General features: G+C 62.8%; 48 protein-coding genes and 2 pseudogenes (2 of these 50 running past the window's edge). 22 read left to right on the top strand and 28 right to left on the bottom strand.

The genetic code is table 11. From position 1 onward, the window contains the following. The 5 genes and pseudogenes from AC07OJ_RS21595 to AC07OJ_RS21575 all read right to left on the bottom strand — a co-directional run. Window positions 1-1002, bottom strand: a pseudogene (locus tag AC07OJ_RS21595) (ATP-binding protein) (its annotated part extends 775 nt beyond the left edge of the window); the annotation flags it as partial. Between the two features lie 168 nt (window positions 1003-1170). Next, complete coding sequence (locus tag AC07OJ_RS21590; RefSeq protein WP_065906660.1) at window positions 1171-2025, bottom strand: CAP domain-containing protein; 855 nt, start codon at window positions 2023-2025, stop codon at window positions 1171-1173. An 81-nt stretch (window positions 2026-2106) separates the two neighbouring features. After that, entirely contained in the window at window positions 2107-3432 is a 1326-nt protein-coding gene (locus tag AC07OJ_RS21585) for an MFS transporter (RefSeq protein WP_213552874.1), read from the bottom strand. Window positions 3433-3490: 58 nt separating this feature from the next. Next, window positions 3491-4684, bottom strand: coding sequence for an L-2-hydroxyglutarate oxidase (gene lhgO, locus AC07OJ_RS21580; protein WP_495095153.1), 1194 nt, complete (start codon window positions 4682-4684; stop codon window positions 3491-3493). A gap of 108 nt (window positions 4685-4792) precedes the next feature. Beyond that, window positions 4793-5503, bottom strand: coding sequence for a FadR/GntR family transcriptional regulator (locus AC07OJ_RS21575; RefSeq protein ID WP_065906667.1), 711 nt, complete (start codon window positions 5501-5503; stop codon window positions 4793-4795). A gap of 152 nt (window positions 5504-5655) precedes the next feature. Between AC07OJ_RS21575 and AC07OJ_RS21570 the strand changes: the two genes are divergently transcribed. Further along, a complete protein-coding gene (locus AC07OJ_RS21570) occupies window positions 5656-6327 on the top strand; it encodes a GNAT family N-acetyltransferase (protein WP_495095152.1) in 672 nt (223 codons plus the stop codon). A 9-nt stretch (window positions 6328-6336) separates the two neighbouring features. Here AC07OJ_RS21570 and AC07OJ_RS21565 read toward each other — a convergent pair whose 3' ends face one another. Further along, window positions 6337-6939: a TetR/AcrR family transcriptional regulator gene (locus tag AC07OJ_RS21565; protein WP_065906671.1), complete on the bottom strand. Its 603-nt coding sequence runs from the start codon at window positions 6937-6939 to the stop codon at window positions 6337-6339. Between the two features lie 72 nt (window positions 6940-7011). Here AC07OJ_RS21565 and AC07OJ_RS21560 point away from each other — a divergent pair, with 72 nt between their 5' ends. Continuing rightward, window positions 7012-7617 (top strand): NAD(P)H-dependent oxidoreductase, encoded by a 606-nt coding sequence (locus AC07OJ_RS21560; RefSeq protein WP_495095151.1) that lies wholly within the window; start codon window positions 7012-7014, stop codon window positions 7615-7617. A 96-nt stretch (window positions 7618-7713) separates the two neighbouring features. Here AC07OJ_RS21560 and AC07OJ_RS21555 read toward each other — a convergent pair whose 3' ends face one another. The 4 genes from AC07OJ_RS21555 to AC07OJ_RS21540 all read right to left on the bottom strand — a co-directional run bounded on the left by AC07OJ_RS21555 (window position 7714) and on the right by AC07OJ_RS21540 (window position 11884). Next, window positions 7714-8103 carry a hypothetical protein gene (locus AC07OJ_RS21555; protein WP_201144206.1) on the bottom strand — a complete coding sequence of 130 codons (390 nt, stop codon included), beginning with the start codon at window positions 8101-8103 and terminating at the stop codon, window positions 7714-7716. 32 nt (window positions 8104-8135) lie between these two features. Then, complete coding sequence (locus tag AC07OJ_RS21550; RefSeq protein WP_495095150.1) at window positions 8136-9392, bottom strand: 3-phosphoshikimate 1-carboxyvinyltransferase; 1257 nt, start codon at window positions 9390-9392, stop codon at window positions 8136-8138. A 594-nt stretch (window positions 9393-9986) separates the two neighbouring features. Then, entirely contained in the window at window positions 9987-10541 is a 555-nt protein-coding gene (locus tag AC07OJ_RS21545) for a UPF0149 family protein (RefSeq protein ID WP_065906675.1), read from the bottom strand. Between the two features lie 95 nt (window positions 10542-10636). Beyond that, window positions 10637-11884, bottom strand: coding sequence for a chloride channel protein (locus AC07OJ_RS21540; RefSeq protein WP_495095149.1), 1248 nt, complete (start codon window positions 11882-11884; stop codon window positions 10637-10639). Between the two features lie 192 nt (window positions 11885-12076). On the opposite strand from AC07OJ_RS21540, the gene AC07OJ_RS21535 reads away from it, so the two are divergent. Both AC07OJ_RS21535 and nudC read left to right on the top strand, forming a co-directional pair. Next, on the top strand, window positions 12077-12889 hold the full coding sequence (locus AC07OJ_RS21535) for a crotonase/enoyl-CoA hydratase family protein (protein ID WP_106804109.1): 813 nt from the start codon (window positions 12077-12079) through the stop codon (window positions 12887-12889). A gap of 5 nt (window positions 12890-12894) precedes the next feature. Next, a complete protein-coding gene (gene nudC, locus AC07OJ_RS21530) occupies window positions 12895-13728 on the top strand; it encodes an NAD(+) diphosphatase (RefSeq protein WP_065906678.1) in 834 nt (277 codons plus the stop codon). Here the strand turns inward: nudC and AC07OJ_RS21525 are convergent. The 3 genes from AC07OJ_RS21525 to AC07OJ_RS21515 all read right to left on the bottom strand — a co-directional run bounded on the left by AC07OJ_RS21525 (window position 13696) and on the right by AC07OJ_RS21515 (window position 16449). Continuing rightward, entirely contained in the window at window positions 13696-14475 is a 780-nt protein-coding gene (locus AC07OJ_RS21525; protein ID WP_065906679.1) for a TSUP family transporter, read from the bottom strand. The two genes, nudC and AC07OJ_RS21525, sit on opposite strands and share 33 nt — an antisense overlap. A gap of 193 nt (window positions 14476-14668) precedes the next feature. Continuing rightward, the gene (pcsA, locus tag AC07OJ_RS21520; protein ID WP_065906682.1) at window positions 14669-15385 is read right to left on the bottom strand and encodes a phosphatidylcholine synthase; all 717 of its coding nucleotides are present in this window, start codon (window positions 15383-15385) and stop codon (window positions 14669-14671) included. Between the two features lie 149 nt (window positions 15386-15534). Next, window positions 15535-16449 (bottom strand): class I SAM-dependent methyltransferase, encoded by a 915-nt coding sequence (locus AC07OJ_RS21515; RefSeq protein ID WP_495095148.1) that lies wholly within the window; start codon window positions 16447-16449, stop codon window positions 15535-15537. Between the two features lie 191 nt (window positions 16450-16640). On the opposite strand from AC07OJ_RS21515, the gene mdeB reads away from it, so the two are divergent. Beyond that, entirely contained in the window at window positions 16641-19319 is a 2679-nt protein-coding gene (gene mdeB, locus AC07OJ_RS21510; RefSeq protein WP_495095147.1) for an alpha-ketoglutarate dehydrogenase, read from the top strand. 85 nt (window positions 19320-19404) lie between these two features. Here mdeB and AC07OJ_RS21505 read toward each other — a convergent pair whose 3' ends face one another. After that, window positions 19405-19893 (bottom strand): DUF1289 domain-containing protein, encoded by a 489-nt coding sequence (locus tag AC07OJ_RS21505; protein WP_495095146.1) that lies wholly within the window; start codon window positions 19891-19893, stop codon window positions 19405-19407. A gap of 238 nt (window positions 19894-20131) precedes the next feature. Between AC07OJ_RS21505 and AC07OJ_RS21500 the strand changes: the two genes are divergently transcribed. Beyond that, on the top strand, window positions 20132-20431 hold the full coding sequence (locus AC07OJ_RS21500; protein ID WP_120448427.1) for a putative quinol monooxygenase: 300 nt from the start codon (window positions 20132-20134) through the stop codon (window positions 20429-20431). Between the two features lie 63 nt (window positions 20432-20494). Here AC07OJ_RS21500 and AC07OJ_RS21495 read toward each other — a convergent pair whose 3' ends face one another. Beyond that, the gene (locus AC07OJ_RS21495) at window positions 20495-21745 is read right to left on the bottom strand and encodes a ribonucleotide-diphosphate reductase subunit beta (RefSeq protein WP_005788524.1); all 1251 of its coding nucleotides are present in this window, start codon (window positions 21743-21745) and stop codon (window positions 20495-20497) included. 271 nt (window positions 21746-22016) lie between these two features. Here AC07OJ_RS21495 and AC07OJ_RS21490 point away from each other — a divergent pair, with 271 nt between their 5' ends. The 5 genes from AC07OJ_RS21490 to AC07OJ_RS21470 all read left to right on the top strand — a co-directional run bounded on the left by AC07OJ_RS21490 (window position 22017) and on the right by AC07OJ_RS21470 (window position 27116). After that, window positions 22017-22493, top strand: a complete 477-nt coding sequence (locus tag AC07OJ_RS21490; protein ID WP_495095145.1) for a GNAT family N-acetyltransferase — start codon at window positions 22017-22019, stop codon at window positions 22491-22493. A 104-nt stretch (window positions 22494-22597) separates the two neighbouring features. After that, the gene (fae, locus tag AC07OJ_RS21485; RefSeq protein ID WP_065906694.1) at window positions 22598-23110 is read left to right on the top strand and encodes a formaldehyde-activating enzyme; all 513 of its coding nucleotides are present in this window, start codon (window positions 22598-22600) and stop codon (window positions 23108-23110) included. 10 nt (window positions 23111-23120) lie between these two features. After that, window positions 23121-24155, top strand: coding sequence for an aldo/keto reductase (locus AC07OJ_RS21480; protein ID WP_495095144.1), 1035 nt, complete (start codon window positions 23121-23123; stop codon window positions 24153-24155). Beyond that, window positions 24152-25585, top strand: coding sequence for an NAD-dependent succinate-semialdehyde dehydrogenase (locus tag AC07OJ_RS21475; RefSeq protein ID WP_495095143.1), 1434 nt, complete (start codon window positions 24152-24154; stop codon window positions 25583-25585). The genes AC07OJ_RS21480 and AC07OJ_RS21475 overlap by 4 nt, the downstream gene beginning before the upstream one ends. Before the next feature lie 154 nt (window positions 25586-25739). Continuing rightward, a complete protein-coding gene (locus tag AC07OJ_RS21470; protein WP_495095142.1) occupies window positions 25740-27116 on the top strand; it encodes an MFS transporter in 1377 nt (458 codons plus the stop codon). Here AC07OJ_RS21470 and AC07OJ_RS21465 read toward each other — a convergent pair. The 6 genes from AC07OJ_RS21465 to AC07OJ_RS21440 all read right to left on the bottom strand — a co-directional run bounded on the left by AC07OJ_RS21465 (window position 27063) and on the right by AC07OJ_RS21440 (window position 34450). Then, entirely contained in the window at window positions 27063-27938 is an 876-nt protein-coding gene (locus AC07OJ_RS21465; protein WP_065906701.1) for a LysR substrate-binding domain-containing protein, read from the bottom strand. The genes AC07OJ_RS21470 and AC07OJ_RS21465 overlap by 54 nt on opposite strands. Window positions 27939-28073: 135 nt before the next feature. Then, window positions 28074-29243 carry a hypothetical protein gene (locus tag AC07OJ_RS21460; RefSeq protein ID WP_495095141.1) on the bottom strand — a complete coding sequence of 390 codons (1170 nt, stop codon included), beginning with the start codon at window positions 29241-29243 and terminating at the stop codon, window positions 28074-28076. Window positions 29244-29327: 84 nt separating this feature from the next. Then, window positions 29328-30968, bottom strand: coding sequence for a dipeptide ABC transporter ATP-binding protein (locus AC07OJ_RS21455; RefSeq protein WP_495095140.1), 1641 nt, complete (start codon window positions 30966-30968; stop codon window positions 29328-29330). A 2-nt stretch (window positions 30969-30970) separates the two neighbouring features. Beyond that, window positions 30971-31807, bottom strand: coding sequence for an ABC transporter permease (locus AC07OJ_RS21450; protein ID WP_120448432.1), 837 nt, complete (start codon window positions 31805-31807; stop codon window positions 30971-30973). Beyond that, window positions 31804-32757, bottom strand: a complete 954-nt coding sequence (locus AC07OJ_RS21445) for an ABC transporter permease (protein ID WP_495095139.1) — start codon at window positions 32755-32757, stop codon at window positions 31804-31806. Before AC07OJ_RS21445 ends, AC07OJ_RS21450 begins: the two co-directional genes overlap by 4 nt. 49 nt (window positions 32758-32806) lie before the next feature. Further along, the gene (locus tag AC07OJ_RS21440) at window positions 32807-34450 is read right to left on the bottom strand and encodes an ABC transporter substrate-binding protein (RefSeq protein WP_495095138.1); all 1644 of its coding nucleotides are present in this window, start codon (window positions 34448-34450) and stop codon (window positions 32807-32809) included. A gap of 256 nt (window positions 34451-34706) precedes the next feature. On the opposite strand from AC07OJ_RS21440, the gene AC07OJ_RS21435 reads away from it, so the two are divergent. Next, on the top strand, window positions 34707-35639 hold the full coding sequence (locus AC07OJ_RS21435; protein WP_065906715.1) for a LysR substrate-binding domain-containing protein: 933 nt from the start codon (window positions 34707-34709) through the stop codon (window positions 35637-35639). Between the two features lie 64 nt (window positions 35640-35703). On the opposite strand, the gene AC07OJ_RS21430 is transcribed toward AC07OJ_RS21435, so the two are convergent. Next, window positions 35704-37008, bottom strand: a complete 1305-nt coding sequence (locus AC07OJ_RS21430) for an ATP-binding protein (RefSeq protein ID WP_495095137.1) — start codon at window positions 37006-37008, stop codon at window positions 35704-35706. After that, a complete protein-coding gene (locus tag AC07OJ_RS21425; protein WP_065906718.1) occupies window positions 37005-37745 on the bottom strand; it encodes a response regulator in 741 nt (246 codons plus the stop codon). Before AC07OJ_RS21425 ends, AC07OJ_RS21430 begins: the two co-directional genes overlap by 4 nt. A 254-nt stretch (window positions 37746-37999) precedes the next feature. On the opposite strand from AC07OJ_RS21425, the gene AC07OJ_RS21420 reads away from it, so the two are divergent. Beyond that, complete coding sequence (locus tag AC07OJ_RS21420) at window positions 38000-39079, top strand: sigma-54 interaction domain-containing protein (RefSeq protein ID WP_106804092.1); 1080 nt, start codon at window positions 38000-38002, stop codon at window positions 39077-39079. Here the strand turns inward: AC07OJ_RS21420 and AC07OJ_RS21415 are convergent. Further along, window positions 39057-40466: an aminotransferase-like domain-containing protein gene (locus AC07OJ_RS21415; RefSeq protein WP_495095136.1), complete on the bottom strand. Its 1410-nt coding sequence runs from the start codon at window positions 40464-40466 to the stop codon at window positions 39057-39059. The genes AC07OJ_RS21420 and AC07OJ_RS21415 overlap by 23 nt on opposite strands. Window positions 40467-40589: 123 nt before the next feature. Here AC07OJ_RS21415 and AC07OJ_RS21410 point away from each other — a divergent pair, with 123 nt between their 5' ends. From AC07OJ_RS21410 to AC07OJ_RS21400, 3 genes are all read left to right on the top strand, one after another. After that, window positions 40590-41222 (top strand): LysE family translocator, encoded by a 633-nt coding sequence (locus AC07OJ_RS21410; protein WP_495095135.1) that lies wholly within the window; start codon window positions 40590-40592, stop codon window positions 41220-41222. 82 nt (window positions 41223-41304) lie between these two features. After that, window positions 41305-42363 carry a diguanylate cyclase gene (locus tag AC07OJ_RS21405; protein WP_495095134.1) on the top strand — a complete coding sequence of 353 codons (1059 nt, stop codon included), beginning with the start codon at window positions 41305-41307 and terminating at the stop codon, window positions 42361-42363. A 48-nt stretch (window positions 42364-42411) separates the two neighbouring features. Next, window positions 42412-43641: a M20/M25/M40 family metallo-hydrolase gene (locus AC07OJ_RS21400; RefSeq protein WP_495095133.1), complete on the top strand. Its 1230-nt coding sequence runs from the start codon at window positions 42412-42414 to the stop codon at window positions 43639-43641. A gap of 209 nt (window positions 43642-43850) precedes the next feature. Here the strand turns inward: AC07OJ_RS21400 and AC07OJ_RS21395 are convergent, their stop codons facing one another. From AC07OJ_RS21395 to AC07OJ_RS21380, 4 genes and pseudogenes are all read right to left on the bottom strand, one after another. Then, entirely contained in the window at window positions 43851-44159 is a 309-nt protein-coding gene (locus tag AC07OJ_RS21395) for a contact-dependent growth inhibition system immunity protein (RefSeq protein WP_120448440.1), read from the bottom strand. Then, window positions 44156-45538, bottom strand: a pseudogene (locus AC07OJ_RS21390) (RHS repeat-associated core domain-containing protein); the annotation flags it as partial. The pseudogene AC07OJ_RS21390 and the gene AC07OJ_RS21395, both read right to left, overlap by 4 nt. Before the next feature lie 275 nt (window positions 45539-45813). Continuing rightward, entirely contained in the window at window positions 45814-48897 is a 3084-nt protein-coding gene (locus AC07OJ_RS21385) for an efflux RND transporter permease subunit (protein ID WP_106804086.1), read from the bottom strand. Window positions 48898-48899: 2 nt separating this feature from the next. Next, entirely contained in the window at window positions 48900-50006 is a 1107-nt protein-coding gene (locus AC07OJ_RS21380) for an efflux RND transporter periplasmic adaptor subunit (protein ID WP_495095132.1), read from the bottom strand. A gap of 102 nt (window positions 50007-50108) precedes the next feature. Between AC07OJ_RS21380 and AC07OJ_RS21375 the strand changes: the two genes are divergently transcribed. The 6 genes from AC07OJ_RS21375 to AC07OJ_RS21350 all read left to right on the top strand — a co-directional run. Beyond that, window positions 50109-51314, top strand: coding sequence for a multidrug effflux MFS transporter (locus AC07OJ_RS21375; RefSeq protein ID WP_495095131.1), 1206 nt, complete (start codon window positions 50109-50111; stop codon window positions 51312-51314). A gap of 76 nt (window positions 51315-51390) precedes the next feature. Next, entirely contained in the window at window positions 51391-52257 is an 867-nt protein-coding gene (locus tag AC07OJ_RS21370; RefSeq protein WP_495095130.1) for a pirin family protein, read from the top strand. Window positions 52258-52423: 166 nt separating this feature from the next. Further along, window positions 52424-53869: a mechanosensitive ion channel domain-containing protein gene (locus AC07OJ_RS21365; RefSeq protein WP_315413323.1), complete on the top strand. Its 1446-nt coding sequence runs from the start codon at window positions 52424-52426 to the stop codon at window positions 53867-53869. A gap of 122 nt (window positions 53870-53991) precedes the next feature. Further along, complete coding sequence (gene aldA / locus AC07OJ_RS21360) at window positions 53992-55416, top strand: aldehyde dehydrogenase (RefSeq protein WP_495095129.1); 1425 nt, start codon at window positions 53992-53994, stop codon at window positions 55414-55416. A 142-nt stretch (window positions 55417-55558) separates the two neighbouring features. Continuing rightward, the gene (locus tag AC07OJ_RS21355; protein WP_495095128.1) at window positions 55559-56872 is read left to right on the top strand and encodes an MFS transporter; all 1314 of its coding nucleotides are present in this window, start codon (window positions 55559-55561) and stop codon (window positions 56870-56872) included. 1 nt (window position 56873) lies between these two features. Beyond that, window positions 56874-57671: the 5' portion of a mandelate racemase/muconate lactonizing enzyme family protein gene (locus AC07OJ_RS21350; RefSeq protein WP_065909902.1), read on the top strand. Its footprint extends 420 nt past the window's final position; only the first 798 of its 1218 coding nucleotides appear in the window; it begins with the start codon at window positions 56874-56876; its stop codon lies off the right edge, out of view.

Here is a 57671-nt window from a genome sequence, read left to right as displayed (position 1 = left end):
GGTCGCATTCAGCTCGGTGAATGCCGCCAGGCCTTCACGCACGGCGACGTCGGCGCGCACGCGCTCGATATGTGCCCAGGAGCGTTCGGTGACTTCGCCCACCAGGGCCAGGTCATAGGGCGACCACACGCGCGCCGCTTTGTGATGCACGGCCATCAGCGCGGTGAGCCGGCCATGCTTGATCAGCGGGAAACACACGGTCGCCAACGCGCCCAGGGCCTGGTAGCTGGCGGCGATGTGCGGCGCGAATTCGATGCGATTGTCCTGCACCACCACCGGCTCGCCGGCATGCAGGCGTTGTACGGCCAACTCACCGAACGAAGCTAGGCTGTAGCGTCCGACGATGCTCGGCGAGCCGGGCGCCGCCCAATTGCCGCGAATGGTGAAGCCGTCTTCATCGGCGTCCATGTCTGCATAGGCGCAGTTGGACACCTGCAGGTGCTCGGCCAGCAGGCGCGTGGTGGTGGACATGATGGTTTCGGCGTCGGTGGCATTGGTCACGGCGTTGCCGATCGCATCCAGCACCGCCAGGCGTCGCGCAAGAAATACCGTGGCGGTGGTTTCGGTCACCGTGTCCAGCAAGCCGACGACCTTGCCCTGCGGATCGCGGATGGGGCTGTAGCAAAAGGTGAAGTAGGCCTGCTCGGGGCCCGCGCCACGCTCGATCAGCAGCGGGAAGTTCTCGACGTAGGTGGCATGCCCTTCGAAAGCCGCGTCCGCGATGGGGCCGACCTGGTCCCACACTTCGTGCCAGGTTTCGCTGAAAGGTCGCCCCAGCGAGTAGGGCTTATCGCCAAGGATGGGCACAAACGCATCGTTGTAGAGCGTGATCAGGTGCGGCCCCCAGACGATGGCCTGGGGAAAGCTCGAGGCAAAGCACAACGCTACCGTGGTCTTGAGCACATCCGGCCATTGTTCGAGCGGGCCCAGGGGCGTACTTGCCCAATCATGCTGGCGTACCCGCTCAGCCATGTCGCTGCTGCTTTGCAGCCAATTCATCATTGGGAGAACACCTTGTTTGCCACAATCGGTCGAGCGCCTGAAGAGGTCAGGCTAACAAGCAACAGACCGGAATGACCGTTGCCAGTTCAGCGGAATTATCCACGAGATGGCAATTTGATGCTGCATCCATTTGAATAGATAAATATTCCGCGATCCGGGCGCTGTTTTTTACTGCGATGTGCCGAACAAACCGGTCCAGTAGATCCCTGCGTCACTTTTCGGGTCCATGGCATAGGCCGCGCCCAATTCGCGAAACTGCGGGTTCATCAGGTTGGCGCAATGCCCGGGGCTGGCGAGCCAGCCGTCGACGACCTTGCGCGGCGTGTCCAGGCCGGCGGCGATGTTTTCGCCGATGTTTTTCGCCGGGTAGCCGGCCAGTTCGGCGCGGTCACCGGGGGTGCGGCCGTCGTGGTCGAGGTGGTCGAAGAAATTGCCGTTGGCCATGTTGCGCGTGTGGCTGTTGGCGGCGCCGGCCAGGTCGTCATTCCAGGACAGCGGGGTGGTCGCGCTGAATGCCTGGGTGCCGCACTGGCGCGGTTGCGCGCGCGCGGTGTTGATCAGGGTGAGCAGTTGCTTGCCTTCGGTCTGCCAGTCGCCGAGGCCGCTGGACAGCAGTGGACGGGCGAGCACGATGCGCCAGTCCTGGCCGCTGTTGCTCACACCGATATCGACAAATTGCGGATCGAGCACCACGCGGCAGAAACTCTCGCGCACCGCCTTCATGGCAGCCTGGGCATCCTTGGGGCCGGACAGGCTGATGGCCTGCACATTCACCATCGGGTATGCCGCCCGGGCCAGGGCCTGTTGCAAGTCGCCGACATTGGTGGCCGGCAGCACCAGGCGGGTGTCGCTGGCCAAAGGTGGCAGTTCCTGGGAACCCTGGTCACCGCAGCGCTGTACCTGGCTGCGGTAGTCGTTGATCTGTTGCACCAGCTGGATTTCTTCATTCGCCATCGCGCTGGCGCAGAACACCGTACTGGCGGCCAGCGTCGTAAGACCCATCATCAATGACAGAACGCGCATGGACGTTACCCTTGAGCTTGAAAGTGCCCATGATGCGCGATGTAGGTGCGTCCATGCACCCGTTGGTCCGAACTTTTTTCCTCAGTTCTTGAATGCCGAGTGCTTGCGGCCCTGGTCACACAACGCAAACACCACCACCAGCAGCGCCGAAATGGCGAGGATTATCACCACGCCATCAGTGGAGTGGGTGGCCGATGCCGCCACCATCGACAGCGCACCCAGTGGCGCCAGGCCGCCAGCGATGGCGGTGCCGATTTCACGCCCGGTACCGAAGCCGGAAGAGCGCGTCTGGGTCGGGAACTGCCGGCTCAGGAACGAGCCCTGCGGGGCGAACATCATCGGTGCGAGGAGGCCGGTGCCGACGCCGATCGCGATGTAGATCATCAGACTTTCGCCGCTGTTGAGCAGGGCCAGAAACGGGTAGGCGAACAGCAGCGAGCACAGCCCGCCGAGGATCAGCACGTGCTTGCTGCTCCACTTGTCACACAGCCAGCCGAAGCAGGGCACGGCGACAATGGCGATCAGGCTGGCGATGGTTACCGACAGCGACGTGACGTGCACATCCACGCCTTTGAATTGGGTCAGGTACGCCAGGGAGAAGGTCTTGAAGATGTAGCTCAGGGCGTTGTAGCCGATGGCCACGAAGAACACCACCGCCAGGCCTTTGAGGTCGTTCTTGAACAGGGCCTTGAGCGGCGAGGCCTTGGCCTTGGCGGCTTCTTTGCTCAGCTCCTTGAACTGCGGGGTTTCCGGAATGCTCTTGCGTACCCACAGGCCGACGCCCACCAGCACGATGCTGCAGACGAAGGGAATACGCCAGCCGCCGGCCAGCAGGAACTCGTTGCCGTTGATGGTCAGCAGGTACACGGTGAGCGATGACAGCAGCAGGCCCAGGTTCAAGCCCAGCGCCGGCCATGCGCCTTGGCTGCCGCGCTTGCCCTGCGCAGCGTGCTCATAGGAGGTGACCGCCGCGCCGGACAGTTCGGCCCCCGCACCCAGGCCCTGGATGATGCGGATGAACACCAGCACGATCGGCGCCCAGATGCCGATGGAGGCGTAGCTGGGGATCAGGCCGATCAGCGTGGTGCACACGCCCATCAGGCAGAAGGTCAGTACCAGCACTTGCTTGCGGCCGAACTTGTCGCCCAGGTAGCCAAACAGGATGCCGCCGAACGGGCGTGCGATAAAGCCGATGGCAAAGGTCGAAAAGGCCATCAGCGTGGCGGTCTTCGGGTCGCTGTTATCGAAGAAGATCTTCGAGAACACAATTGCCGCCATGGTCGCGTACAGGTAAAAGTCGTACCACTCCAGCATTGAGCCAAAGATGGTCGCGGCGGCGACTTTGCGCAGGCGCTTGCGGGTTTGCTCGGGCGTTTCGGTGCCGGGGATGGAGGCAGATGCCGTCATGCTGTACTTCCTTCTGAGTCTTTGTATTTATTGTCAAATGGAGGCGTATTGCCGGGTGTTACTGGGGCGTGAACAGGCGGTCGGCGATCATCGCGCCGATCGGCATGGCTGACGTCGCGGCCGGTGAGGGCGCGTTGCAGACATGGAGCATTCGCGAGGTCTGGGCGAACAGGAAGTCGTGCACCAGGCTGCCGTCGCGCATCACCGCCTGGGCGCGGATCCCGGCTTCATAGGGCAGCAGGTCGTCGAGGGTCAGTGACGGGCAATACTTGCGGCACTGCTCCAGGTAGCCGGATTTGAACAACGAGTTCTTCATCTCGGTGGTGCCCGAACCGAGGTTCTGCCAGAGGGTTTTCCAGAAGCCGGGGAAGCGCGCGTACTCGGCCACATCGCGCCAGTTGATCGAGAACTTGCGGTAGTTTTCGCGACCCAGGCCCAGCACGGCGTTCGGCCCGACGGTGATGCTGCCGTCGATCATGCGGGTCAGGTGCACACCGAGGAACGGCAAGTCCGGGTCGGGAATCGGGTAGATGAGGTGATTGACGAGACCGTTTTTTTCCGGCGGCAGGCGGAAGTATTCGCCGCGAAACGGGATGATCTGGTGGTCGATCTTGATCCCGGCCAGGGTCGCCAGGCGGTCCGACTGCAAGCCAGCGCACACCACCAGATGACGCGCCTGCCAGGTTTCGCCAAGGGTGTTGATGGTGACGGTGTCGGTATCTTCATGGATGCCGGTGACGGTGCGTTCCAGGCAGATCTCGCCACCGCTGCGGCGAATCACCCGCGCCATGGTCTCGCACACCTGGCGGTAATCGACGATGCCGGTGGCATCCAGGAACAGCCCGCCCAGGCCGACGATGTTCGGTTCGCGCTCGCGCAACTGGTTCGCATCGAGGCGCTCGACCTGCATGCCGTTGAGTTGGGCGCGGGCATGCAGCGCTTCCATTCGCTGCATTTCCAGCGGGCTGGACGCCACCAGCAGCTTGCCGCACACCTCGAACTTGATGCCGTGCTCGGTGCAGAACTGCTTGGTGGCTTCGGCGCCACGCTTGCACAGGTCGGCCTTGAGGCTCCCCGGCGCGTAGTAGATGCCGGCGTGGATCACGCCGCTGTTGTGGCCGGTCTGGTGCTTGGCCAGCACCGATTCCTTTTCGAGGATCACCAGCGAGGCGCCCGGCTGGCGCTTGAGCAGCTCCATGGCGGTGGCGAGGCCGACGATGCCGCCGCCGATGATGCAAAAGTCGTGAATCATTGCGTGGGTACCTGCGGTTGCACATCAGTCTGCTTATCAGGTTGTCAGACTAATGGTTTGGTTAAAAAAATGGCGTGCCGGGGGCACGCTGCAAAAGGGTGGATTCGGTCAATGTTTGGCGGGCAGTTCCAGGCTCAGGCGGCGTGCTGCCGCGCGCAGGTGGGCCTCGGCACTCGCGGCGGCACGCTGGGCGTCGCCGTCGGCAATCGCCTGGAACAGCGCCTGGTGTTCCTGGGTGGCGTCGGCAGAGCCGGTGACAAAACGCGAGGCGGAGTTTTCCCAAGCGGTCTTGCGGGCGCTGGCCAACTGGCTGCGCAGGAAGTCATGGAAGGCCACGAAGTAGTCATTCTTGCTGGCGTCGGCGATAGCGCGGTGGAACTCCACATCGGCGAGGGCGGCCGCTTCGAAGTTGTCGCGGTGCTCCTGCATGTCCTGCAGCGCGCTTTTCATGCGCTGCAGGTCGGCTTCATCGCGGCGTTGCGCGGCAATCGCGGCGGCCTGGGTCTCGATCCACAGGCGCACTTCGAACATCTGCGCGAGGTCGGGGCGCCGTCCATTCGGCTGCGGGAAACGAAACACCGTACCGGCTGGCGTCTGCGAGATAAACGAGCCCAGCCCCCGGCGCGCAGTGATCACGCCATCGGCCTTGAGCTGGGCAATGGCTTCACGCACTACAGAGCGGCTGACGTTGAGTTGTTCGGCCAGTTGCTGTTCCGTGGGCAGGCGCGACTCCGGCGGCAGTTGGCCGGAGTCGATTTCTGCGCGGATGGCACTGACAACCCGTACGACCAGCGAATCGGGGCGTTGAAGCTCAAGCATGGGAAAACCTTGTTGATCAGGTTGTCAGACAATAGTCGTTACGATTTTACCTTGTCAATATCGGCGTGGCTTTTGGGTGCGGCCTGCAGGCCATACACTCGCCGCAACAGGTACAATCGCCGCTGCCTTGACGCGAAACCCCAGGAATTTGCATGTACAGCCTTACCCGCTACACGACACCGTGCCCCGAGCCCATCAATGCGCAGGTCCTGCAGATGGTGGTGGACAACCTCACCGACATCAGCAGCGTCGCGCTGCCGCCGAGCAACCTGCTCTACAACATCTACCAGTACGCCATCGGTTTTGAAGTGCACCTGTACCTGGAAGCCTTGGACGGTTCAAAGGGGATTGCCGTCGAGTTGGTCGTGGCGACGGACGCGGAAAAACTGCTTGGCTTTGGCCTGTACCTGCCCGTCAAGGACGATCCGCAAGCCTGTGGGATTGCGTTCATGGCCGTGCAAGTCGGCCATCGGCGCCAGGGTGTGGCGCGCGCGATGATGCGCGATGTGCTGGGCCGTTATCCCCATGCGGAACTAGCGTGCTCGGTAGAAAAAGTACCGGCTTTTGAACGCATGGGCTTTCAGGTGCGGGGCGCGCGCGGCACCCAGGTGCTGATGAATACCCGCGACTACGGCACTGATGGCCTGATGGGCGTGCTGGACGTGGCGTCGATCTACAGCTCGCTGGAAGTGCGCCAGATCCACACGTACCTGCTGCAAAAGCACGGCAAGCGCGCGATGCTCGACGCCGAGAAACAGCGCGACCGGCATCTGGATCAACTGACGCGCAAGGTGCGGTTGTTCGTCCAGAATCTTTCGGCGTAAACCGTCGCGTCAACCGCGCCCGCGATTGACCATCGCCAGCAGGGTCGCAAGCAACTCCTGCTGCGCCTCTTCACGGCTGACTTCACCACTGGCTGCCGCCTGGGACAAGGCTTCCGCCGCACCCAGCACCGCCCGCAGGCCGACCTGGGACACCGTGCCGCCGGGCGCAAAGGGCGACAGCGCATCGCGGCACTTGGCGAGGAAAATCGCCTCGTATTCGCGCTTGAGGGTTTCCAGTTCCGGGGAGCTGCTCAGCGCGGCGATCACCCCCGGAATCTCCCGGCCCTGCAACAGCACGCAATCGACATAACTCGAGGCGATCACCCACGCGCGACCCTCCAGCGTGGCATCGCTGGCCTCGATGGCTTGGGTAAACACCTTGTCCTGGCGCGCGTCGAAGTCGGCATACAGCGCGGCGAGTAACCCCGCGCGGGTGACGAAATGGTCATAGACCACCGGCTTGGTCACTCCCGCGAGTTCCGCCAGGCGCCCCAGCGTCAGGGCTTCGGTGCCTTCATCGCGGACCAGTTGCCAGGCCACATCGAGCAGCTGGCGCAGACGATCTTCACGGCTCAAGCGCCGGCGTGGGGCAGGGGACTGACTGCTTGACATGCTTATATACCAAAAGTAACTTAGTGACTGTAACTTACTAAACGTAGCTTAAGCCCAAAGGGAGTCAATGTCATGCATGCACTCATCGTTGTCGCGCACCACGACCCACAATCCCTCACTCACGCCGTCGCGGCGCAGGTGGCCGCCGGCCTGACTGCCAGCGGCCACACCGTGGAAATCGCCGACCTCGCCGCCGAAGGCTTCGACCCGCGCTACACCGCAGCCGACCACCGCGTACACCGCACTCGTGCCACGCCACCGGCCGACGTATTGGCCGAGCAGGCGCGTATCGACCGCGCCGATGCGCTGGTACTGGCATTCCCGATCTACTGGTGGTCGCTGCCGGGCCTGCTCAAGGGCTGGGTCGACCGCGTGTTCGTCAACGGCTGGGCCATCGACTACGGCCCGGACACGCCGGTGGTGAAAAAGCTGCAGCACTTGCAGGTGCATCTGCTGGCGCTGGGCGCCGCTGATGAAAGCGCATTTGAACGGCATGGTTATGCCCAAGCGATGCGTACGCAGATCGACTACGGGATTTTTGACTACTGTGGAGCGCAGGTGCTGACGTCCGAGCTGTTGCTGGAGTCGGAAAGCGACAGCGCGCAAAGCCATTTACGCACCGCCGAGAAGCTCGGCCGGCAGTTGTTTGTCCCGCGTCAGGTACGAGAGAACGCCTGAGCGCCAGCCTGTTCCAGGTTGCTTTGAATCAAGTGTGCCCAGTGCCATGTACCAGCGAATCCGTCGGAACGCGGCAACCGCTAGTTCGAGCGCGGTTCAATCGTCGCGAAACAGGTCGTGGGCATCCAGCAGGCGGTAGGCGATCTCGGGGTGTTTTTCCATGCCCCGGCGAATCGCCGCCGGGATCGATTGGCGGGTCTTGCGGCACAGGCCTGGCAGGTCGTCGATGACGATCTGGATGCCGCGCATGCTCTTGACCTCGGCGTGGCCGGGGGCGATGTGCACGCGGATTCCGAGGAGTTCGTACATGCGCTGCTGCATGCGTTCGAGGTCCTGCAGGCTCTGCAGGTTTTCGAGGCGTTCGACCAGGCGTTTTTCTTCCTGGCGCGTCAGGCTGAGGATGCGCAGGTCGGCGCCGGGACGTTCCAGCAGTTGTTCACGTTCGCAGACGCAGGCGCCGGGTGGGCAGGGTTGGCGAATTGTCATGTGCATTGCCTCCCCATTCCGGCGCCGATGCCTCAGTAGGTCAGTTGGACCCCGAGACTGCCCAAGGCCTTCCAGTACTCAGGATAGGTCTTGGCCACGCAGTCCGGATCCTGGATGCGGATGCCCGCAACCTTCAGCCCGGCCAGCGCAAAGCACATGGCGATGCGGTGGTCGGCGTGGGTGTCGATCAACGCATTGCACGCGGTGCCGGCCAACGCAGGGTCGGCGGCGACCAGCAGGTCATCGCCCTCGATCGTGGCCAGGCCCGCACGGATTTCATTCAGGCCATCATGCAGCGCCTGCACGCGGTCGCATTCCTTGACCCGCAGGTTGGCCAGCTCGGTGAAGCGCACCGGGGTGTTGTTGAATGCGGCGAGCACCGCCAGGGTCGGGATGGCGTCCTGCATCTGCGAACCGACGACCGTGGCCTGCATGTTCGGGAATTGCGCGATCACCGCCTGGGCCTTGGCGTCCGGCTGGGTAAAGTCCTGCGCGGCGACGCCGATGTCGATGCGCCCACCGGTCAGCACTTCAGCGGCCCACAGGTAGGTGGCGGCGGAGGCGTCGGGTTCGATCAGGTAGTCGTGCGCGGTGTAGCCGGTCGGCGCCACACGCCAGGTGGTGTCGTCGACCACCTCGACCTGCGCGCCGAACGCGCGCATGCAGTCCAGGGTCAGGTCGACGTAGCCACGCGCACCGATGTCCTTGCCGGTCAGCGCCACTTCAATCGGCGCTTCGCCGCAGGACGCCAGCATCAGCAGGGCCGACACGTACTGGCTGGACAAGCCGCCGTCGATCTCGAAGCGCTTGGCCGCGACTTTGCCCGCACCGTGCACGGTGACCGGTGGGCATCCGGTCGGGCTGTCGACCGCGATGCCGTTCTGGCGCAGGGTGGCCAGCAGCGGGCCGATCGGGCGTTTTTGCATATAGTCGTCGCCGTCCAGCACCACGGTGCCTTCAACGGTGGCGACGGCGGCGGTCAGAAAGCGCATGGCGGTGCCGGCATTGCCGAGGAACAGCGGCTGCGTCGGCAACTGCAGTTTGCCTTGGCCGGTGACGACGAAGGTGGTGTCATCCGGCTCGTCGATGGTCACGCCCATCTGGCGCAGGGCGACCGACATGTGGCGGGTGTCATCGCTTTTCAAGGCGCCGCTCAGGCGGCTGGTGCCCTTGGCCAGGGCCGCCAGCAGCAGGGCGCGGTTGGTAATGGATTTGGAGCCGGGGGGCGCGACCTTGCCATTGAGGGGGAAATTGGGCGGTGTCACGGTCACGGTTTTCTGCGAACTCAAGGTACGAGGCTCCTGATTCTAGGCGAGGTGGCACGGAGTGGCCGACGGGGCGGACTTGAATAATCGGGTATAGATGCGGTGCTTGTCGAGCTTGGGGTCGTGGTTGCTGATATTTATTGGGTGGGATTTGGTGTCACTGTGGGAGCTGGCTTGCCTGCGATGGCGGGCTTCGGGGCGCTGGGGGGTTGGATCAGGTTGGGGGCATATGCGTTATTTGGGTGAGGGCGGAGATTGGTTCCGCCCTTACGGCGGGTCACTTTTGGAAAGGAGCCCCAAAAGTAACCAAAAGGGCTCTTGCCCCAACACTCGGCACCTCGCCTAGGCTCGGTGTGCCCGTAATCCGACATTGATTTGGGGGGCCGCCGCCACGCGCCATCCATGGCGCGGGGCGGCTAAACCGGCATCCCTGCCGGTTTACCCCCCAAATCAATATCGAATTCCGGCCAGCGTGTTTGATGGGGCGCCTGAGATCAAGATCAAGATCAAGAGCAAAAGCACGGCGGCCTGGCAGCCGGCCTGAGTGGTTGGATCAAGAGCGGGTAGGTGTTGGAGCCGGCTTGCCGACTCGGGGTTTCAGATGCGCTCTGCAGCTTTTTATCGTTTTGCCAACCAGTAGTCATGCAGCGCGCGTGCGGCGGGTTCGAGTTCGCTGACTCGCTGCTGGTGTGTTTGCACGTCGAGGTCGGCGGGTAATTCGAAGTTGTCCTGTTCGGCGCACCAGGAGATTTTTTCCAGCAGTGCGGCTTGTTCCGCCGGCAGTTCCGGCCAGTTGCCGATGGCCGCGCCGCGGATGTAGCCAAAGCACCATTCTTCGGCCAGGGTGACGTTCTGGCCCTGGTGTTCGGTTTCGTCGAAGCGAGCCTTGAAGCCACGGGCGTCGGTGGCCAGTTGGCTTGCCAGGGTGTTGAGGTGGCGCACGCACAGTTCGAGGAAGCTTTGTGCTTCGTCCATGTTGTCCCACTCCGGGTTCTGCCCGCCCCATATCGCCGGGAACCACTCGGCCACGTCGACCTGGGCTGGGCTGGAGACCAGCGCGGTGAAGTAACCGTCGAGTTCGGCCAGGTTCAGCACCGAGTGGTCGTCGCCGTACTTGAGCAGGGTCTCTTCGATGAAGTCGAAATCGGCGGCGGTGAGGGGTTGGGCGTGCATGGCATTTCCTTGAGCGTCGAGCGCCGCTGATGGGGCGGCTTAAAGCGCAAAGGATGGCGCTTGAGGCGGTTTTTATCCAGCGGTTTGCAGGGTTTTTAGCCGAACCGCTGGCACAGTTTGCTCACGCACACCGCGCCCACTACCGCCAGAATGATCGGCACCAGGAAGTCATGGTCGATGCGGGTGAATTCCGCCACCAGCACGATCGCGGTCAGCGGCATGCTCATGCTCGCGGCCAGGAACGCTGCGGCGCCGATGATCGCGAACGCGCCCAGCGGCACGCCGGGCCAGGCCAGGCTCCAGGCGCCACCGAGGATGATCGCCAGCAGCGCGCCATTCGCCAGGCCCGGCGTCAGCAGGCCACCCTCGGCGCCGGCGCGCAGGCTGCTGATGGTGATCAACACCTTGACCAGTAGCAACAGCGCCGCCAGGCCGATCGTCAGTTCATTGTCGAAACCCAGTTGCGCCGGGCCTTTGCCATTGCCGAGGATCTGCGGCAGCAGCATCGCCAGGCCGCCGATCAGGGTGAAGTTGATCAATGACCACACCGGCAGGCGCCAGCCGCGCGCGGCGTTGGCCCGCGCCGCACCGGTCAGGCGGGTGAAGCCATACGCCGCCACGCCGAACACCGGGCCGCACACCAGCGCCCAGGCGATCAATGCCGGGCTCAGCACAAAGTGCGGCACCACATACTGCGATTCGGCACCCAGCCCGACCCAGGCCACCGCCGCGCCAATCGCCGAGGTGGCCAGGGCGATGATCGCCGCCGGCCAGCTGAACGCGCCCACCAGCACTTCCAGCACAAACACCGCGCCGCCCAATGGCACGTTGTACACCGCCGCCAATCCGGCCCCTGCACCGCAGGCGACGATCAGGCGATGCATGTGCGGTTCCAGCCGCGCCCGCTGCGACAACCACGTCGCCGCCAGCGCACCGACTTCACGCGGCGCCACTTCACGCCCCAGCGGCGAGCCGAGGGCCACGGTGATGATCTGCAGCAAGGCGTGGGCGAGGGTGGTCTTGGGCGGCATGATCGGCATCTTCTCGGACACCGCCTGCCGGATGCTCACCAGCGGGCGGCCGTAGCGATAAAGCGTCCACCAGCCCAGCCCCGCGACCAGCCCGCACACCACCAGCACCAGCAGGCGCCGTTCGGGCGCTGCAGCGGTCACGCCGGATAAAAAGGTTGCATGGCTGACCAGGCTGTCGAGGCTGTAGCCGTAAGCCAGGTGCTGGATGCCATGCAGCAGCAACGCCAGGAGCATCCCGCCCAAGCCGGCACCGATGCCGGTCAGCACGACCACCAGGGCCAGGATCAAGGATGAGCGAAACGTGGTCGGCATAGGCGGCTCCAGGCAGTGGCCCTGATTGTATAGCCGATAAACCGGGCCTTACGGATGAAATGTATCGGCACTGCACGCAGCGCGTCCTCACAACATTCCATTACCTTTGCCAGTCCCGGTTTTGGCCGATGCGCCGTGGCGTACCCTTGTTATAGTTCGGGCCTTATCACTCGCCAGTCAGGGATCACTGCCATGTCCGAATACCAAGCTTTTGTCGTCGAACTCACCGGCAACGTTGCCCATGTGCAGATCAACCGCCCGGAAAAGATCAACGCGATGAACGCCGCGTTCTGGACCGAGATCATCGACATTTTCCAATGGATCGAAGACACCGACGCCGTCCGCGCAGTGGTGCTCAGTGGTGCCGGCAAGCATTTCTCCTCGGGTATCGACCTGATGATGCTGGCTTCGGTCGCCAATGAATTCGGCAAGGATGTGGGGCGCAACGCACGCTTGCTGCGCCGCAAGATCTTCGAGCTGCAAGCCTCATTCAACGCCGTCGACAACTGCCGCAAACCGGTATTGGCGGCGATCCAGGGTTACTGCATCGGCGGCGCCATCGACCTGATCAGCGCCTGCGACATGCGTTACGCCGCCGAGGGCGCGCAGTTCTCGATCAAGGAAATCGACATCGGCATGGCCGCCGACGTCGGCACCCTGCAGCGCCTGCCGCGCATTATCGGCGACGGCATGTTGCGCGAGCTGGCCTACACCGGCCGCCAGTTCGGCGCCGAGGAAGCGCGCAGCATCGGCCTGGTCAATCGGGTGTATGCCGATCAGGACAGCCTGCTGGCCGGGGTCTTCGAAATCGCGCATGAAATCGCCGCCAAGTCGCCGATTGCGGTGACCGGCACCAAGGCGATGATCAGCTACATGCGTGACCATACGGTCAATGATGGTCTGGAATACGTTGCCACCTGGAACTCGGCTATGTTGCAATCCAACGACCTGCGCGTGGCCATTGCGGCCCATATGAGTAAGCAGAAACCCGAATTCGTGGATTGACTGACATGACCCCAGGCTGGATTACCACAACGCTGCTGGACAACGACGCCCCTGGCGGCTGGGCCGTCGCCCGCAGCCGCGACGGCTTTTTGCATGATGCCAACGGTCCGCTGTTCCCCCGGGAATGGCTCAAGCGCCAGGACCTCGCTGTGTTCGCCGAACACGGCATCGGTCACCTTGATGGGGAACCGGTATACCTGCTGGAACTCGACGCGGCGGCGCAAGTGCCCGACTGCAGCTGGCAAGGCCTGCGCGGCTTCATGCTGCAAGGCGATCACACCCTGTACAAAGTGCTCGGCTACGCCGCGCAGATCGGTACCTGGGCGCGCGAACACCGTTTCTGCGGCAGTTGTGGCCAGGCGATGGTCCAGGTGCCACGGGAACGGGCTATGTTTTGCCAGGCCTGTGACCTGCGCAGCTATCCACGGATCTCGCCGAGCATGATTGTGCTGGTGACGCGTGGCGACGAAATCCTGCTGGCGCGTTCGCCGCGTTTTGTGACCGGTGTCTATAGCACGCTGGCAGGGTTTGCCGAGCCGGGCGAGTCGGCCGAAGACTGCCTGATCCGCGAAGTTCGCGAGGAAGTGCAGGTCGAGGTCAAGAATATCGAGTACCAGGGCAGCCAGTGCTGGCCGTTCCCGCATTCGATGATGCTGGGGTTCCACGCCGAGTACGCCGGCGGCGACATCGTGCCCCAGGCCGACGAGATCGAGGACGCGCAGTGGTTCAACATCCACGACCTGCCGCCGCTGCCGGCGTCACGTTCGATTGCGCGTTACCTGATCGACCTCTATGTGGCTCGGCGCCTAGGCCACGCTGAACCAGTGTTGCCAGGCTAGGCGCACTGTCAGCCCGAGCACCACGGTGATAAACACCGGGCGAATGAATTTGGCGCCGCCGCTGATAGCGCTGCGTGCGCCAAAAAACGCGCCGCCCATCACCGAGATGCCCATGGCCAGGCCGACGATCCAGTCCACCGAGCCATTGAAGATAAACACCGACAGCGCCGCCGCGTTGCTGACAAAGTTCATGCTGCGCGCCACGCCGCTGGCCTTCACCAGGTCGATGGGGTGCAACAGCATCGTGCTGACGGTCCAGAACGCCCCGGTGCCGGGCCCGGCCACGCCATCATAGAAGCCCAGGCCAAAGCCCTGGGTGGATTGCCATTTCTTCTTGATCGGCGCGTCGGCGTCCAGCGGCGCCTTGGGCGTGCCGCCGAACAACAGGTACAGGCCGCAGCCGAACACAATCACCGGGAGCATCTTGTTCAGGGTTTCGGCAGGTAGGTAGTGCGCGACCACGGCACCGGTGAGGGCGCCGATCAACGTCCCGACGATGGCATGCACCCACTGGCGCGGGTGGAACAGCTTGCGCCGGTAAAAGGTGAAACTGGCGGTGGCGGAGCCGAAGGTGGAACTGAGCTTGTTGGTGCCCAGCACCAGGTGTGGCGGCATGCCGGCGGTGAGCAGTGCCGGGGTGGTGAGCAGGCCACCACCGCCGGCGATGGCGTCGATGAAACCGGCGATAAAGGCAACGACGGCGAGAATGGCGAGGGTGGTCAGGTCAACGCTGAGTTCGAAGGGCATGGCAGGGCTTATTCTTGGAAGGGCGTAGCGAAGGGGCTACACCGAAGGCCTGCATCTTACCTGCCTGCTGTACACAGATCCAAATGTAGGAGCCGGCTTGCCGGCGATAGCGCAACATCAGCCACTCTCTCTGGAGCTGACGAACCGCAATCGCCGACAAGCCGGCCCCTGTAATTGAACGTTGTGGGCGCGGCTATTTGTGGTTGCCCAGCCACTCCAGCGCCGTACGCCAGATACAAATCCCGAGGAAGTACGCCGACATCAACGACCACAACCCAAATGTCCACGGGTTGGTATTCGGGTAATCCATCACCATCAAAAAGCTGCACAGCAGCCAGATGGTGGTCACCGCGATGTTGATCGGCATGAACCGTTTGACCCGGAACGGGTGCAGGAACTTCATCGGGGTCACGGTCAGCAGTGCCAGGCCGATCACCGTCAGCAAAGTCACCCAGGCTTCCGGCTGGATGATGTACACGCACAGCGCCACCACGTTCCAGGCGGCGGGGAAGCCGACGAAGTAGTTGTCCTTGCTCTTCATGTTCACGTTGCAGAAGCAGAACAGCGACGACACCAGGATCACCGACACCGTGAACAGGTGAGTAAATTCCGGCAGGTCGATATAGCGGTAGATAAACAGTGCCGGGATAAACACGTAGGTGAGGTAATCGATCACCAGGTCCAGCACCGAGCCGTCGAAGCTGGGCAGCACCGTGCTGACATTGACCCGTCGCGCCAGGGAGCCATCGACGCCATCCACTACCAGCGCGAAGCCGAGCCAGAGCAGGCAGGCCTTGGGCGAGTTTTCCAGCAGCGCCAGGGTGGCCAGGAAGGCCAGTACCACGCCGGTGGCGGTAAAGCCGTGGGCGCCCCAGGCTTTGAGTCTGGCTACATGCAGGGTCGATATCACGGGCGGTTCTCCAAAAGGTGAAACGGGGCAGCCGACGGTGTGACACCGTCGGGTCTGGCCGGGGAATGCAGGTATCGACCGGGAAGGGGGGGATAAGGTTCACCACCCCGGTGTATTGCTTAGCGTAGCAAGCGTAGGACGTTTCGGCATCAACCCTGGCGGAACACCAGGGCCTTCAAGCCGCTTTGTGGGTCGATATCCGGAAATTCCGGCGGATTCTGCAGCCGCTCGACAAAGCGCAGGCCCGGTGCTTCGCGGGTTACGCCGTCGATCAGGAAGTCTTCGCCGAAGGCCGGGTCGTTCATGCACGCCAGCACCGTGCCCTGTGGCGTCAGCAAGTCCGGCAGGCGACGCAGCACGCGCTGATAGTCCTTGGTCAGCAAAAAGCTGCCTTTCTGGAACGACGGCGGGTCGATGATCACCAGGTCATAAGGGCCGCTGTTGGTGACCTTGGCCCAGGACTTGAACAGGTCGTGGCCCAGGAAGCTGACCTTGCTCAGGTCGTGACCATTCAGGCGATGGTTGTCGCGGCCACGGCTGAGCGCGCCACGCGCCATGTCCAGGTTCACCACATGGTCGGCGCCGCCTTCGATGGCCGCCACGGAAAACCCGCAGGTGTAGGCAAACAGGTTGAGCACGCGCTGGCCCTTGGCCTGTTCGCGCACCCAGTTGCGCCCGTAGCGCATGTCGAGGAACAGCCCGCTATTCTGTTTTTTACCCAGGTCGATCAGGTAGCGCAGGCCGCCTTCGGTAATCACCTTCTCGTCGACAGCGTCGCCCGCCAGCCATTCGGTGGTGCTTTGCGGCAGGTAGCGGTGTTGCAGGGCAATGGTATGGGTACCGAACTCAGCCTGCAGCAGGTGTTTCAAGGCCTGCAGGTGCGCGGCCTCGGGCTGCTTGAACAGCGCGACCAGCAGCACGCCTTGCAGCCAGTCCACGGTCAATTGTTCCAGGCCCGGCCAGCAACGGCCGCGGCCGTGGAACAGGCGCCGGGTTTCACTCGGTGGAGTGGCCAGGGCGGTGAGCAGATGGGCGTGCAGGGTGGCGAGGGCGTCAGGGGTCATCGTTAAACGTCAGTCATTGAGCGGGCGGCATTTTAAACACACTTGCGGGCTTGCGGGTTGGCTGAGCACAACGTGCTGGTAAAACCAGGATTGGCAGTGATTCATGCTCAAAATTCTGCTATCTGCGCCTGATAACAGGCAAAAAATCCTCCGGCACCCACATAAACTGGAAAAAAAGCCCGGAGGTGCCCATGAACGGTTTCGCGAGTGCAGTCAATCACACAGCCACGGATCAGTTGGAGCAGGACGAGTGGCGCGATGCCCTGGCCTCGCTGGTGGCCAACGCGGGGCCCGAGCGCGCCCGCCAGATCCTCGACCTGCTGGCCCGCGACGCCAGTGCGCCGCACATCGACTGGACTCCGCGCCACGGCACGCCCTACATCAACAGCATCAGCGTCGAGCAGCAGCCGGCGTTCCCCGGTGACCTCGCGACGGAAGAGCGCCTGGCCTCGCTGGTGCGCTGGAACGCGCTGGCCATGGTGGTGCGCGCCAACCAGGCGTATGGCGAACTCGGCGGCCACATCGCCAGCTACGCCAGTGCGGCGGATTTGTTCGAAGTGGGCTTCAACCACTTTTTTCGCGCCCGCAACGATGGGTTTGGCGGCGACCTGGTGTTCTACCAACCGCATTCCGCGCCGGGCATCTATGCGCGTGCGTTTCTTGAGGGGCGCCTGAACGAGGGTGACCTGGCCCACTATCGGCAGGAACTCGGCGGGCCAAAAGCCGGTGCGCGCGGGCTCTCCAGCTATCCGCACCCGTGGTTGATGCCGGACTTCTGGCAGTTCCCCACCGGCTCCATGGGCATTGGCCCGATCAGCTCGATTTTCCAGGCACGCTTTATGCGCTACCTGCAGCATCGTGGCTTGCAGGACACCACCGACCGCCACGTGTGGGGCGTGTTCGGCGACGGTGAGATGGACGAGCCGGAGAGCATGTCCGCGCTGACCCTGGCCGCGCGCGAAGGCCTGGATAACCTGACGTGGGTGGTCAACTGCAACCTGCAGCGTCTCGACGGGCCGGTGCGCGGCAACGGGCGCATCATCGATGAACTGGAGGCGTTGTTCGGCGGCGCCGGCTGGAACGTGATCAAGCTGGTCTGGGGTTCGGATTGGGATGCCTTGCTCGCCAAGGACGCCGACGGCTCGCTGGTCGATACGCTGTCGAACACCGTCGATGGGCAATTCCAGACCTTCGCCGCCAAGGACGGTGCCTACAACCGCGAACACTTCTTTGGCCAGAGCGAGGCCTTGGCCAGGCTGGTCGAGGGCATGAGCGACGAACAGATCGACCGTCTCAAGCGCGGCGGCCACGACATGGTCAAGATCCACGCCGCCTACCACGCCGCGCGCCGCGTCAAGGGCAAGCCCACGGTGATCCTCGCCCAGACCAAAAAGGGCTTCGGCATGGGCGAGGCGGGGCAGGGCAAGATGACTACGCACCAGCAGAAGAAGCTTGATCGCGAGGCGCTGATCGCCTTTCGCAATCGCTTTCAGTTGCCGCTGAGTGATGAACAGGCCGAGTCGCTGAGCTTCTTCAAGCCCGAGGACGACAGCCTGGAATTGCGTTATCTGCATCAGCGGCGCAAGGCCCTGGGCGGTTATGTGCCCAGCCGCAGTCAGCTTGCTGCGCCGGTGAGCATCCCGCCCATGGCGGGCTATGCCGGTTTCGCCACAGCGGCCGACGGCAAGGAAATGTCCACCACCATGGCCTTCGTGCGCATGCTCACCCAGCTGCTCAAGGACAAGGCGCTGGGCCCGCGCATCGTGCCGATTGTGGCGGACGAGGCGCGCACCTTCGGCATGGCCAACCTGTTCAAGCAGATCGGCATCTATTCCAGCGTCGGCCAGCGCTACGAGCCGGAAGACATCGGCTCGATCCTCAGCTACCGCGAGGCCACGGACGGGCAGATCCTGGAGGAAGGCATCAGCGAAGCCAGCGCCATCAGCTCCTGGGTCGCAGCGGCCACCAGCTACTCGGTGCATGGCCTGCGCATGTTGCCGTTCTACATCTATTACTCGATGTTCGGCTTCCAGCGCGTGGGTGACCTGATCTGGGCCGCCGCCGACCAGCGTGCCCGCGGTTTCCTGCTCGGCGCCACTGCCGGGCGCACCACCCTCGGCGGCGAAGGCCTGCAGCACCAGGACGGCAGCAGCCACCTCACGGCCGCCACCGTGCCGAATTGCCGCGCCTATGACCCGGCATTTGCCGGCGAATTTGCAGTGATCCTCGACCACGGCATGCGCCAGATGCTGGAGCACGACGTGGACGAGTTCTACTACGTGACCCTGATGAACGAAAACTATCCGCAGCCGAGCCTGCCGGAAGGGGTTGAAGCGGCGATCATCAAGGGCCTGTATCGCCTGCAAGGCACCGCCGGCGCCCAGGTGCGCCTGCTCGGTGCGGGCACGCTGGTGCGCGAGGCGCAGGCTGCGGCGCAGTTGCTGACAGACGATTGGCAGGTGACCAGCGAAGTGTTCAGCGTGACCAGTTTCAGCGAACTGGAGCGTGAGGCGCGTGAGGTGGAACGCTGGAACCGCCTGCATCCGCAGGAAGCCGCACGCAGCAGCCACCTCGCAGATTGCCTGCCCACCGGCGCGCCGGTGATCGCGGTGTCTGACTACGTGCGCGCAGTGCCGCAGATGATTGGCTCGTACCTGGACTCGCGCTACACCGTGCTCGGCACCGATGGCTTCGGGCGCAGCGATACGCGTGCGGCGTTGCGCGATTTCTTTGAAGTGGACCGCCATCACCTGGTGCTGGCAGCGCTGACGGCGTTGGTGGAGCAGGGGAGCCTGCAGCCGCAGGTGTGTCAGCAGGCGATTGATCGGTACGGCCTGCAGGCGGAGCGCGAAGCTTCCTGGACCCGCTGAACCTGCAGGAGCCCGGCTGGCCGGCGATCACGATCTTGCGCGCGCATCGCCGGCCAGCCGGGCTCCTACGGGGGAATGGTGTTGATCAGAGGGTGGCGATCAGGGCCGGCCCAAACGCTTCTTTCAAGAAAACCGGTGCGATATACCGCTCGTAATGCGCCTCGGACAGCAGGAAAAACTCGCGGTCAATCGCATCGCGCAAATCCGCCAGGCTGCGCTCGCGAAACTCCGGCAGCAACGCCAGGCCATACGCATCCAGCTTGGAAATCACCCGCGCACCCCGCGCAATCAGCTGGTAGGCCCAGCAATACGGCGACTGATGCGGCATGAAGCGAATCTTGCGATCTTCCAGCTGCTGGCGCAGGCGCTGCGGGTCAAGCACTTCGAGCTTGCTGGCCATCACCTGCATCAACAGTTGTTCCAGGCGCAGCCACACCGCCTGCTTTTCATCGGCGTTGTAGCCATTCCACTGGATGACTTCATGGTGATAACGCTTGCACCCCCGGCAGACCAGGTCACCGTAGACGGTGGAGCACAGGCCGACGCAGGGCGTCTTGATGGTGTGATTGGGCATAAATAGCGACTGCTTTTCTAATCAAGAAAACGTGGGCTCATTTTCAATCTGGTGATGAAAGTGTTAGCGCGTTTTGTCGGTTTTTCTTTGTGGCTGAGCGGGCAAAGATGGGCGCATTCCACACCGAGTACCGATCATGAAACCCACCCTCAAACCCCTGGGATACTGGCTCTGCGCAGTGATGATTGCCGTTGCGAGCAGCGTCTCCGCAAGTCCGCCCTCTCACGGAGCTACCGTCATGAACAAACCGCTGGTATCGATCGCAGTCCTCAAGGCCAAGCCAGGCAAACAACAGGCGCTCAAGGAAGGCTTGTTGGCGCTGGTGGAGCCTACGCGCACAGAACCCGGCAACCTTGACTATGTGCTGTATGAACTGCGGGACGAACCCGGCACGTTCTACATGCGTGAAGCGTTCAAGGACCAGGCGGCACTCGATGCGCATTTTGCGACGGCATACTTTCAGCGGTTCGCCGCGACGGCGGATGAGCTGCTCAGCGAGCCGTTGAAGCTGATCTTCCTGGAGCAGGTTTCCAACTGAGGAGCGATGGCGGTCTTCAGGGCGCTATCGCCGACTTGCCGGCGATAGCGTCCACAAGATCAATCAATCCCAGCTCAACGCACCGCCAGTCTGGTACTCGATCACACGGGTCTCGAAGAAGTTCTTCTCTTTCTTCAAGTCCATGATCTCGCTCATCCACGGGAACGGGTTGGTTGTCCCCGGATACTCTTCCTTCAAGCCAATCTGCGACAGGCGACGGTTGGCGATGAACTTGAGGTAGTCCTCCATCATCGCCGCGTTCATGCCCAACACGCCGCGCGGCATGGTGTCACGCGCGTATTCGATTTCCAGCTGCGTCCCCTGCAGGATCATCTGGGTCGCTTCTTCTTTCATCTCGGCATCCCACAAGTGTGGGTTTTCGATTTTGATCTGGTTGATCACATCGATACCGAAGTTCAGGTGCATCGACTCGTCGCGCAGGATGTACTGGAACTGCTCGGCGACGCCGGTCATTTTGTTGCGACGGCCCATGGACAGGATTTGGGTGAAGCCGCAGTAGAAGAAGATGCCTTCCAGGACGCAGTAGTAGGCGACCAGGTTGCGCAGCAATTCTTTATCAGTCTCGACGGTGCCGGTTTCGAACTTCGGATCGGAGATCGAACGGGTGTATTTCAGGCCCCAGGCGGCTTTTTTCGCGACCGATGGGATCTCGTGGTACATGTTGAAGATTTCGCCTTCATCCATGGCCAGCGATTCGATGCAGTACTGGTAGGCGTGGGTGTGGATCGCCTCTTCGAAGGCCTGGCGCAGGATGTACTGGCGGCACTCCGGGTTGGTGATCAGGCGGTACACGGCCAGGACCAGGTTGTTGGCGACCAGCGAGTCGGCGGTGGAGAAGAAGCCGAGGTTGCGCATGACGATGCGACGTTCGTCGTCGGTCAGGCCTTCGGGGTTTTTCCACAGGGCGATGTCGGCGGTCATGTTGACCTCTTGCGGCATCCAGTGGTTGGCGCAGCCGTCGAGGTACTTCTGCCAGGCCCAGTCGTACTTGAAGGGCACGAGTTGGTTGAGGTCGGCGCGGCAGTTGATCATGCGCTTTTCGTCAACGGCGACGCGGGCGGCGGAGCCTTCCAGCTCGGCGAGGCCTTCGGCGACGTCGAGTTTGTCGAGGGCGGCCTTGGCGCGGATGATCGCGGCGGAGTCGTTGGCCGTCACGTTGCGCGCTTCGAGCGCGGCGGCGGCGCCTGCGCCATCCAGGCGGTCCATGTTGGCTTCACTGGCGTGGCCGGCGTTGGCGCCCTTGATCACCGCTGCACCGGTGTCTTCGTTGTCGACTTCATCCCAACTCAGCATTGAAATACTCCTTCCTGGTCTGTTCTGACGGCGTGTGAGCCCGTCCAAAAATATGTAATTTGCAGGCTACTAGGCATTGAAATACTGCGCGTAGTGTGGTCGGTAAATATCGATTCTGCACACTATGTAGTGGTCTGTTCTGTTTGTGGGCACACTATATGGTGTGTAACAAAGATGGTCAACGCACAAGATGTGCGCTCTCGAGTGGCTGGCGTGACGTGGGTCAGCTATAAAGACCGGGATTATTGACCCGAATCAGGACCTCAAGGGAATGAGCCATTTATTGATCCGCGCCGCCCGTCTGGAAGACGCCGAAGGCATTTTCCAGGTGCATAAAAACTCCGTCGAAAGCCTGTGCCACGCCGATTACGGCCCCACCCAGATCAGCATGTGGCTGGATGGCCGCTCGCCCGAGACGTACCGCGAGGCAATCGTCGCCGGCAATGTGTGGCTGGCCTGCACGGACGTGATCCAGGGGTTCGTGGAAATCGATGGCCACGAAGTCAGCAAACTGTTTGTGCGTGTCCAGGCCGCCGGGCAGGGCGTAGGGGCTCGCCTGCTGCGCGAAGCGCTGGCGCGCATCGAAGCCGCCGGTCATGCCAAGGCGTATCTGGAGGCGACCCTCACCGCCGAAAAATTCTATGCCGCGAGCGGCTTTCGCAAGATTGGCGAAGGCACCTTCAGCCGTGGCAACAGCCCGGTTTGCATCGAGATCATCAAGATGGAGCGCGCTTTCCCGCGGGCATGAGAAAAACTCACAGCCCCATGACTTTTAATGGTTACGCCCGCCCTCAGCGCCAGTGCTAAAAAATCGCCAACCAGCTCCCCATAACAACAAAGAGCGTTTGCGAAATGAAAACACTGGATCTGTACATCGGCGAAGGCTTTGAAGGCCCGGGCGTCAACGCGGCCCACATCAATATCCTGATCGGCCCGCGCAACGGCCCGGCCGGCCAGGCGTTCGCCAATAGCCTGGCGTCTCCCAGCCAAGGGCATTGCCCGTTCATGGTGATCGCCCAGCCGAACATCCCGGTCAAGCCCATGACCCTCTACGTCAACAAGGCCGCGATCGGCAGCGACCTGCACGGCAACGCCACCTGGGGCGCGTCCCAGGCCGGTATCGCCAAGGCCGTGCTCGAAGCGTTGCTGGACGGCACCTTGCCGGCCGAGGCCGAAGACGAGTGGGCCATCGTCACCGCCAACTGGGTCAACCCGGCCTGCGACGACCTCGATGCCGTCTACCTGAACAACTACAACGCCTGCCGCACCGCGATCCGCGCAGCCCTCACCGGCACGCCGTACACCGCGCAACTGGCGGACGTGGTCAACCAGATCAGCAACCCTTTCTACACGCCTAAAGCCTGAGGACATCCCCATGCAATACATTCGTTTGGGCAACTCCGGCCTGCAAGTCTCGCGCCTGTGCCTGGGCACCATGAACATGGGCACCCCGGACTGGAAACCGTGGATCTTCGACGAGAAGCAAAGCGAGCCGATCGTCGCCCACGCCCTGGCCAACGGCGTCAATTTCATCGACCTGGCCGACTTCTATTCCGCCGGGGTCGGCGAGGAAGTGGTGGGGCGCATCCTCAAGCGCGTCGCCCGGCGTGACGAGATCGTGGTCACCACCAAGGTCGGCTACGGCACCCGCAGCGGCATCAACGCCAGCGGCCATTCGCGCAAGCACATCATGGACAGCATCGACGCATCCCTCAGCCGCCTGGGCATGGATTACGTCGACGTGTTCATGCTGCATTACTTCGACGTGAACACCCCGGTCGAAGAAACCATGAGCGCCCTCAATGACATCGTGCGTTCCGGCAAGGCGCGCTACATCGGCGTGTCGACCATGCTCACCGGCCAGCTGGCGAGAATTCTCCTGGCCTGCGAGCGCAATGGCTGGGTCAAGCCGATCAACATGCAGCTGCAACTGAACTGCGCCTACCGCGAGGAAGAGCGCGAGATGATCCCGTTCTGCCGCGACCAGGGCCTTGGCGTCTCGGTGTTCAGCCCGCTGGCGCGGGGCTTGCTCACCGGCGAGGTGCAATCGACCCGCAACCAGACCGACTTCTTCACCCAGCAGATGTACAGCGACCAAACCTCGTTCGATATCGCCCATTCGGTGCAGCGCGTGGCACGTGCCCGTGGCGTGTCCAACGCGCAGATCGCCCAGGCGTGGGTCGCCAGCCATCCAGGTGTCGATGTGATGCTGGTTGGCGCCGATACCACCGCGCAGTTCGACAGCGCGCTGGCCGCCCTCGACACCCAATTGGATGCCGAAGAACTGCATGAGCTGGAACGCAACTACACACCGTGCGATGTGATCAACGACTACACCGCCGGCAAGCGCATCCTGCGTGCGGCCCGTCCGGGCCTGGACCGTTTCAACCTGATCGAGGCCGTGGCATGAACCCGCTGATCCGTACTGGCAACTACATCGATGGCCAATGGTCCAGCGGTGGCCCGACCTACCCGGTGCTCAACCCGGCGAATGGCGCGCTGATCGCCGACGTACAACGCGCCGGCGCTGAGCACACCGACCTGGCCATCGCCGCCGCCCACCGCGCGTTGCCGGCCTGGCGTACGCTCACCGCCAAGGAGCGCAGCCAGCGTCTCAAGCGCTGGAGCGAGCTGATGCTCAGCCATCAGAAAGACCTCGCGCAGTTGCTCAGCCTGGAGCAGGGCAAGCCCCTCGCCGAAGCCATGGGCGAAGTGGTCTACGCCGCGAGCTTCCTGGAATGGTTTGGCGAAGAGGCCAAGCGCGCCTATGGCGACGTGATTCCGAGCCACAAGGCCGATGCCCGCATCATTGTGACCAAGGAAGCCATCGGCGTGGTCGCGGCGATCACGCCGTGGAATTTCCCCCTGGCGATGGTCACCCGCAAGGTCGGCCCGGCACTGGCGGCGGGCTGCACGATGATCCTCAAACCCTCGGAAGAAACCCCGCTGTCGGCCTTCGCCCTGGCGGTCCTTGCCGAGCAGGCCGGCATTCCGGCCGGTGTGTTCAATATTGTCTCCGGTGACGCCGTGGCCATCGGCGGCGCGCTGCAGGCCTCCAGCGTGGTGCGCAAGCTGTCGTTCACCGGCTCCACGCGCACCGGCAAACTGCTCATGCGCCAGGCGGCGGACACGCTGAAAAAAGTCTCGCTGGAACTGGGCGGCAACGCGCCGTTCATTGTGTTCGACGACGCCGACCTCGACGCCGCCGTCAAAGGCGCGATGGCGTCCAAGTTCCGCAATACCGGGCAGACCTGTGTGTGCGTCAACCGCTTCTTTATCCAGGACGGCGTGTATGAAGCGTTCACCACCAAACTCGCCGAGGCGGTCAAGGCCATGCGCGTCGGCAGCGCCCTGGACGGCGACACCGAGCAAGGCCCGCTGATCAACGCCGCCGCGCTGGCCAAGGTTGAAGCCCACGTGGGCGACGCCTTGGAAAAGGGCGCCAAGCTGTTGTGCGGCGGCCGGCGCCATGCGCTGGGCGGCACCTTCTTCGAGCCGACCATCCTCACCGAAGCCCACGGCGAGATGCTGATCGCCCAGGAAGAAACCTTCGGCCCGGTGGCGGCGTGCTTCCGCTTCAGCGATGAAGCCGAGGTACTGCAGCGCGCCAATGACACGCCGTTCGGCTTGTCGGCCTATTTCTACAGCCGCGACATTGGCCGCGTGTGGCGCATGGCCGAAGGCCTGGAGGCGGGCATGGTCGGCATCAATGAGGGGATCATCTCTACCGAAGTCGCGCCGTTTGGCGGCATCAAGGAATCCGGCCTCGGCCGCGAAGGCTCCAAGTACGGCCTGGATGATTACCTGGAGATCAAATACCTGTTGATGGGCGGGCTGTAGACCCCAGGTCTGCAAACAGCACAGGTCGACTGTGGAAGCTGGCTTGCCTGCGACAGCGGGACGCCAGCGCCCCATGCTTCGACCGATCCACCGCTCGCACCACAAGGCGCACGCCCACCGTTACTCCATCAAAAACAACAATAGGGAGAACACCATGACCGCCCAACCCGTCAATATCGACGACCTGCCGATCGGCCGCTTTCACCTGAAGATCGCCGGCCTGACTTTCGGCGCGCACTTCACCGATGGCTACATCCTCGGCCTGATCGGTATCGCTTTCACCCTGCTCAGCCCACAGATGCAACTCGACGCCTTGTGGCAAGGCTTGATCGGTGCCTCGGCGCTGATAGGGCTGTTCCTCGGCAGCCTGTTTTTCGGCTGGATCTCCGACACCCTCGGCCGGCAGAAAATCTTCCTGGTCAGCTTTGTGTTGATCACTGTCGCCTCGGTCATGCAGTTCTATGCCGAAACAGCCATGGGCCTGTTGTTGTGCCGCATCCTCATCGGCATTGGCCTGGGCGGTGATTTCAGTGTCGGCCATGCCATGCTGGCGGAGTTCTCGCCGAAGAAACATCGCGGCGTGCTGCTGGGCTCATTCAGTGTGATCTGGACCTTCGGCTACGTGGCCGCAACCTTTGTCGGCACGGCGATGCTCAGCCTGGGTGATGATGCCTGGCGCTGGATGCTGGCGTCCTCGGCGATTCCCGCCGGGCTGATCCTGATCGCGCGTATTGGCACCCCGGAATCACCGCGCTGGCTGATCAACCGTGGGCGCATCGCCGAAGCCCGCGCCATCGTCAAGAAGCACCTCGGCGAACACGTGGTCCTCGATGAAGAACCGTCGACGCAGAACCGCTCAGGCTATGGCGTCCTGTTCAGCCGTGAATACCGCAAGCGCACGGCGTTCAACTGCCTGTTCTTTGTGTGCATCGTGATGCCGTACTTTGCGATCTACACGTTCCTGCCGTCGATCCTGCAGAAGATGGGCCTGTCCCAGGGCTTTGGCACCGAACTGCTGCTCAACCTGCTGCTGATTGTCGGTGCGCTGATCGGCATCTGGTGCACGGTGAAGTTCTCGCGCCGGGGCTTCCTGATCAACTCGTTCATCATCCTCGCCGTCGCGCTGTTCTTGCTCGCGGTGTTGCCGGGCAGCATGGCCTGGCTGATGGTGCTGACCTTCGGCGTGTTCACCCTGGTGTTGTCGGCGGTGAGCAACCTGGTCGGGGTGTTCCCGGCAGAAAGCTTCCCCACCGAAGTGCGTGCCAGCGGCATCGGCCTGGCGACGGCGGTGAGCCGCCTCGGCTCGGCGGTCAGTACCTTCCTGCTGCCGGTGAGCGTAGCCGGCATCGGCTTGAGCCCGACCATGGGCATTCTCTCGGCGATCCTGGTGCTGGGCGCGCTCATTTCCTGGGCCTGGGCGCCGGAAACCAAGGCGTTGACCTTGAGCCAGGCGTGCAAGGCCGAGGCGCCCGTGCCATCAGGGATTGCTGACCTGGCCCAGCCACTGCGTAAACAGCCGAACCTTGGATAAGCCCAGCTTGTCCGGCGCCACATCCAGCCAATAGCCATATGGGCCGATCACTTCCACGGGGGTGATCGGCAGCAGGCTGCCATTGGCCAATTCCCGCTCGATCATCTGCCGGTCGATCACTGCCAGTCCACCGCCTGCCAGCGCGGTGTGAATCACCTGGTCGAGGGTGCTGAATTCCAGGCCCTGGTCCGCATCGATGTCCTCCCGGCCCATGGCCGCCAGCCAGTTCTCCCAGACCTTCAAGCGCTTGCCGTCGTGCAGGATATGCAGCAGCGGGGCGCGGCGCAGGTCGGGCGGCTGGCCGTCGATGAACAACTCCGGGCTGGCCACGGCGATGTGGCGTTCCATCACCAGCAATTCGCTGCTGCAATGCAGCGCCGGTTCCAGGCCGAAGCGGATCTGGCAGTCGATTTCCGCCAGGCTTGCGTGACTGTTTTGATGGGTGACGCTGAGGTTGATGTCCGGGTAGCGCTCGCAAAAGCGCCGCAAGTGCGCGGACAGCCAGCGCGTGGCCCAGGTCGGCGGCGCGACGATGCGCAGGCGCTGGCGCAGGTTGGGCACGCGCACGGCCTGCAGGGCTCGCTCGATATGGTCGAAGGCGTCACTCAGGTGCGGCGAGAGGGCGAAGCCGGCTTCGGTCAGGGCCAGGCCTTGCGGCGTGCGGATGAACAGAGCGACACCGAGGTAGTCCTCCAACTGCTTGATCTGCCGGCTGACCGCACCTTGGGTCACGTTGAGGCCGACGGCGGCCTGGCTGAAGCTGCGGTGGCGGGCGACTTCTTCGAAGACGCGGAGCATGTTGAGGGAGGGCAGTTGGCGCATGAAATGGATTCCACACCGGTTGTTTTTATAGTGTTTTTGGCGGCCTCTTCGCGAGCAAGCCCGCTCCCACAGGGGAATGCATTCAAACTGTGGGAGCGGGCTTGCTCGCGAAGGCGTCAGTAATGACGCCGCCTATTAGAAGTAATACCCAATGTTCATGTACAGCTGATTTTCCCATTGGTTACTACCCCCAGCCCCCAAGCTCTGGGTATAGCTGCTCCCACCAATGTACGGATCGTTCTTGCCGATCAACCATTCCGTCGCCACCCACAACTTGCTGACCGAAAACGACGTCCCCAGAATCACCCGCTGCGAGGTCTTGAACTGATCCTCGGATTTATCGAACGCACTGTAGTTGGCATACAGCTTCACCCCACTGACCTGGTCGAACAGGTACTTGCCGCCGACGTCATAACTCAGGTCCGCCACGTACAAATTGCCCCGGCTGGCCACGTTGAAGGTGCCGTCATAACCGCCCAACGTGACCACGCTGTCAGTGCCCTGGTTGCGCGGTGACATCTGTTGGCGCGCTGCCTGCAATTGCAGGCCCCACGGGCCGTTCTTGCCCAGGTAGTGGACGGCTACTGCGTTGCGGCGGCCGTCGTTGCCGGTGTCTTTGTTTTCCAGGGTCGAGGTCAGGCCGGACACGCCGACTTCGGACTTCCAGCCGCCCAGGTCGAGGGCCTTGGCCACGCGCAGCACCACGGTGTTACGTTCCTGGTTGTCGCTGCCGTCGGCGACGTAGCTGTCGGCGCCGGAGACCACGCTGGAATAGGTCACGCCCTTGCTGGTGCCTTTGCCTTGCCAGGCCGGACGCAGGTAGTAGCCGGCCTGGACGTTCCAGTCGCCGGTCTGCTGCACGTACTTGGCACCGACCTGCTGCACGTCTTCCAGGCCGATCACGTTGCCCAGGGTTTCATAAAAGGTGCTGCCGAAGTACGGCTGCAGCCCGAACGGCACGGTGTTGAGGCCGACTTGCACCTGTTGCTCGGGGTTGAACTTGTAGCCGACCCAGGCGAACTTGGCGAACTGGATATCGCCGTAGTTCTTGGTGTACTGGTAGGGGTACGAGCGCCCGTAGAACCGGTACTGCGCTTCGCCGATCCAGCTGTCGGAGTTGTACTTGGCGCTGAGGTACACGGTGTCGAGGCCGAACTTCTGGATGTCGCGGTCCGGGTCATAGTCCCAGCGTGCCCGGATGGCGCCGCCGAGGTCGAGGTTGTCGGTGACTTGCACGGCCATGGCCGGCGCCGCGAGGGCGCCGAGCACAGGGATAAGGGTGAAGTAGCGCATCGTTGGTCGCATGGTTTTACTCTCGTTTTTAGTTATTTTTGGCAACAGCAGCCCGTTGCCGCAGCGAACGCTGCGACGCGGGGAAAAGGTTTCAACTCAGTGCGCGGCGGGGCGGATCAGCCGTAGCGGCGGCCCGGCCGCCGGCAATTGCGACGCGCCGGGAGCCGCGGCGAGCAATGCCTGGGTGTAGGCGTTCTGCGGGCGCAGCAGCACCTGTTCGGCGGTGCCGTACTCGACCACCTCGCCCTGGCGCATCACCGCGATGTGGTCGCTGATCTGCGCCGCCACGCGCAGGTCGTGGGTGATGAACAGGATGCTCAGGTTCAACTGCTGCTGCAGCGTGGCGAGCAATTCCAGTACCTGCTTTTGCACCGACACATCCAGCGCCGACACGCTCTCATCGGCGATCAGCACTTCCGGGCGCATCGCCAGGGCGCGGGCAATGCCGATGCGCTGGCGCTGGCCGCCGGAGAACTGCCGAGGCTTGCGCTGCAGGGCGTCGCGCTTGAGGCCCACCTGCTCGAGCAGGTCGCCGGCTTCGGCCCAGGCATCCTTGGCCGACAGCCCCCGCAATTGCGCGGCGCGCGCGATGATGTCGCCGACACGGTGGCGGGGATTGAGCGAGCCATACGGGTCCTGGAAAATCATCTGGATACGCCGGCGATTGGCGGCCAGTGCCGCGCCGCGCAGGGCCAGGAAGTCGGTGTCGCCGACCCACACATGGCCACTGTCGCTGTCCACCAGGCGGATCGCGGCCTTGACCAGCGTGCTTTTGCCCGAGCCGGATTCGCCGACAATCGCCAGTGTCTTGCCGCGCGGCAGGTTCAGCGACACATCGCGCAGCGCCGCCACCGAACTGCCGCCGACCGTGTAGGTTTTGGTCAGGTGCTCGATGCGCAAGGCCATTTCGCCGTCCTCGCTCGGCACATGCAATTCAGGGTGCAGTGCCGGCACCGCCGCAATCAGCTTGCGGGTGTAGGCATGAGCGGGCGCATTCAGCACCTGGTCGCGTGCGCCGATTTCCACCAGGCGGCCACCTTCCATCACCGCGATGCGGTCGGCAATCTGCGCCACCACGCCAAAGTCGTGGGTGATAAACAGGATGCCGTGCTGCCCGCGCCCACGCAGGTCGCGCACCAGCTTCAGCACTTGGGCCTGGGTGGTCACGTCGAGGGCGGTGGTGGGTTCGTCGGCGATCAGCAGGTCCGGGTTCATCGCCAGGGCCATGGCAATCACCACGCGCTGGCATTGCCCACCGGACAACTGGTGCGGGAAGCTGTTGGCGATGCGCGGCGGGTCCGGCAGTTGCGTGGACGCCAACAGCGCGAGCATGCGTTCGCGGCGCTCGGCGGCGGGCATCTGCGGCGCATGAATGTCGAAGATCTCTTCGACTTGCTTGCCGATGCGAATCGCCGGGTTGAGTGCGGCCATCGGCTCCTGGAAAATCATCGCAATGCGGTTGCCGCGCAGTGCCCGCAGGCGCGCGTCGTCGAGGCGGCAGATATCCTCGCCGAGAAAGTCGATGACCCCACCGGCATGCCGCAGGCCCTTGGCGTAATCGCCCATGATCGCCGCCGACAGCACGGACTTGCCCGAGCCCGACTCGCCGATCACACAGAGGATTTCGCCCTTGCGCACGTCCAGGCTGATGCCTTGCACGGCGTGGCTGCGGTCGGCGCCCTTGGGCAGTTCGACGGACAGGTTGTCGACTCGCAATACGGTTTGCTGGCTGCTCATGCTCAACTCCTTGCGCCTTGCTGCGCGTGTTCATCCAGCCCGTCGGCGAGCAGGCTCAGGCCGAGCATCAGGGTGGAGATGGCGATGCAGGGGAAGATCACCAGGTGCGGGAAGGAAATGGCCATGGCGCGGCCGTCATTGATCATGCCGCCCCAGTCCGGGGTCGGTGGCGGCAGGCCGAGGCCGAGGAAACCGAGGGCGCCGATCATGATCGCGGTGTAGCCGATGCGCAGGCAGAAATCGACGATCAGCGGTCCGCCGCAGTTGGGCAGGATTTCCACCAGCATGATCCGCAGTGAGCCTTCGCCCTGGGTGATGGCGCTGAGCACGTAGTCGCGCGAGCGGATGTCGATGGTCAGCGCGCGCATGATGCGAAAGATCGCCGGCGCGCTGGTGAAGGTCACCGCAATCAGAATGTTCAGCGCCGAAGCGCCGAGGGCGATGATGATCACGATGTACAGCACCAGCACCGGGAACGACAGCACGGTGTCGGCCACATATGACAGCACCGCGTCGACCCAGCCATTGAAGTAACCGGCGCACAGGCCCATGGCGATGCCCACGGCAAAGGCGGTGAGGGTGGCGAGGATCGACCAGAACAGCACGGTGCGCGTGCCCCAGATCAGCCGCGAGAGAATGTCGCGGCCAATCATGTCGGTGCCCAGCAGGAACCGCGCGCCGTCATCGCCGGCAGTCAGCGGGGTCAGCAGTGGCGTGAAGCTTTCCAGCGGATCATGCGGCGCCAGCCACGGCGCGCACAGGGCGATCAGCACCCAGCCGCCGACCAGCAGCAGGCCGAGCAGCGCCAGCGGATGCTTGAAGGATTTGAGCAGGTTCATGGGCGGCCTCCGCCGAGACTGCGCAGGGTGATGCGCGGGTTGAGCCAGGTGTAGGCGAGGTCCGAGAAGATCTTGCTGATGCCCACCACCACGCCGCTGATCATCGCGCAGGCTTCGATCAGGTAGACGTCATGGTTGAGCGAAGCGGTATAGAGCAGCGAGCCGAAGCCTTTGTAGGCGAAAAACACTTCCACCACGATCACGTTCGACAGCAGCCAGGGGATGTACAGCATGATCACCGTGACCGGCGCGATCAGCACATTGCGCAGCGCATGGCGCAGCACGATGCGTGCAGTGGAGGCACCTTTGAGGCGCGCGGTGCGGATGTACGGCGCCTGCATCACCTCGACCATCGACGCGCGGGTGATACGCGCCAGGTAGCCGATGCCAAATAGACACAGCACCATCAGCGGCAGCACCAGTTCGACGGCGCTGAAGCCGTCACTCATGCTGCTGACACCGGGCATCCAGTTGAGCCAGAACACAAAGATCGCCGAGACGAATACGGCGCTGGCGAAGTCCGGGATCGAGGTGGTGACGATCGACAGGAACGACACCAGCCGGTCGACCGGCGAGCCCTGGCGGATCCCCGCGAGGACGCCCAGGGTCAGCGCCACCGGCACCATCACCAGCAAGGCCAAGCCGGCCAGAGTCAGGGTTTGCCAGAGGTTGGGCAGCAGCAGCTTGAGCACCGATTCGCGAAAGTACACCGAAGTGCCCCAGTCGCCGCTGACGAAATCCTTCAACCACACCAGGTAACGCCACGCGAACGGCTGGTTATAGCCGTGTTCCAGCAGCCACGCGGCGCGCTGGTCGGCGGCGGAGTAGGGGCCGAGGACGTTGATTGCCACGTCCTCGATATTCAGTTCCAGCGCCAGGAACACAATCAGCGATACCGACAGCAGGGTCGCCAGCAGCATCAGCAATTTGCGCAGTAGAAAATGAGCCATCAGGTGCACGCTCCGACGGGGGGATGGGAAGGGGTGTTGCGCCTGTCGATCAGGCGCTCAGCCAGACACTGCCCATGGGGTAGAAGTCGGAGGGGTGGACCTGGAAGCCCTGGACCTTTTTGCTCACGGCGGTGAACTTGTCGCCCCAGAACGGCTGCACGATCACGCACGCGTCCTGCAGGATCTGCTCGACGTCCTGCATGGCCGCCGCGCGTTGCTTGGGGTCGATGATGCCCATGGCCTTGTCCAGGGCCGCATCAAAGGCCGGGTCGTGGTAGTGGCTTTCGTTCCAGGCGCCGCCGCCACGGTAGGCCAGCTCCAGGGACATCACCCCGAGCGGGCGGTGGGCCCAGTAGGTCAGGCTGAACGCGGCCTTGTCCCAGATCGGCCAGTACTGGGCCGCGGGCACCACCTTGAGGTTGATGCGGATGCCGGCTTCCAGGCAGTTCTGTTGCAGGATCTGCGCGCAATCCTGCTCATAGCGGCCCTGGGTGTTGCCGACGATCAGGTCAATGTCCAGGCCATTGGCAAACCCGGCCTCGACCAGCAGTTTTTTCGCCGCCGCCACGTCGCGCTCGCGCTTGGGCAACGCAAAGTACTCCGGATGAGAGGGCGCCACGTGGTGGTCTTCGCCGAGGGTGCCCATGCCGCGATAGGCGACCTTGAGCATTTGCGCGTTGTCGGCGCACAGCACCACGGCCTTGCGCACCCGCACATCGGTGAACGGCTGCTGGTCGCAGGCCATGCGCATCACCACGGTCTGCGCGGATTTGCAGCTGAGCAGCTGCGCACCCGGCAAGCGCTTGGCCAGGTCGAGTTCGGCCACGGTCACGCGGTACAGCACGTCGACCTGGCCGGCCTGCAGGGCGGCGAGGTGGGTGGACACGTCGGTGCCCATGTCGATATAGCGCAACTCGTCGAGGTTGGCCGGCTTGCCCCAATAGTCGGCGCGCTTGGCGAACGTCGCCTGCTTGTTGACCGCGAATGACACCAACTTGAATGGCCCGGTCGCCAGCGGGTTCTTGGCCCAGTCATCGCCAGCCTTGAAGCTGCGGTGGACCATGGCGCAGGTGAACGCGTTGAGCATCTCCGGGATCGCCAGGATCGGCCGCTTGAGTTGCAGGCGGAACTGGTAGTCGCTGACTTTTTCGAAGGCCTTGATGTCCTGGAACGCCGTGCGGTTGACCGACTTGGAGTCGGCGGCGATCCAGCGCTGGATATTGTGCTGTACATCGTCGACGTTGAAGCTGTCGCCGTTGCTCCACTTCACGTCCTGGCGCAGGTTGAAGGTCCAGGTGGTGAGGTCGTCGGACGGGCTCCAGCTTTCGGCGAGGTACGGGTGGGTGATGTTGTCGGCGTCGACCCAGGTCAAGTATTCCAGCGCATTGCGCAGCAGGTTCGACGCCTCGATCCAGGTGATCAGCATCGGGTCCTGGATTTCCTGGATCGCGCAGGCAAAACGCAGGCTGCCGCCTTGGCGGGCCAGCGTACCGTCGGCGGCCTGGGCATCGTTGCCGAGCAGGGTTGTGCCGATAAAGCTGCTGGCGCTGGCCACGGTGATGCCAAGGAGGGCGGCGGTGCGCAGGAATTGCCGGCGGTTGATCTCGCCGCTTTGCACCTGATTGCACAGGGCTTCGACGGCCGGGTGCGGCGCGTTACCGTCCAGGGTCGCTAAAACGTTGGAATCGGACATGGGGCTGCTCTCATGTTGTTTTTATTAGAGATGCCCGCAGTTTTGTCATCGGTGCGACGATCGACAAACGATAAATTCAGCGGTTAAACGTTCCTTAAACGCATGTTAGTCGGCGTGGCGGTGGCGGTGTGTCGAGATAGACGCGCCGCTGGCGTGGCGATCGTTGCTGCGCGATACAAAAAATCATGTTGGCTAGGAAAAAACTGCTGGCTCATGGGATGCTTGGCGCCTCGTCAGTCGTCCTCGAGTGCTTCCCATGAAACGCAAAATGCCCGGGCTCAATGCCCTCAAGGCTTTCGAAGTGGCCGGCAGTACCGGCAGTTTTACCCGGGCTGCCGAGCTGCTGAACGTGACCCAGAGCGCGGTCAGCCGCCAGGTCCGGCAGTTGGAAGAGCAACTGGGCGAGAACTTGTTGGAGCGTCGTCACCATCACCTCGAACTGACCAGCGCCGGGCGCGTGTTGCTGCGCGCGCTGCACCAGTCGTTCGACAAGATCGAGTTGACGGTGCGCAGCATCCAGCAGAAAACCCATTCCAACCGGTTGCACGTCAACGCGCCGCCGACCTTCACCAGCCGCTGGCTGATGCCCCGCCTGGGCCGCCTGCGCGAGGCCCATCCGGAGCTGGAACTGAGCATCACCACCTGTTTGCAGGACAGCCTGGCGCAGACCAGCACGCTGGATTGCGCGATTCGGTTTGGCAACGGCGAATGGGATGGCCTCGACAGTTCGTTGCTGATACAGGAGCGGCATATCGCCGTGTGCGCGCCGTCGCTGTATGCCCGTGAGTGCAGCGACGAAGGCGTGGACCTCAACCGCATGACCTTGTTGCATGTGCTGGCCAGCGAAGACCAGCGCTATCTGACCTGGAAACACTGGCTGGACGCGGCGCGCATCCACGGTGTGGATACCCAGGGCGGGTATGAATTCGACCTGCTGGACCTGGCCATTCGCGCGGCCACCGATGGGTTGGGGATCACCATTGCCGACTGGCATATGGTCGCGGCGGAGTTGGCATCGGGGCAGTTGACCCAGGTGCTGAACGTGCATGTGGAGGGGCATCAGTCCTATTGGCTGGTGACGCGGCCGGAGCAGACGGATTTGCCGCAGTTGCAGGTGTTCAGCCAGTGGTTGCAGGAAGAGATCTGGTTGGCGCAGCGGCAGTTGGAGCCGTCTACGGCGGCGAACTGACGTTTTTTCTGTAGGCGCGGGCTTGCCGGCGATCGCATCGGCGCGGCAGGCCTGCTGGGGTATCTCACAAGCTGATCTTGATCTGCGCGCACAACCCGCCTTCCGGGCGGTTGCTCAAGGTCAGCGAACCGCCAATGGCCACGACCAGTTGCTGGGCAATCGCCAGCCCCAGCCCGGTGCCGCCGGTGCCACGGTTGCGTGAGCTTTCCACGCGGTAGAACGGTTGCATGACCTGCACCAGTTCGTCTTCGGCGATGCCGGGGCCGTCGTCCAACACCTTGATCGACAGCTCGCCCTCGGTCGTCGAGCCGACTTCCAATTGCGCGGCGCCGGCAAATTTGAGGGCGTTGTCCACCAGGTTGACCAGCACCCGCCGCAGTGCGTGGGGACGGGTGTCGAGCACCACCGCACTTTTGCCGCTGAGGCTTACCTGCTTGTGCATGTCCTGGTAGTCGAACACCAGGCTGTCGAGGAAGGCGTCGAGGTGGATGCGGTGGCTGGCTTCAGTGGCGCCGTGCACGCTGCGGGCATAGGCGACGCCTTCGCGCACCAGGTGCTCCATTTCGCTGAGATCACCCCAGAGTTTGTCGCGATCAGCCGAATTCTCCATGAACTCGGCGCGCAGTTTCATGCGCGTGATCGGGGTTTGCAGGTCGTGGGAAATCGCCGCCAGGATCTGCATGCGTTCCTTGAGGTATTCGGCGATGCGCTGCTGCATGGCGTTGAACGCGGCGGCCGCGTGGGCCACTTCGGTCGGGCCGTGTTCATCCAGCGGCGTCGGATGGGCGTTGGGGTCGAGGGTCTCCACGGCGCGGGCCAGGCGGGTCAGCGGGCGGATGGCGAGGCGCACGGCAAACCAGGTACAGCCCAGCAGCAGCGCGAGTTGCAGCACCAGCACCACCGGCAGCCAGTAGGCCACGGGCAGGGCGGCGGGACGCACGTCGAGGGTGATCGGGTTGCCATCGGCCAGGGTCAGGTGCGCCTGGAAGTGCTTCTGCAACCCAGGGATCGTGCGAAAGGTCAGGGCGTACTGTTCGCCCAGGGCTTCGGCGATCGAGGTGGCGGCCATCGGGATGTCATCGTTGCGCATCGGCTCGCCGGGCTCGCCGGCGTTGAGCAGGTAGCGGTAGTTCTGCCGGTCGATGCGCGGCAGCCAGGCCGCGCGTTCGTTGGCGGGCAGGCGGTCGAGGATCGCCACCGAGGTCGACACGTCGTTTTCCAGGTTGCCGAGCATGGCAGTCCGCGCGCTGATATAGCGCTCGTAGAACTGCGCACTGAAGGACAGGCCATGGGCACACACCAGGCTGATCAGGAAGATCAGCGACAACTGCGACGCCAGGGTGCGTGGCCAGCCGAGTCTGAAGGTCATTGATCGGCCCCGAGGATTTCCACCGCCAGGGAGAACACATAACCCTCGCTGCGCACGGTCTTGATATAGGCCGGCTCGCGCGCATCATCCAGCAGGCGCTGGCGCAGTCGGCTCACCAACAGGTCGATGGAGCGGTCGAACAGGTCGGCATCGCGGCCCTGGGTCAGGTTGAGCAACTGGTCGCGGTTGAGCACTCGCTGGGGGTGGTCGAGGAACACCCGCAGCAGGCGGTATTCGGCGCCGCTCAGCGCCACCAGGGTGTCGTCTTCATCGAGCAGGTGGCGCGCGGTGGTGTCCAGGCGCCAACGGCCAAACCGGATCAAGCGCCCGGTTTCGCTGACCACCAGGTTCGGCGGCAGCATCCGCGTGCGCCGCAACACTGCGTTGATGCGTGCAAGCAACTCGCGGGCGGCGAAGGGTTTGACCAGGTAATCGTCAGCGCCCATTTCCAGGCCGATGATGCGGTCGGTTTCATCGTTGCGCGCGGTGAGCATCAGCACCGGCGTAGCCTTGTGCTTGCCCACTCGCAGCTCGCGGCACAGCTGCAGGCCGTCGTCGCCGGGCATCATGATGTCCAGCACGATCAGGTCGACAGGGGTGGTGTCGAGGAAGCTGCGCATCTGGCGGCCGTCGGCGACCACGGTGGTGCGCATGCCGTTTTTTTTCAGGTAATTGCCCACCAGTTCGCGGATCTCGCGGTCGTCATCGACGATCAGGATGTGATCGACATGGTCCATGCTGCCTTCCTCGTTAAATACTCTTGGGCGGCAGTCTAGCCAGTGTCGGCGCGCTTGCCTTGTGCCCTTTGTATTGCAGTGTATCTGGCGATAAGGAGATACACGACGAGGCAAAATTGCCGGCACCACAGGCTCTATTTCGCAGCGTTGCCGATAAACGGTTATGTGCTAATGAATTTTTAATATTTCTAGTTATATGTGTCGCTGGGTAAAGTCGCCGCTAGTTTGTTTATCTCGCCGCCGGGAAATTGTTCATGAGCCGTCCCCACGGGCACCCCACGCCGATCCTGACCTTGCCACAGGGCGAAAAGGATCCGCTGTCGATTCGCGCCAAGGCCCTGGTGTTTTCCGACCCGCGCTCACTGCAATTGCTCGACTACCTCAAGCGTGTCGGGCCCAGCGAAGCGCCGGTGTTGATCAATGGCGAGACCGGTACCGGCAAGGAGTTGGTGGCGCGCTACATCCACAGTGCCAGCGGGCGCACCGGCGCTTTTGTGCCGGTGAACTGCGGCGCGATCAGCGAGAACCTTGCCGAGAGTGAGTTTTTCGGTCACGAAGCCGGTTCGTTTTCCGGGGCGTCCGGGCGGCGCATCGGCTGGTTTGAAGAGGCGGATGGCGGCACGCTGTTTCTCGATGAGATCGGCGACCTGCCACTGCCTTTGCAAGTGAAGTTGCTGCGGGTGTTGCAGGAACAGGAGGTGGTGCGCGTCGGTTCGCGCAAGCCGATCAAGATCAATATCCGCCTGGTGACCGCCACCAACATCGACCTTGAGCAAGCCGTGGAAGCGGGCAATTTCCGCCTCGACCTGTTTTACCGCATCAACGTTGCCCAGGTGCAGGTGCTGCCGCTGCGCGAACGGCCACTGGATATCCTGCCGTTGGTGGAGCACTTTCGCCGGCTGTACAGCGCCAAGTTGAAAATCGCCGAGCCGATGCTCTCCGAGTCCGCCACCCAGGCACTGCTCGATTATCCGTGGCCGGGCAATATCCGCGAGCTGGAAAATGTCGTGCACCTGGCACTGCTGGTGGCCGGCGACAAACCGATCATGCCCAACCACCTGAAGTTTTCCGCCGGGCTCAGTGCCCTGCATTCGAGTGCCAACAGCAGCGCGCCGCGCATCCCCCAGGAGGTGATGCGCGAGCAACTGCTGCGCCTGTTCGAGGTGCCGGGGGATACCTTGCTGCACGACATCGAAGACTTGATCGTGCGCGAGGCGTTTGCGTTCTGTGGCTTCAACCAACTGCGAACCGCCGACTTGCTGGGGATTACCCGCAATGCGATGCGCACGCTGCTGGTCAATCACGGCATGCTCAAGGGGCGCGCGAAGCCCTGAGCATCTGTTCGAACAGCTGCTGCACCCGTGGCTCGTCACTGTGGGCCACATTGAAACGCATCGAATCACGGTGCGCCGGGTCGTAGCCGAACAAGGTGCCCGGTGCCAACACCATGCCTTGCTTCAGCGCGGCCTGGGCCAACTGCTCGCCGTCGACTCCGGCGGGTAGCCGCGCCCAGATGAACATCCCGCCTTCAAACCCCATTGGCAGCTCGCAACCGCAGCGCTTGAGCCATTGCTCGACGCGCCCACCGGCTTCCATCAAACGCTGGACCATGCGCTTGCGGTGCTTGCCGTAGCTGCCTTCGCTGAGCATGCGGTAGACGATCTGCTCGAACAGCTCTGAAGTCACGCCGCCGCTCATCAATTTCATATTGGTCAGGTTGGCCGCCAGTTGCGGCGCGGCCACCACGTAGCTGACGCGGGCGTTGGCACTGAGAATCTTGGAAAATCCCGACAGGTAGGTGACCTGCTCCAGGCCGGCGAGGGCGGCCAGGCGTGGCGGCGGATTGGGGTGCAGATCGCCGTAGAGGTCATCCTCGACGATATGGCAGTGGTACTGCTGGGTCAGTTGCAGCAGGCGAAACGCCTGGCTGGGGCTGAACGAATGGCCGGTGGGGTTGTGCAGCACGCTGGTGGTCAGGTACAGGCTGGGACGGTGTTCGGCCAGCAGGTGTTCGAGGGCGGTGAAGTCGAAACCGTCGGGGCGACGTTCGAGGGTCACCACCTTGACCCCATGCAAGGCCAGGTTGGCGTGGAAATTGAAGTAGCAGGGCGCGTCCAGCAGCACCGTGTCGCCGGGCCGCGCGAGCAGGCGCATGAGCATGTCCAGGCCTTGCACGGTGTTGGGCGTGGTGATGATCTGTTCCACCGGCACCGACAGGCCTTCCGTGTGCAGCTTCTGTTGCAGGGCCTGGCGCAACGGTAGCAGCCCGGCCGGCGTGCCCAGCCCGGCGATGCGCAACGAGGGCGCACGCACGGTGCTGCGCATGGCTTGGCGAATCGGCTCGGCGTCCAGCCATTCCTCCGGCAAGTGGCCGCCGCCGGGGCGCAGATCGCCGCCGGCGGTGGCCAGCGGGCGTCGCAACACGCTGAGCAGGTCCTGGGGCAGTAGTTCGACCCAGGCTGCCGAGGCCGGGCGCACGCGGTCTATCGCCACGAAAAAGCCACGGCCCTGGCTGGAGGTGAGCAGGTTGCGCCCGCGCAGGCGGTCCAGCGCCTCATTGAGGGTGAACTTGCTGACGCCCAGCACCTGGGTCAGTTCACGCACCGACGGCAACTTGCTGCCGGGCGCCCATTCACCGTGCTCGATGGCCTGGCTGAACGCCTCGACGATCTGCTGCACCTTGGGCACGCCCGGTACAAAGGCAATGGCGGATACCAACATGAACCTTCCTTGTGTTTGCTGGTGATTTCACCGGTAAAGTCAGGGCGGATTAGGCCTTACTTTACCTGCCTTGTACACGGCTGCTTGCCTAGACTGCAGGTCTTCTTACCCAAGGTCCACGCCATGACCAGCGCATTGACGCTTTCTTCGTTTCTCTACTTCCTGCTGTTTTGCGCCACCATGACCTTCAGCCCTGGCCCCATGACGTTGCTGCTGTTGAGCCTGGGCCTGAAGGCCGGCCTGCGCAGTTCACTCCCGGCGCAGCTCGGCGCCAGTGTGTCTTACCTGATTTCGATCCTGGTCTTCGCCGTGGGCTTCTCGGAATTGATCAAGGGCAACCAGGCCGTCACCCAAGGAATCCAGCTGGTCGGCGTGGCCTACATCCTTTACCTGGCCTACCGGCAGTGGACCAGCGGCGGCGTGTCGATAGACCGGGTGGGCGCCATGGACGGCGCGCGCGGCCTGTTCGGCAAGGGTTTGCTCACCGGGTTTTCCAACCCCAAGACCCTCATCATGTTCAGTGCCGTGTTCCCACAATTCGCCGGGGCAGGGGAGCACAGCTCGATGACGGACATCGCCATCCTCGGGCTGACGTTTCTGCTGCTGCAATTTGCCAGCGGCTGCCTGTATTGCTACTTCGGTCAACGCATCAAGCACGTGCTGGAAAATCCCCGGCGCCGAGTGCTGTTGCAGCGGGTCACGGCAGTATTGCTGCTGGGGGTGGCGCTGATGCTGGCGCGCGGCTTTGCACACTGACGGTGACAGCCTTATGAGCGGTAGTGGCGATCTGCCCGTGCCCTGATAGACTCCAGGCATTCCTTCAGGATCTCACCCCACCATGTCAGCTGCAGAAGGAAACGGACTTCCGCTCGCTTCACGGCTGTACAAATCCCGTACCCTGGGGCTGACGCTCGGTTTCGTCTGCGTGGTGTTCGGCATGTATCCGCTGAACCCACCTGCATGGCTGTGGGCCTGGATGCTGATCAACGCGTTCGCGTGGCCGCACGTGGCCTTTCAACTCTCGTTGCGCAGCGCCCAAACGCTGCGCAGTGAACGCCGCAACCTGTTGTTCGATTCCTTCTGTGGCGGGTTCTGGGTCGGCGCCATGCACTTCAATCCACTGCCCAGCGTGACCACGCTGTCGATGATGACCATGAACAACGTGGCCATCGGCGGCCCGCGTTTCATGCTCGCGGGCTGGGTGGCGCAGGCACTGGGTATTGGCAGCTCGATGCTGATCCTGACCCCGGCGTTTATTGCGGTGACCACCGAGACCCAGCTTTACGCGTGCCTGCCGATCCTGATGCTGTACCCGCTGGCCCTCGGCTGGATCTGCTATCGCCAGGCGGTGACGCTGGCCCGCCACAAACGTGAGCTGCTGGCGTTGAGCCGCACCGACAGCCTGTCCGGCCTGCTCAATCACGGCGCCTGGAAAGACCACCTGGAAATCGAATTCCAACGCTGCCGCCGCGAGCAACAGGGTGCCGCGATTGCGTTGATCGACATTGATCATTTCAAAGTCATCAACGACACCTACGGGCATGTCACCGGCGATATCGTCCTGCGCCAACTCAGCAAGGTGCTGCGCCAGAACCTGCGCGCCACTGACCTGGCCGGGCGCTATGGCGGGGACGAATTCTGCGTGATCCTGCCGGACATGCCGCTCAACCGCGCGACCGAAGTCATGGACGCCTTGCGTGATCGCTTCAATGCGCTGGCCTACGCCCAGGACCCGACCCTGCGTGTCAGCCTGAGCATCGGCCTGGCGCCGTATCATTCGGCCCACGCCGATTCCACCAGTTGGCTGAACGACGCCGACCAGGCGTTGTACGAGGCCAAGAGCAGTGGGCGTAACCGCGTCAGTTCCGTACAAGGGAGTTGGTTGCGATCGATCTAGTGGGGTAGGGTGTGGCGGCACCTCCCAATAAAAAACAAGGATCGGTCCATGCTCTTCAACTTTCCACGTACCCTCCTGGCCGCCACCCTGGCCTTGTCCTTCGCAATGCCGGCCTACAGTGCCGAACCTCACAAACAGATCCAGGCAGACGCCGAACAGTACAAGGCCGACGCCCTGAAACTGCTGGAGCGCCTGGTGAACATCGACTCGGGCTCCGGCTACGAGCCGGGCTTGACCCAAGTGCGCGACATCGCCGTTGATGAACTCAAGCAACTGGGCTTCACGATTGAACTGGTGCCGGACAAGGCCGCCAATAACAGCCATGTGATCGCCACCCTCAAGGGCACCGGCAAGGCCAGGATCCTGCTGATGGCGCACATGGACACCGTGTTCAAGGAAGGCTCGGCCGCCGAGCGCCCGTTCCATATCAAGGACGGCCGCGCCTATGGCCCGGGCGTGATGGATGACAAGGGCGGCATCGTCGCCGGCATCTATGCGCTCAAAGTCCTGAAAAACCAGGGCTTCAAGGACTACGCGCAGATCACCTTCCTGCTCGATGCCAGCGAAGAAACCGGTTCCGACGCCGCCTCGGACCTGATCCGCAAAACCGCCAAGGCCCACGACGTGACCCTCAACCTCGAACCTGGCCGCCCAGCGGATGGCCTGGTGGTATGGCGCAAAGGCAGCGCCACCGCCGTGGTCGAAGTCAAGGGTAAGGCCGCCCACGCCGGCGTCGCGCCGGAACTGGGGCGCAACGCCGCCATGGAAGCCGCGCACCAGATCCTGCAACTGGGCAAGCTGGGTGACGAAGAGAAGAAAACCACCATCAACTTCACCGTGCTCAAGGCCGGCGACCGCGTCAACGTCATCCCCGACCAGGCCACGGCCAAGGCGGATGTACGCGCGGCGCTGCCGGAAGAGTTTGATCGGATCGAAAAAGACCTCGCGCGAGTGTCGGCGAACAAGCTGATCCCCGACACCGAAGTGAAGACCAGCCTGTTGCGGGGCCTGCCACCGATGCCGCAGACGCCGGAGTCGGACAAACTGGTCGCGATTGCCCAGGGCATCTATGGGGAGTTGGGCAAGAAGCTAACAATTGAAGGCAGTGGTGGCGCGGCGGATGCGAGTCTGTCCGCCGGCGTGGGCACCCCGACACTGGATGGGTTTGGGATCGTCGGCGGGAATATCCACACACCGGAGGAATACGCGGAAGTGGAAAGCGTGGCGCCGCGTATTTATCTGCTGAGCCGGATGATTATGGAGCTGTCGAAGCGCTGATTTTCCGCTGAGCGACTCTCTTTTGTGGTGAGCAGGCTTGCCCTGCGTGGGGCTGCACAGCAGCCCCAGAATCGACAAATACTGATTTACCTGAAAGTACCCACTGCCTGCACTGGGGCCGCTTCGCGGCCCAACGTGAGCACGCGCGCTCGCGGTGATCAGCGTTTAAACGCTTCACTACTTCCCCTATATGAGTATTCTGGTTTGTTTTATTTTTCGAGTAAGTAGTTATCGAACTTACGAACAACATGGTTCAGCCATAGTGGTCCGGATGCCCATTGACTGGGGTAGTAATAGTAGCAATATTGCTCGTGCAGCAGGTTGTCTTGAAAGTCTGACTCGTTTTTGTAAGAGGCAATTAGATCCAGGATTTCACACCTTACCGCAGAGATAACTTCTTTCGATGAGTCTAGTAAAAAGGTGTCAATGACCTCGTCGGCTGAGGCATGATCCTCTGGCCAGTCTTGGTTAAAATAGGCGCCAAAGAATTGCTGAAGTTCAGTTAGTTGGTTATTCATTTTTCTATGGGATATCCAGTCAGTAATAGGTAGCCGTCTGGCATTTCAGGTTTTCGAATCAAAACTAACATAAACTTATGGACAGGAATCGACTCTGTTGTACCTCTTATAACGCTCAGCCCCACTGTTTGGGTGGAGTGTTCTCTAATAATATGTTTGTTTTTTGTTCCTGCTAGAAATTTGGAAATCTCCTTCTGGCGAGAGACCAAACTTATAGACACAATAGCATCCGCTTCCTCTAGTGTTTTGAATGTCGATGCCGCTGGTATGTGCGGCTCCGTATTAAGCCTTTCAACTAATTGCGCATCGGTCTGTTCTACGTGTTTCCTGATCAGATGCCCGCCAGAATTTTCATGCTTATGTAAGACTCCTTCGGATACCTCTTTCTTTTGATTGGGATCAACGTTTTTACCAGGACACGCACCACTCTTACAACTTAGTCCCAGCGGATCTACCCACCCTGTAGGGTTGGGTACGTACTGATAGCTGTTAAGTCCACCCGCCAGCTTCACCGGGTCCGGCGTCAGGTAGCGGCCAACATCCGGATTGTAGTAGCGATGGCGGTTGTAGTGCAGCCCGCTTTCCTGGTCAAAGTACTGGCCTTGGAAGCGCAGCGGGTTGTCGACTTTTCCGACGTCTAGGCGGCTGATTTCTCCGTAGGCACGGTAATGCGCGGACCAGACGATTTCGCCATCCGGTGCGGTGAGTTCCTGTGGGGTGCCCAGGTGGTCGAGTTGGTAGTGATAGGCCTTGGTGTCTTTTGGGCCGAAGCCCTCGAGCAACGCCAGCGGCCGAAAGCTGTCGGGTTCGTAGAGATAGCTGCGATGCCGATCCGCGTGATGCTCGGCAATCAGCTTGTCGCCTTGCCAGAAAAACTCCGTGGTTATGTCATCAACGGTTTTGCTGATCCGCCGTCCAAACGGGTCATAGCGGTAGCTCGCGGTTTGCCCGTTGGGCTGAGTGATGCCGATCAACCGATGCTGGCAGTCGTAGCGGTATTCAGTGATCAGCGCGTGCGCACGGCCACGTCGTTCGCGAATCAGGTTGCCGAAGGCGTCGTAGTCGTAATGGCGGTCGCCCTGGATCATCAGCCGGTTGCCGGCGACGATGTCCGGACCGGGACGGTCTTGCATCAACAGGTTACCGGCCGGGTCGTGGCCGAAGCGTTCTTGTACATCCTGTGAATGGTCAGCGCGGGTCAGGCGGGCGAGGGGGTCGTAGTGGTAGTGGTGTTTGCCTTTGCGGGTGTCGAGCAGGCGGGTGAGGTTGCCGGATTTGTCGTAGTCGTACTGGCGTTGGTAAAGGGTGTGCTGCTGTTGACTGACGGCATGGGCGTGCAGGCGCTGATGGTCGTCGTAGTCACGGCCGACCTTGAATACCTGCTCGACATCCAGCGCCGAAGAGCTGAGGACGCTTTGCGCCAAGGTTTCGTAGGAATTGAGGCAGCGCCTGAAGTCGCTGAGCACGGCTTCGACGTCACGCGTCTTGGCATCCATGGCCGTCAGCAGCAGGAGGCCGATGGTTTGGCTGGTGGCGTTGATCAAGGCGCCCCCACCAAAACGGCGGGGCTATCGAAAAAAAACATCTGCAATCCCTCGCACTGTGTGATCAGGCGAGGGACTTTGCAGCGGTTTTTAAGTGATATCTGTAGTGCTTATCCGGCAGTCAGGTGGGATGTTTCAGCGGCAGTTGTCTTCTCCCGGCCCAGCACCAGGCTGCAGAGTGCCGGCAGGAATAACAGCGTCAACACCGTGCCTACCAGCACCCCACCAATCAGCACATACGCCAGGGACGACCAGAACACCGACAGCGTCAGTGGAATGAACGCCAGTGCCGCCGCCAGTGCCGTCAATATCACGGGCCGCGCACGGCGCACGGTGGCTTCGATGATCGCCTCGCGAATCGGCATGCCGTGGTCCTGGTTCTGACGAATCTGGTCGGTAAAGATCAGCGTGTTGCGCATCAGGATCCCGCCGATCCCGATCAGCCCCAGGATCGCGTTAAACCCGAACGGCTGGTTGAACAGCAGCAAGGTCGGCACCGCGCCGATCAAGCCCAGAGGGGCAGTGGCGAAGACCATGAACATCACGCCAAACGAGCGCACCTGGAACATGATCACCGTGAGGGTCAGCAGGATCATGATCGGGAACAGCGCCGCGAGCGCGACGTTGGCCTTGGCGCTTTCTTCTACCGGGCCACCGATGTCGATCTGGTAACCGGCAGGCAGCTGCGCGATCAGCGGCTGCAGGTCTTTGTACACGGCCATTTCCACGTCGGGCGGCTGCACGCCGTCGATGATGTCGGCGCGTACTTCCACGGTGGTCGCGCGGTTGCGGCGCTTGAGGATCGGTTCTTCCATCACCGCCTGGAAATGCCCTACCTGGGCCAGCGGCACCGAAGTGCCCGCGCTGTTGGTCAGGGTCATGTTGTTGAGATTGCCGAGGTTCTCACGCTGGTTGCCCTGGGCGCGGGCGACTACCGACACCGTGCGGTTGCCTTCGCGCACCTCGGTGATCGGGTTGCCGCTGAGCAAGGCGTTGAGCTGTGATTTGACCTCGTTCGGCGTGAAGCCGAGCAGGCGCAGGCGGTCCTGATCGAGGACCAGGCGATAGCCGCTGGTGCGCTCGCCCCAATCGAGGAACGCGTCCTTGGTCAGCTTATTCGCGGCGACGACCTTGCGTACCTGCTCAGACACCCCGCGCAGTACATCCAGGTTCGGGCCGCTGACGCGAAACACCACCGGGAACGGCACCGGCGGACCGAACAGCAGTTGCGTCACGCGCACCCGTGCCGCTGGAAACTCACCTGCGGCAATCCGCTCGCGCATGCGCAATTTCAGTGCGTCGCGGGCGTGGGAGTCCGGGGTCTGCACGATCAGTTTGGCAAACGCCGGGTCCGGCAGTTCGGGGTTCAGCGAGAGGAAAAAGCGTGGCGCGCCGCCGCCCACGTAGGTGTCCACCAGGTGGGTCTGCGGCTCTTGCAGCAGCGCTTTTTCCAGCTGCGCGGCCACCGCCTCGGTGCTCTTGAAGGCACTGCCGGGCGGCATGTACACCTCAAGAATCAACTCGGACCGATCAGAGTTGGGGAAGAACTGCTTCTTCACCACGCCCATGCCCAGCACGCACAACACAAACGCCGCCACCACCAGTCCCGTCACCAGCCAGCGCCGCTGCACGCAGGTTTGCACCAGGGTGCGCAGTTTCTGGTAGTAACGCCCGGCATAAATCGCGTCGTGGCCGCCGGGTACCGGCTTGATCTGCGGCAGCAACTTCACTCCCAGATACGGCGTGAACACCACCGCCACCAGCCACGACGAAATCAGCGCGAAGCCGACGATCCAGAAAATATTGCCGGCATATTCCCCGGCGCCGGAACGCGCGAAGCCCACGGGCAGGAAGCCGATGATGGTCACCAGCGTACCGGTCAGCATCGGCGCGGCTGTCGAGCTCCAGGCGAAGGTGGCCGCGTGGATGCGGTCGAAGCCTTCTTCGAGTTTCACCACCATCATCTCGATGGCGATGATCGCGTCATCCACCAGCAACCCGAGGGAAATGATCAGCGCGCCGAGGGTAATGCGGTCGAACTCGCGCCCGGTAAGCAGCATGATCACAAACACCACCGACAAGGTCAGGGGCACCGCAGCGGCCACCACGAGGCCGACGCGAAAGCCCAGCGCCAACAGGCTGATCACCATGACCACCGCCAGGGCGACGAAGAATTTCAGCATGAATTCGTTCACCGCCAGGCTGATGTTTTTTGCCTGGTCGGAGACTTTGGCGAAGTTCACGCCGAGCGGCAGGTCCGCCTGGATTCTGGCTTCCTCGGCCTTGAGGCTCTTGTCCAGTTCCAGGCCGTTCCAGTGTTTCTCCATGATCACGCCGAGCATCAGCGCCGGGTCGCCCTGGTGGCGGATGCGGTAACTGGGCGGGTCCTCATAGCCGCGGCTGACGGTGGCCACGTCGGCGATGCGCAGCACGCGGCCGTTGACTTCCAGGGGCACGTTTTCGATCAGCGCCAGGCTGTCGAACGCGCCGTCGATACGGATATAGGCGCGCGCACCGGCGGTTTCCACAAAGCCCGACGGTGCCACGGCATTTTGCGCGGCGAGGGCGGCGAAGATCTGGTCCGGCTTGATACCCAGGGTCGCCAGGCGTTCGTAGGAAAACTCGACAAAGATCCGCTGGGCCTGCTCGCCGAGGATATTGACCTTCTTCACGCCCGGCAGGTTGAGCAGGCCCTGGCGCAGGTCTTCGGCCATCTGCACCTGTTGCCGATGGGGCAGGTGCTCGGCTTCCAGGGCGTACAGGGCAAAGTACACATCGGAATATTCATCGTTGAAAAACGGCCCGATCACGCCCTTGGGCAGTTTCGCCGCTTCATCGCTGAGCTTTTTGCGCGTCTGGTAGAACAGGTCCTGGATTTCGCTGGGGCGCGTGGACTCCTTGTAGGTCATGCGCATCGACACAAAACCCGGCTGGGCGATGGTCTCGACGCGGTCGTAGTAGTCGAGTTCCTGCAGGCGTTTTTCCAGGCGGTCAGCGACTTGCTCCTGCATTTCCTGGGCCGTGGCGCCGGGCCAGGCGGCGGTGATGGTCATGACCTTGACGGTAAACGACGGGTCTTCGGCGCGCCCCAGTTTGCCGAACGAGAAGATCCCGGCGGCGAGGATCGCAATGATCAGAAACAGCGTGACCGCACGGTGCTTGACCGCCAGTTCGGAGAGGTTGATCCCGCGCATGCTCAGTGGTCCTGTTTGCGGTTGAGGGCCAATACCTGGGCGGGCAGCAGGCGCACGGCGTCGCCGCTGTGCAGCAGGTGCGCGCCGAGGGCGACGATGGTTTGGCCGGGGGCCACGCCGCTGTCGAGCAGGGCATCCTCCTGGCCGAGGCTGGCGACTTTCACCGGGGCGAAGCTGACCTTGTCATCAGCGCCGATCAGCCACACGCCAGTGCCTTGCCCTGCATCTTGCAGTGCGCCGATCGGCACGCGGGTTTGCTGGGCCTGGCCGTCGCCTTGCAGGCGCACGGTGATGGTCGAGCCGAGGGCAAAGCGGTCGACAGCGCCGTGCAGCACATAGCGGGCGCGGTAGGTACGGGTCACGGGGTCGGCGCTGGCCGAGAGTTCGCGCAAGGTCGCGGTCACCGCCTGGTCGGGGGCGCCGAACGGGAAGGCCAGGGCTTTCTGCGAGGCCAGGTCGCGCTGGTTTTCCGGGAGATTGACGATGGCTTCGCGCGCGCCGTCATGGGCCAGGCGCGCGACGATTTGCCCTTCGGCGACCACTTGGCCGCGATCTACCCGCACGTCGGTGATGATGCCGTCACCATCAGCCTTGAGCACGGAGTAGGTGCGGCGGTTTTCAATCTGGCTGGCATCGGATTGCGCCGCGGCCAATTCGGCTTCGGCGACACGCAGGTTGGTGGCCGACTGGTCGAAGATCTGCCGCGACACCGCGCCGGTACTAGCCAGGCGCTGGTAGCGGTTTTCATCATCGCGGCGCTGGCGCAGCTGCGCCTGGGCGGCATTCACGCGGTTTTTGGCCGAGCGCAGGGCCAGCTCGAAGTCGCCGATGTCCAGCACCAGCAGGGTATCGCCACGGGACACGTGCTGGCCGGGGTCGACCTTGCGCTCGATGACCTTGCCGCTGACGCGGAAACCCAGGTCACTCTCGGTACGCGCCGCGACCACGCCGGTGTAGGCGTTCTGCTGCGTACCGGCAGCCTCGGCCTTGGCGGCGAGAACCGGGCGCGGTGGGGGCACCTCGGCGGCGGTGTCGGCTTTGCTGTTGCAGCCGCTGATGACGATCATCAGGGCCAGGGGCGTGAGAAGACGCAGGGGGAGAGGGTGCATGGCGGGCTCCGGGGAAAACCTGTTGGGGAAAAAATTATGGACATAATTTTTTACTCATATTATGGTCGAAATATAAATTAATCCAGCCCCCGGATATTCCCCATGGCAAACGCCCCGGCACCCTCGCGAAGCTTGCTGTTTTTATTGGTTGCCCTGACGGCCCTGGGTGAAGTCTCGACCCAATTGATCATCCCCGGCTTGGGTGTGATCGAGCAGGCATTGGTCGCACCGCCGGGTTCGGCATTGATGGCGCTGTCGGCGTTTGTCGCCGCATTCGGCCTGGGCCAACTGGTGTTCGGGCCGCTGTCGGACCGCATCGGCCGCCGTCCTGTGCTGATCGGCGGGCTGGTGCTGTATGTGCTGGCAACCTTGTCGATGCTGCTGGTCAGCGACATCCAGCAATTTATCGCGGCCCGCGTGGTGCAGGGCCTTGGCGCCTGCGCTGCACTGGTATTGGCGCGCACGGTGGTGCGTGACGTGTGGAAGGCCGAAGCGGGGCCGGCCCTGGCGCTGACCATGATCGGCATGCTCTACGCCATTGTGGTGGCGCCGATGGTTGGCGGCCTGCTGATCAAACTGCTGGGCTGGCACGCACCGATCCTGCTGGCGCTGGTGATTGGCAGCGTGGTGTTGCTGCTGGCCCTGGTGTTTTTTCGCGAAAGCAACCACTACCTCGACCCCAAGGCCGGCCATTGGCGCACCCTCGGCGGGCAGTACCTGGATTTGCTCAAGGGCCGCCAGTACCGCGCGTTCGCCGTGGCCCTGGCGTGCACCTATGGCGCCATGTTTGCGGTGATCGCCGGGTCGTCAGCGGTGTTTATCAACCTGCTCGGCTTCAGCAGCCTGGAGTACGGCATCAATTTCGGCCTGATCGTGTCGATGCTGATCGTCGGCTCCACTTATACGCGGCGAAACATCCTGCGCCTGGGACCGCAGCGGATTGTAGCGATGGGCGTGACGCTGGTGGCCATCGGCGGTATCGCGGCCATGGGCATTTATGCGGTGTTCGGCCTGTCTGTGCTGGGCCTGGATATTCCGATTGCCCTGGTGACCCTTGGCGGTGGCCTGGTACTGCCCGGTGCGGTCACCGGCGGGGTGATGCCCAACGCGCACCGCGCCGGCTTGGCCGCGGGGCTGATGGGCTTTGCGCAGATGTTCGGCGCGACCGGCAGCGGCCTTTTGCTGAGCCACTGGCGCGACGGCAGTGCCACGCCGATGATCATCATCCAGGCGTGTTTTGCGTTGACGGCATTCGTGGCTTTCCACCTGCTGCGCCAACGTCCGGTCAAGGGATTGTCCTATACATAGGACGTTCAGGGCTGCTTTTGCCGGCTAGTACTCAACACTTTGTGGACTTATGGTGTATTCACTTTGGAGGTCCACCATGAAAAAGTTGATCGGCATCTACACCAGCCCGCGCGCCCATTGGGTCGGCGACGGCTTTCCGGTGCGCACGCTGTTTTCCTACGATTCGATGGGCAAACACATCAGCCCATTCCTGCTGCTGGACCACGCCGGCCCGGCGGATTTCACCCCGACCGAGCAACGTCGTGGCGTCGGGCAACACCCGCATCGCGGCTTTGAAACCGTGACCATCGTCTATGACGGTGAAGTCGAGCACCGTGATTCCACCGGCGCCGGCGGCAAGATCGGCCCTGGCGATGTGCAATGGATGACGGCCGCCAAGGGCATCCTGCACGAAGAGTTCCATTCCGAAGCCTTTGCCCGCAGCGGCGGGGTGATGGAGATGGTGCAACTGTGGGTCAACCTGCCGGCCAAGGACAAAATGGCCGACGCGGGCTACCAGACGATTGTCGACGGTGACATCCCGGTGCTGCCGCTGCCCGACGACGCCGGGCACCTGCGCCTGATCGCCGGTGAGTTTGCCGGCTCCCGTGGGCCTGCACGCACCTTCACCCCGGTCGACGTGTGGGACCTGCGCCTCAACGCCGGCAAACCCGTGACATTGGCGCTGCACGCAGGACGTAACACCGCCCTGGTGATCCTCAGCGGCACGCTGTTGATCAACGGCGAAGAGGTTGCGCGCCCAGGCCAATTGGCGTTGTTCGAGCGTGATGGCAGCCAACTCACCCTGGAGTCCAATGACGACGCCAAGGTGCTGCTGCTCAGCGGCGAGCCCATCGACGAACCGATCGTCGGCCACGGCCCGTTCGTGATGAACACCGAGCAGGAAATCCATCAGGCGTTTGCGGATTTCCACTCGGGCAAGTTCGGGCAGATGCACGCCTGACGACCCGCTGCAAAACCCTGTGGGAGCTGGCTTGCCGGCGATAGCATCAGCGCGGTGTAACGCATACACCGAGGCGCCTGCATCGCAGGCATGCCAGCGCCCACATTTTGTTTCCAGCGTTCCGATTTCATGCGATCTTCCCGTCATTCGCCCTGGAGTCGCCTGGATGCCCTCATTTATCGCTGATCACCCGATGTTGTGCGCCGTGGCGCTGATCTTTATCGACATCGCCGTGTGGCGCCTGATCTCCGCCAATCTCGCCAACTGGAAGCTCGCCGCGCGCCTGGCGATCTTCGCGGTGTTTAGCGCCGTGCTGTTCAACGACGGCATGAACCCCATGCAACTCGCGCCCTACACCGACAACACCGCCTTGCACCTGGCCGCCACGGCCTTGCAGATCGGTTGGTGGCTGTTTGCGGCGCGCACGCTGACGGTGTTGCTGGGCACCGTGATGATGCAACGGGTCGGGCATACCGGGCGGTTGTTGCAGGATTTGATGGGCGCGGTGATTTTCCTGATCGCGATCATCGCCGCGATGGCCTACGTGCTCGACCTGCCGGTCAAAGGCGTGCTCGCCACGTCCGGGGCGGTGGCGATCATTGTCGGCCTGGCCTTGCAAAGCACCTTGAGCGATGTGTTTTCCGGGATCGTCCTCAACACCACCAAGCCCTATCAGATCGATGACTGGATCTCGATTGACGGCACCGAAGGCCGCGTCACCGATATCGACTGGCGCGCCACGCGCCTGCAAACCTCCCAGGGCAGCATGGCGGTGATCCCCAATTCGCTGGCGGCCAAGGCCAAGATCATCAATTTCTCGCGCCCGGCGGACATGTTCGGCCTCGCGGTAAGCCTGCAGGTGAGCCCCCATGCACGCCCGCAAACCGTGATCGAAGCACTCGAGCGCGCAATGCAGGGCTGCCGGCCGCTGCTGGCGACGCCCGCGCCGAGCGTCGCGTTCAAGACCTCCGCCAGTGGCGGCGTCGAGTATGAAATCAGCGGGTTCGTGCCGGCCATGGCCCTCAAGCGCGAGGTGCGCAACCAGCTCTACGACCTGGCGTTCCGGCACCTGCAGGCGGCGGGCGTGGGGTTGCTGTCGGCCACGGAAAGCGGCGCGCCACCGGCCATGTCCGCCGCGCGGGCGTTGCTGGAGCGTTCGTCGATTTTCTCGACCTTGCGCCAGGAGGAGAAAGACACCTTCAGCCAGAACATGACCCTGCACACTTACCGCGCCGGCGAGATGATCCTGCCAGCCGGGGAGGTCAGCGATCATTTGTTTATCGTCGAGTCGGGGGTGGTCTCGGTGATGCTGACCAAGGGCAGTCGCAAATTCGAAGCCGGGCGCATGGGCCCGGGCGAAGTGATTGGCGAGGCGGGGATCCTGTCGGATGAGGCCGCGTTGGCCGACTTTTCGGCGAAGACCTTTTGCACCCTGTACCGCATCGAGAAGGAATACTTGAAACCGTGCCTGGATGCGCGCCATGACATCAGCGAAGCCATGAAGGCGCTGCTGGATTTCCGCGTCCACGCCGCGCAGGCCTTGACCCAGGAGGCACCGGTGGTGCCGGCCAAGAAGGGCTTCCTGCAGTGGCTGCGCCAACGCGGCCTGTGAGGTGTAAAACCGACTAACCTGCGTTTTTCGCACGTTACCCCGCGCAATAAATCGTTTGTCCAACGGCTGGCCGATGACAAAACTGCATGTCACTCGGATAACAACAACGTTGGGCGAACCACATGCAACTCGAGCGCAATTTTTTCAACGGTCACTTTGTCGAACCTGCCAGCGATGCTCTGATCGCCGTGTATAACCCGGCCACTGCAACCGTGGTCGGCCATGTCAGTGCCGCCACCGCCGATGAGGCGATTGCCGCCGTCGATGCCGCGGCTGTCGCGCAGAAAACCTGGGGCAAACTCACCAGCATCGAACGCGCCGAACACCTGCGGGCATTCGCCGATGCCCTGGATGCCTGCGCCGAGGCCATCGGCACTGCGCTGGCCAGCGAGTCGGGCAAAAGCCTCAGCGACGCCAGCAACGAAGCGCGCTACGCCGCGCAGATCACCCGCTACCACGCCGAATGGGCACGGCGCATCGAAGGCGAGATCATCCCCAGCGATACCCCGGACGAAAACCTGTTCCTGCAACGCGAGCCGATTGGCGTCGTCGCCTGCCTGATTCCGTTCAACTACCCGGTCTACACCCTGTTGCGCAAAATCGCCCCGGCGCTGATCGCCGGCAATACCGTGGTGGTGCGCCCGAGCAACAACACCCCGCTGTCGGCGTTTGCGATTGCCAGGGCAGTGGTCAAGGCCGGGATTCCAGCCGGGGTGATCAACATCCTGACCATGGACCACACCACCGCCGCCAGCGTCTGCACGCACAAGGCGGTCGGGCTGATTACGCTCACCGGCAGTGTGAATGCCGGGCGCATCGTGCTGGACTACTGCAAGGCCAATATTGCCAAGCCGTCCCTGGAATTGGGCGGCAAGACCCCGGCGATCATCGAGGCGGACGCCGACCTGGAAACTGCCGCCAGCGCCATCGTCGCCTCCAAGACCACCCACTGCGGTCAGCTGTGCACGGCGGTTGAGCGCGTGTACGTGCACGAAGCCGTCTACGACCGCTTCCTCGCCTTGCTCAAAGCCAGGATCAGCGCGGTGAAATTCGGCGACCGCGCCCAGGACCCAAGCCTGATGGGGCCATTGGTCAATGCCAGCGCGCAAAAGACTGTCCATGCCATGGTCGAGCGCGCCGTCGCCGCCGGTGCTGTACTGGAAAGCGGCGGTGTACTGCCAGACGGCCCGGGGCATTTCTACCCGCCGACCTTGCTTAGCGGTTGCCGCCAGGACATGGAGATCATCCAGGAGGAAATCTTCGGCCCGGTGCTGCCGGTGCTCAAGTACCGCGACATCGACGAAGCCCTGGCGATGGCCAACGACCATCAGTTCGGCCTGTCATCGGTGCTCTATACCGAGAACTACCGCACGGCAATGAAGGTGGCGAATGCCATCGAGGCCGGCGAGTTGTACGTCAACCGCACCCCGGCGGACCCGTACCAGGGCTTCCACGCCGGTTGGAAACGCTCGGGTCTGGGCGGCGATGACGGTAAGCACGGGATGCTTGAGTTCACCCAGACCCGCCTGGTGGTCATGAAGTACTAGCCAAGCAGCTACAAGTGTTGAGCTGCAAGCTCCAAGTCAAGGCGTGCAAGGTTTACTGGCCGCCTGAAGCTTGAGGCTGGCAGCTGCCTCTATAAAAACAATTATCAGGGCATCCGCACAGTGGGTGCCCGAGGTCATCAAGATGTCCAAGCCTGCACCCGTTGCCCCGGGTACCGCTGCCGTGCCCGCGGCAAAAAACAGCGACACTGCCAGTCGCTACTTCCAATTGATGTTGCTGGTTCTCGCCGCCGGAGCGATCTACCCGATCCTCTACCTGCGCCAGGTCTACCAGACCACCATGCTCGATGTATTCCAGATCAATCACAGTCAACTGGGCTACCTGTACTCGATGCTCGGCACGATCTTTCTGCTCAGCTACCTGCCCAGCGGCTGGCTGGCGGACCGGCTGCCGCCGCGCTTCCTGATCTTTTTCTCACTGGTCGCCACCGGTGCGCTGGGCCTGTGGTACTCCAGCGTGCCGTCCATGACCGGCCTGATGATCATCTTCGGCTGCTGGGGCCTGACCACCGGCCTGACGTTCTGGGCCTCGGTGCTCAAGCGCGTGAAGATGATTGCCCACCACAGCGAGCAGGGCCGCTTCTTCGGCATCCTCGATGGCGGTCGCGGCCTGGTGGAAGCGCTGCTGGCGACCGTGGCCCTGGGCCTGTTCGCCTTTGCCACCGAAACCCGGGGCGAGTCGGCGGGCGAGGGCTTCAAGCAGGTGGTGTACCTGTATTCCTTCACCTGCATCGCCATCGGCTGTGTGCTGGTGCTGTTGAAAGACCCGAAATCCATGGCTGAAACGCCAGCGGTCGAGAAGGGCAAGTTCAACCTGATCGCCGACCTGGCGACCCTGGTGAAGATCCCCGAGCTGTGGCTGGTCACCGCGATTGTGTTCTGCGGCTACCACATGTTCTGGGCCACCTACAGCTTCTCGGACTACCTGCAAGGCAGCGGCATGACCGCCGTGATGGCCGGCACCATCACCACCATCAAGCTGTGGATGCGCCCCATCGGCGGCATCGGCGGCGGCTGGCTGGGTGACAAGTTCTCGAATATCTCGGTACTGATCGTCGCGCTGGCCCTGGTAACCCTGGCCATGCTCGGGCTGATCGTGTTCCCGGCCTTCAACAGCCTGGGCCTGCTGATCGGTACGGTGATCTTCATCGGCCTGATGACCTACGCGATTCGCGGCCTGTACTGGGCCATTCTCGACAGCTGCGACATCCCGCTGCGCATCACTGGCCTGGCCATCGGCATTGTCTCGGTGGTGGGGTACCTGCCGGACACCTTTATCCCGCTGATCAACGGCTACCTGACCGACACCTACCCAGGCAAGGCCGGCTACAACCTGTATTTCGGCTACATCGCCTTCATCGGCGTGCTCGGCACCCTTGCGGCCCTGACGCTGCGCGCCCGAATCAACCGTAAAAAATTCAACCAGACAGGTGCCTGAGATGAAAATCGTCGCCCTTGAAACCCATATCGTTGCCGTCCCGCCGCCCCACATCGGTGGCATGTACTGGCTGTTCGTCAAACTCAAGACCGACTGCGGCATCGAAGGTGTCGGCGAGATCTACGCCGCGACGTTCGGCCCCAAGGCCATGCTGCCGATCATCGAGGATGTGTTCGAGCGCTACCTGCTCGACCATGACCCGCACCATATCGAGCGCTTCTTCCGCCAGGCCTACTCGAGCGGTTTCACCCAGCGCCCGGACCTGACCATGATGGGCGTGGTCAGCGGCCTGGAGATGGCCTGCTGGGACATCATCGGCAAGGCCGCCAACAAGCCGGTCTACGAGCTGCTGGGCGGCAAGGTCAACGAGCGCCTGCGTTCCTACACCTACCTGTACCCGGTCAATAGCAAAGGCGAGTACGACTACGACGACCCGGACCTGGCCGCCGAATGCGCGATCGACAACATGAACAAAGGCTTCACCGCCGTGAAGTTCGACCCGGCCGGCCCTTACACCGCGTACTCCGGCCACCAGATTTCGCTGGAAGTGCTGGAACGCTGCGAGACGTTCTGCCGCAAGATCCGCGAAGCGGTGGGCGACAAATGCGACCTGCTGTTCGGCACCCACGGGCAGATGGTGCCGTCGTCGGCAATCCGCCTGGCCAAGCGCCTGGAAAAATACGACCCGCTGTGGTTCGAAGAGCCAGTGCCACCGGGCCAGGAAGACGCCATGGCCCAAGTCGCGGCCAAGACCAGCATCCCGATTGCCACCGGCGAACGGCTGACCACCAAGTATGAA

It is taken from the genome of Pseudomonas sp. GW821-FHT09C08, assembly GCF_059418125.1.
The sequence above is the reverse complement of the archived record's forward strand: the minus strand, read 5'-3'. Positions and strand labels throughout refer to the sequence as shown.

Coding starts and splice junctions, on each gene's coding strand:
- AC07OJ_RS21590 (WP_065906660.1), bottom strand. CDS start 2,025: ATGCGCGTTCTGTCATTGATGATGGGTCTTACGACGCTGGCCGCCAGT.
- AC07OJ_RS21585 (WP_213552874.1), bottom strand. CDS start 3,432: ATGACGGCATCTGCCTCCATCCCCGGCACCGAAACGCCCGAGCAAACC.
- lhgO (WP_495095153.1), bottom strand. CDS start 4,684: ATGATTCACGACTTTTGCATCATCGGCGGCGGCATCGTCGGCCTCGCC.
- AC07OJ_RS21575 (WP_065906667.1), bottom strand. CDS start 5,503: ATGCTTGAGCTTCAACGCCCCGATTCGCTGGTCGTACGGGTTGTCAGT.
- AC07OJ_RS21570 (WP_495095152.1), top strand. CDS start 5,656: ATGTACAGCCTTACCCGCTACACGACACCGTGCCCCGAGCCCATCAAT.
- AC07OJ_RS21565 (WP_065906671.1), bottom strand. CDS start 6,939: ATGTCAAGCAGTCAGTCCCCTGCCCCACGCCGGCGCTTGAGCCGTGAA.
- AC07OJ_RS21560 (WP_495095151.1), top strand. CDS start 7,012: ATGCATGCACTCATCGTTGTCGCGCACCACGACCCACAATCCCTCACT.
- AC07OJ_RS21555 (WP_201144206.1), bottom strand. CDS start 8,103: ATGACAATTCGCCAACCCTGCCCACCCGGCGCCTGCGTCTGCGAACGT.
- AC07OJ_RS21545 (WP_065906675.1), bottom strand. CDS start 10,541: ATGCACGCCCAACCCCTCACCGCCGCCGATTTCGACTTCATCGAAGAG.
- AC07OJ_RS21540 (WP_495095149.1), bottom strand. CDS start 11,884: ATGCCGACCACGTTTCGCTCATCCTTGATCCTGGCCCTGGTGGTCGTG.
- AC07OJ_RS21535 (WP_106804109.1), top strand. CDS start 12,077: ATGTCCGAATACCAAGCTTTTGTCGTCGAACTCACCGGCAACGTTGCC.
- nudC (WP_065906678.1), top strand. CDS start 12,895: ATGACCCCAGGCTGGATTACCACAACGCTGCTGGACAACGACGCCCCT.
- AC07OJ_RS21525 (WP_065906679.1), bottom strand. CDS start 14,475: ATGCCCTTCGAACTCAGCGTTGACCTGACCACCCTCGCCATTCTCGCC.
- AC07OJ_RS21515 (WP_495095148.1), bottom strand. CDS start 16,449: ATGACCCCTGACGCCCTCGCCACCCTGCACGCCCATCTGCTCACCGCC.
- mdeB (WP_495095147.1), top strand. CDS start 16,641: ATGAACGGTTTCGCGAGTGCAGTCAATCACACAGCCACGGATCAGTTG.
- AC07OJ_RS21505 (WP_495095146.1), bottom strand. CDS start 19,893: ATGCCCAATCACACCATCAAGACGCCCTGCGTCGGCCTGTGCTCCACC.
- AC07OJ_RS21500 (WP_120448427.1), top strand. CDS start 20,132: ATGAACAAACCGCTGGTATCGATCGCAGTCCTCAAGGCCAAGCCAGGC.
- AC07OJ_RS21495 (WP_005788524.1), bottom strand. CDS start 21,745: ATGCTGAGTTGGGATGAAGTCGACAACGAAGACACCGGTGCAGCGGTG.
- AC07OJ_RS21490 (WP_495095145.1), top strand. CDS start 22,017: ATGAGCCATTTATTGATCCGCGCCGCCCGTCTGGAAGACGCCGAAGGC.
- fae (WP_065906694.1), top strand. CDS start 22,598: ATGAAAACACTGGATCTGTACATCGGCGAAGGCTTTGAAGGCCCGGGC.
- AC07OJ_RS21480 (WP_495095144.1), top strand. CDS start 23,121: ATGCAATACATTCGTTTGGGCAACTCCGGCCTGCAAGTCTCGCGCCTG.
- AC07OJ_RS21475 (WP_495095143.1), top strand. CDS start 24,152: ATGAACCCGCTGATCCGTACTGGCAACTACATCGATGGCCAATGGTCC.
- AC07OJ_RS21470 (WP_495095142.1), top strand. CDS start 25,740: ATGACCGCCCAACCCGTCAATATCGACGACCTGCCGATCGGCCGCTTT.
- AC07OJ_RS21465 (WP_065906701.1), bottom strand. CDS start 27,938: ATGCGCCAACTGCCCTCCCTCAACATGCTCCGCGTCTTCGAAGAAGTC.
- AC07OJ_RS21460 (WP_495095141.1), bottom strand. CDS start 29,243: ATGCGACCAACGATGCGCTACTTCACCCTTATCCCTGTGCTCGGCGCC.
- AC07OJ_RS21455 (WP_495095140.1), bottom strand. CDS start 30,968: ATGAGCAGCCAGCAAACCGTATTGCGAGTCGACAACCTGTCCGTCGAA.
- AC07OJ_RS21450 (WP_120448432.1), bottom strand. CDS start 31,807: ATGAACCTGCTCAAATCCTTCAAGCATCCGCTGGCGCTGCTCGGCCTG.
- AC07OJ_RS21445 (WP_495095139.1), bottom strand. CDS start 32,757: ATGGCTCATTTTCTACTGCGCAAATTGCTGATGCTGCTGGCGACCCTG.
- AC07OJ_RS21440 (WP_495095138.1), bottom strand. CDS start 34,450: ATGTCCGATTCCAACGTTTTAGCGACCCTGGACGGTAACGCGCCGCAC.
- AC07OJ_RS21435 (WP_065906715.1), top strand. CDS start 34,707: ATGAAACGCAAAATGCCCGGGCTCAATGCCCTCAAGGCTTTCGAAGTG.
- AC07OJ_RS21430 (WP_495095137.1), bottom strand. CDS start 37,008: ATGACCTTCAGACTCGGCTGGCCACGCACCCTGGCGTCGCAGTTGTCG.
- AC07OJ_RS21425 (WP_065906718.1), bottom strand. CDS start 37,745: ATGGACCATGTCGATCACATCCTGATCGTCGATGACGACCGCGAGATC.
- AC07OJ_RS21420 (WP_106804092.1), top strand. CDS start 38,000: ATGAGCCGTCCCCACGGGCACCCCACGCCGATCCTGACCTTGCCACAG.
- AC07OJ_RS21415 (WP_495095136.1), bottom strand. CDS start 40,466: ATGTTGGTATCCGCCATTGCCTTTGTACCGGGCGTGCCCAAGGTGCAG.
- AC07OJ_RS21410 (WP_495095135.1), top strand. CDS start 40,590: ATGACCAGCGCATTGACGCTTTCTTCGTTTCTCTACTTCCTGCTGTTT.
- AC07OJ_RS21405 (WP_495095134.1), top strand. CDS start 41,305: ATGTCAGCTGCAGAAGGAAACGGACTTCCGCTCGCTTCACGGCTGTAC.
- AC07OJ_RS21400 (WP_495095133.1), top strand. CDS start 42,412: ATGCTCTTCAACTTTCCACGTACCCTCCTGGCCGCCACCCTGGCCTTG.
- AC07OJ_RS21395 (WP_120448440.1), bottom strand. CDS start 44,159: ATGAATAACCAACTAACTGAACTTCAGCAATTCTTTGGCGCCTATTTT.
- AC07OJ_RS21385 (WP_106804086.1), bottom strand. CDS start 48,897: ATGCGCGGGATCAACCTCTCCGAACTGGCGGTCAAGCACCGTGCGGTC.
- AC07OJ_RS21380 (WP_495095132.1), bottom strand. CDS start 50,006: ATGCACCCTCTCCCCCTGCGTCTTCTCACGCCCCTGGCCCTGATGATC.
- AC07OJ_RS21375 (WP_495095131.1), top strand. CDS start 50,109: ATGGCAAACGCCCCGGCACCCTCGCGAAGCTTGCTGTTTTTATTGGTT.
- AC07OJ_RS21370 (WP_495095130.1), top strand. CDS start 51,391: ATGAAAAAGTTGATCGGCATCTACACCAGCCCGCGCGCCCATTGGGTC.
- AC07OJ_RS21365 (WP_315413323.1), top strand. CDS start 52,424: ATGCCCTCATTTATCGCTGATCACCCGATGTTGTGCGCCGTGGCGCTG.
- aldA (WP_495095129.1), top strand. CDS start 53,992: ATGCAACTCGAGCGCAATTTTTTCAACGGTCACTTTGTCGAACCTGCC.
- AC07OJ_RS21355 (WP_495095128.1), top strand. CDS start 55,559: ATGTCCAAGCCTGCACCCGTTGCCCCGGGTACCGCTGCCGTGCCCGCG.